The organism is Dyella monticola, assembly GCF_003363155.1.
Taxonomy (GTDB): Bacteria; Pseudomonadota; Gammaproteobacteria; order Xanthomonadales; family Rhodanobacteraceae; genus Dyella_B; species Dyella_B monticola.
Map to the genome: position 1 here is coordinate 1 of NZ_QRBE01000017.1, position 57,671 is coordinate 57,671.

A 57,671-nucleotide genomic window follows, 5' to 3' on the forward strand; every position below is an offset into this window, starting at 1 on the left:
TTACCTCGCCGTGTCGGATAGCCAACAACGTGGGCGCTTCCTGCGGGCGTTTTACAAGGGCGACACCGCGCCTGTTCTGGAAGGCGTGGTGGACGAGCAGGGCAACGCCATCTACGGGCGCCACCCTGGCTGGATCTGGTATGCCGACCGGGGTGTGTCCGTGCTTGGATTGCCAGGTGCCATCTGTGCGCGTAGTGGGCGCTGGTTCGCGCGGGTCAATATGATCGTTTCCTACGACGATGGCTTGAGTGAAGTGATTCGCAGGCGCGCAGGCGAGCCGCTGCCGCCGTCACAAGTGATCAGCGAGGGTGGGCGCGATATGGTGATCTGGGAATGGATTGGGGTATGAGCATGCGGCAACGCGCTTACATCATGCAGTTCGACCGAACGACAAGCGGGGGCCTGGTTCTTGACGGTGATCCGGACATCCGCGCGCTGGGCCGAAACTTCAGCTTTCTCTGTGCGAAAGTGTCATGTCCGGCGTGCAATGCGACAGGTATTATTTTACCAAGAGGTGCGCGTCCCCGGGATCGCATGATGAACCGCGAACCGGCCTTGGATGGGGACATATGCCACTGTGAATGTAACCCAAAGCCGCTCGTGCTGGCATCGCAGCACGATTTGCTGGCGTGGGCGTAGGGCAGCGAGAAGAGTGGGGGCGGGTATAAATACCGTGGCAGATGCCTTGTGCAAGTAAGCGCAAATGCTGGCTACAAAGCATTTCAGCATGAGTCAAGTCGGCGCTTTTTTCTCTATCCTCCAGAAAGTTGCCAATCCTGCATGGGGCAATGATGCATCCAATCATCAGGAGGGAGGCGGATATATAAAGAGGAGCTTTATATGAATATAGATTCGAGATGAATGATGCGGCGCGGCGCGCGGAAACGCTATGGCGACTATCTGACGAATTGCATGGACGAAGTGATACGGCAATATCAATAGGTGAATTGAATGGCCTGTTTAAATGAATGGATGGGCGATGATGTTGCACCGATTGATATCACCGCCGACATTTTATCAATGGCCGACCAGCGTCTTCTGATTTACGGGCCACTCGTACGATAGTCGTGGGGTATTGGCATCTGCGTGCGATTAAAGAGCGCGTAGAAGCAATTTTAATCTTGGCAAGCACGGCAGGAAGCAGAGTTTATATGCACAAATTTGGATACAAGGCCATTCAAAACCTTTCGGAAATCACCCACATACTGATGGGGGGCAATTTTCTGGCGGAGCCGGACGTATTGGTCCTATGCGCGCGTAAGAAAAAGGGCGTCTACCGCCCAATTCAGGAATGGCAAGGTGGCGTGCTATGTCATCTATCGTTGATCGACGCGATCATCGAGCAGGCTCACCTGCGACGGCTGGGCCGTCCGTACCACGTGATGTCAGCGGGCTTGGTGCAGCGCGATGCATTCCTCGACGCGGAAGGTGTGGGATATATCGCCCATGTCCATCTTGGTTGGCCAGCACGCGACGGTAAACTGCTCACTCGTCCAAATGGGGCACTTGCCAGCTATCAGCGAACGTTACACGTCAGGAGGGCCAGGGCACCTGCACCCCATACGTTCCAGATCGACGAAGACTCTGTTAGCGAGGTAAATCGCATCCGCGAACGTGCCGGCATCTTTGCGTGGGAAGAGACAATGGCGTTGATGGTGGAGTGGGGGCCGCAGCGGATAGCACGTATTGGCAATAGTGCACTGCGGTCCCTTGAGCTTGAGCGCGGCGATGCTTCGCAAATTCAGGCCAATCAGCTTGCGCTGTTCGATCCGGACTTCGAGCAGTGGCATTACATACCGTGGAGCTGGAACGGTTAACGCACACGGCAAGGAGAAAGCCACGCATGCTTACTGCGTGTTTTCTCTCTCAATACAGATCAATCGGATCCACATCCAGCGACCAGCGCACTTTGCGCGCACTGGGCAATTGCGCAAGGTGCATCGACCATGGGCGCACGGCGGCGTGCAGATCGCGGCGGCTGGTTGATTCGATCAACAGTTGCCCGCGCTGACGGCCGGCACGCAGCGGCATCGGCGCTGGCATGGGGCCGGCGATCTGCAAGGTATCGGTTACCGGCAGGGCAGCGCATGCGTCGGAAAGAAAGGCATCCACGGCAGCGCGCTGGTGTGCTTCGCAACGCAGCAGTACTTGATGGCCATGGGGCGGTAATCCCGTTTGCCGGCGTTCGGCGAGCAGAGCCTGCGCTGCGGCGGCATACCCTTGCGCAAGCAGTGTGTGCAGCAATGGATGATCGGGATGATGCGTTTGCAGCAGCACGCGTCCCGGCTTGCGCGCGCGCCCTGCGCGCCCGGCTACTTGCACGACCAGTTGTGCGAGGCGTTCACCGGCACGGAAATCCACGCTGAGCAAGCCTTCATCCACGCCAACGATGGCGACGAGGGTGAGATTGGGCAGGTCGTGGCCTTTGGCCAACATCTGCGTGCCGACCAAAATCGCTGGCGCGTCCGTGGATAAATGGCCGAGCAATTGCTCGAACGCATCGCGGCGGCGCGTGGTTTCGCGATCGATGCGCAGGACGGGTATCTGCGGAAAATGGGTGGTAAGCGCTTCTTCCAGTCGCTCGGTGCCTTGGCCTTGCGCTTTCAGCTCCTGGCTGCCGCAGGCCGGGCAGGTCGATGGCACCGCGGTTTGCATGTCGCAGTGATGGCACACGAGCTTGCGCCAGGCGGCGTGTAGGGTGAGCGGGTGTTCGCAGCGCGGGCATTCGGCATGCCAGCCGCAGCTATGGCACAGCAGCACCGGCGCGTAACCGCGGCGATTGCGAAACACCAGTACCTGTTCGCCGCGCGCAACCGCATCGCCGACGGCGTGAAGCAGCGCGGGCGACAAACCATGGTCCAGCCGCTGCGCGCGCATGTCGATGATCTGCACCTGCGGTGCATGCGTGGCCGCCGGTCGCGAGCGCAGGTGCAGGGCGTGATATCTGCCGGCTTCGGCGTTCGCCAGGCTTTCCAGCGAGGGTGTGGCCGAACCGAGCAGCACCGGCACCTGCAAGGCGCGTCCGCGCAGCAGCGCCAGATCGCGTGCGTGATAGCGGAAGCCTTCTTGTTGCTTGTACGCACCGTCGTGCTCTTCATCGACGATGATCAGCCCCGCCTGCGGCAGCGGCGTGAAAACGGCCGAGCGCGTACCCAGCACCACCTTCGTCTCGCCCGAACGCATGCGCAGCCACGCACGGGCGCGCTCGCCCTCGGCGAGGTTGGAATGCAGCACGTCCACCGGTACACCCAAGCGCTCGCGCAAGCGGCGCACGGTTTGCGGCGCCAGGCCGATCTCCGGCACCAGTAGCAGCGCCTGCCGACCTTGCGCCAACGTGCGCTCGATGAGCGCCAGGTACACCTCGGTCTTGCCGCTCCCGGTGATGCCATCCAGCAGGAACGGCTGGAAGCGGCCGAACGCATCGGCCACCGCGCTGACGGCGGCTGCTTGTTCGGGATGCAAGGCGGGCGGGGGCGCTGAAGGTGTGAAGTCGGGTGTCAGGGAAGGCATGCCGCGTTCGATCAGGCCGGCATCGGCCAATCGACGCGCCGCCGCGCGCCAGTCGGGCAAGGCGGCATCCAGTTCCATCACGGACATCGGGCCGCCGTGCAGCGCTTGCAGCAGCGCGCGACTTCCGCCGCGTCGGCTGCCGGCATCCAGCGCGCTCAAGCCGGCGATGGTCAACTGCCAGATCGGTTCCTGGGTTTCCGGTAATGCTTTGTCTTCGCGCAACAACAAGGGCAACGCATTGGCGTATGCCTCGCCGGGCGCGCCGAGCCAATAGTCGGCGGCCCATGCAAGGGTTTGCATCAACTCCGCATCGAGTAGCGGGGCATCGTCCAGCACGCGCAGCACACGCTTGAGCTTGGCGCTGCCGACATGCGCGGGCACATCCGCCTGCACCACCACGCCCACCGCCTTGCTGCGTCCAAAGGGCACCAGCACGCGGCTGCCGACTGCGGCCGCGCCGGTGGCGGGCGGCAGGTAGTCGAACAGGGTGGGAAGTGGAACCGGGAGGGCGATGCGAAGCACGGAGGGCATGGCGGGCGAGTGTATCGCGCGTTCGTTGTCGCGCTCGCACTCACCCCATCCCATGAGAGGCGTCAGGGCCGAGACTTGCTCGCGATTGCTCCCCTGTCATCTAGGAAAGAATGCTAAGTGGCTCACAAACACACGATTTTTCGTTTATCCACAAGAGCTGTGGATAAGTCTGTGGATGCGCCGTTGAGAGGGGCTCATTTCGCGCATTAGAACGGCTCTTGTGACACGCTGTTCAACTTTTGACCATCCTAAAATATTTATATGTATCAATAAGTTGAAACGAAGCATCGACATAGTCCGAACTTGCCTCACCGGCTTGACACGCGCGTATGTCAATACCTTGACGCTGTGCAAAACCGGGCTTTGGGTGCCTGAAACGATGACAATCAGTGGGCCAGTCCGAGCACGGCGGCCACGGTCAGGGCAAAAACCATCATCCAGAAGTAGAACCAGCCGATGAACCAGTACTTGACCACCGTCATGCCCCATCCCTGGCGGTAAATGCGTTTTTGCATGATCAGCAGGTACACCGGGATCCACAGCATCAGTGGCAGCTGCAGCCATCCAATGGGATACCCCAACCAGGCGGCATGCGGCTTGAGCCAGGTGGAGAGCATGCCGCTGATGACGATCAGCAGCAGGCTCACGAACAGGAAGGCGTGGCTGTGCAGGGATACGATCAGGTGCTCCATGTAGAGCCGTCGCCTGAACACGTAGAACAGCTTCAGCAGCAAGGCGAACACGGGCACCAGCACCAGCATGGTGCCGGGAAGCACCCCGAACGCGCCGGCGGCGAAACGATCCCAGGCCTGCTGCCGTTGCGCCACGGTGGCGTGATGCTTGCTCAGCGACCGAACGTTGGTAACCACTTGCTGCGAAAAATCGGTCAGGCGTTCGTTGGCGAAATCCGGCAGCCAGCTGATATGTACGGGAGGTACCGGCTTCTCTACCCCGTCGGTCGCGATGGGCGTGGGCGCGGAGGAGGCGATGGCCGGGGCGTGGAGGTCGGCCAGGCGCGCATTGGCTTGCTCACGCAGTCGTTGCTCGGCTTGATTGACCTGGGCGGTGATGGCGGTGTTACCAAGGGCACGGGTGGCTTCCAGCGTCTGAAGCTGCTGATTGAGCAGTTCCGTTACTTCGTGCGGGGTGGTGGCTTCGGCAAAATCGTGGCTCTTGTCCAGCAGCGCCGATGCTTGCGCGCGCTGTTCGACACGATGGGCAACCAGCTCCGTGGCCAGGTGCAGCGCGAAGAACGACAACAGGCACAGCACGAACATCAGACGGAACGGCGCGATATAGCGCACCCGCCGCCCGCTGAAATATTCCAGCGTCAGAAAACCCGGCTTCAAAAACAGCGCGGGCAGTGTATGCAGGATGCGCCCGTCGATATGCAGGAAGGTCTCGAAGAATTCCTCGAACAAGCCGTGCACCGGCCGCAGCACGCTGTGCACGGACTGGCCGCAGTGATGGCAATACTCGCCCTGCAGCGCGGCTTGGCAGTTGGCGCAGTGGGCGCCTTCGTAGGAGGTGAGATCCGTCATGCGAGCGTTCCCCTGGTGCAGCGCTGAATCTTGGCGGGTGAGCGGGAAATTGGGAATAGGGAGAAGGGATGACGACACCGAGTCCGTCAATCCACGGCGCCAAGCTACAATGTCCGGCCCGGAGCATGCCTGTTTATGAAGCCCATCCACCTCGACCGAACCCGGGTCTGGCGGGAGATCGGCGCCACCGTGCGCCTCGCCCTTCCGCTGATCCTCGCCCAACTCGCCGCCATCGGCAGCAACGTGATCGACGCGGTGCTCGCCGGTCATGTCAGCGCCCACGTGCTGGGCGCGGTGGCGGTGGGTGCCAGCATCTGGTCGCTGGCCCTGGTCAGCGGCATCGGCATGATGATGGCGGTGCCGCCGTCGATTTCCCAGCTCGATGGCGCCGGCCGCAAGCATGAAGCGGGGGAGGTGTTTCACCAGGCGATCTGGCTGGCGCTGGCCATGGGCGTGCTGCTGTGGTTCGCGGTGCGCCACGCCGAACCCTTGCTCAAACTGATTGGCATTTCGCCGAGCCTCTATGCCGGCGTGAACGAATTCCTGCACGCAATCAGCTGGGGCGCGCCGGCGATGACCTGCTACTTCGCGTTGCGCGGCCTGTCCGAAGGTTTGTCGATGACGCGGCCGTCGATGTATTTCAGTTTCGGTGGCCTGGCGCTGCTATTGCCGCTGGGCTACATCTTCATGTTCGGCAAGCTGGGACTGCCGCCGCAGGGTGCGCGCGGTTGCGGCATCGCCACGGCCACGGTGCTATGGCTGGAAATGCTGGCTTTCGGCGTCTACGTGTTCGTGCACCGCAATTACGAAGGGCTGGGCGTCTTCGAACATTTTGAATGGCCCGATCGCAAGCGCATCGGCCGGCTGGTGCACATCGGCCTGCCGATGGCGATCACGTTGCTGGCCGAAGGCGGCTTGTTCGTGGCGGCGGCGCTGATGATCGGCACCATGGGCGAGGACATGGTGGCCAGTCACCAGGTGGCGCTCAACGTGGCGGCGCTGTTCTTCATGGTGCCGCTGGGTTTGGCGATGGCGATCACGGTGCGCGTGGGCAATGCGGTGGGCAGGGGCGATGCACCCGGCATTCGCTATGCCGGCTTTTGCGGCATTGGCCTCACGTTGATCACACAGACGATCTCGGCCGGGATGATGCTCGGCTTTCCGCACCTGATCGCCTCCTTGTATACCCATGACAGGACCGTGATCGGCCTGGCGGCACAATTGCTGGTGCTGGCGGGCCTGTTCCAGTTTTCCGACGGTATCCAGGTGGCATCCAACGGCGCGCTGCGTGGTTTGAAGGACACGCGCGTACCGATGGCGATCACCCTGTTCGCCTATTGGATGGTGGGCATGCCGGTGGGTTGGTGGTTGGCCTTCCATCAGCACCTCGGTGCGCGGGGCATCTGGATGGGGCTGATCGCCGGCCTGAGCATGGCGGCCGTACTGTTGTTCGTGCGGTTCTGGCGCAGTTCCTTTCGCCATCGGGCCGGGACGTTTGGCCCTGTCGCGTCGGACGCCGCCGATGCGACGATCAGCCCGTAACCGGCTACGCTGGCGTACAACCCAAGCACCCTGAGGATCTATGAGCACACCTCCGCCTCTGCGCCGGCAACCGAATGGATTCTGGCTTTTCCTGTGCGCGTTCGGACGCGTCCTGGACATGGTGCGGCTGGTCGTCATCAACGTGGCGTTCTACGCGTTCCTGGCGCTGGTCATTCTGATGATGGTGGCCATCAGCGGAGCCCGGCATCTGAATGAAATCCAGGACTCCAGCGTGCTGGTGCTGCGGCCGCAAGGACGGTTGGTCGAACAGTTCAGCGTCAGCCCCATGCAGCGCGCCTTCTCCAAGCTCTCCGGCAACGAAGCCAAGGAAGTGCAACTGCGTGACTTGGTGGGCGCCATCGATGCGGCGGCGAAGGATGCGCGCATCACGCGCATCGTGCTTGATCCGAGCCAACTGCAGAGCGGCGGCTTTGCTGCGTTGACGGAAGTCGGCGCGGCGCTGGATCGTTTTCGCGCGGCCGGCAAACCGATCATTGCGTGGGCGCCGGATCTGGATCAATACCAGTATTACCTCGCCGCGCATGCTGATCGCGTCCTGCTTGATCCGCAAGGCGGCCTGCTCATCACCGGCCTTTCCAACTATCGCCTGTTCTACAAGGATCTGCTCGACAAGCTGGGCGTGAATGTCTACTTGTTCCGCGTGGGTCAATTCAAAAGCGCGGCCGAGCCGTTCGTGCTCGATCACGCATCGCCCGCATCCAAGGAAGCGGACAGTTACTGGATGGGTGGTTTGTGGGACGGCTACATCAACGAGATCGCAAAACTGCGCAAGCTTAATCCGGCCGACGTGCGATCGGACATCGACAACTTGCCCGATCGCCTCGCTGCCGCGCAGGGCGATCTTCCCAAGCTGGCGCTGGATGAACATCTGATCGATGGCATCGCCACGCGCGATGAAGTGATCGACATGCTGCGCGCGCAAGGCGTGCCTGCCGGCAAGGATGGTCATGGTTTCCGCGGCGTCACGCTGGATCGCTACGCGGCATCCATTCCCAGCCGCGACAAGCCGGGCGCAGATGCCGTTACCGTGGTCGTGGCCGAGGGCGACATTTCATCCGGCGAGCAGCCGCCGGGTTCGATCGGTGGGGAATCCACGGCGGCGTTGATTCGTAGCGCGCGCGAAAACAAGCGCACCAAGGCGCTCGTGCTGCGCGTCGATTCACCCGGTGGCGAAGTGTATGCCGCCGAAGAAATCCGCCGCGAAGTCGCGCTGACACGCAAGGCCGGCATCCCCGTGGTGGTGTCGATGGGCGATGTGGCCGCCAGCGGCGGCTATTGGATCTCGATGAATGCCGATCGTATTTTCGCCGAACCGAACACCATCACCGGTTCGATCGGCATCTTCGGCATGTATTTCACCGTGCCCGGCACGTTGAGCAAGCTTGGCATCAACTCCGATGGCGTGGGCACCTCGCCGCTTGCCGGTGCGTTCGATATCAGTCGTCCACTCGATCCGAAAGTGGGCGCCGTGATCCAGTCCATTATCAACAAGGGCTATCACGACTTCGTCGGTGGTGTAGCGCAAGCGCGTGGCAAGGATTACGCCGCCATCGATGCCATCGCACAGGGGCGCGTGTGGACTGGTGAGCAGGCACAGCAGCGCGGTTTGGTAGACCAGCTGGGTGGTTTGGACGCGGCGATCAGCAAAGCCGCCGGGTTGGCACAGTTGGGCAAGCATTACGCTGTGCGTTACCAGGAGGCACCCATGGGCGCCTTCGAGCGCTTCATCGTGAGCTTCAATCAATCGGCGATGCTGGCTGGCATGCAGAACTACGGCGTGAAGCTGCCGGCCTGGGTGGCGCAATTGCCGGCGCTGGCGCCGGAGCTCAACATGCTGCGTTCGGCCGAAGCAGGGCACCCGAATATTTATTCGTATTGCTTTTGCTCGCCGCATTGATTGTACGGTTGAGTTCGGGAAAGCGTACGGCTGCCTTAAAAAAATGGGCAGCCACGCCTGCGAAAAACCTCATCTTGCCCGGCGTCATTCCTGCGAAAGCCGGAATAACGTGAGGCAAGGTCAGCGTTCATGGCAAGAGCGAATCGAAACGGCGACACAAACCCACGGGAATCCCGTATTCCATCTCAGCCAACGCTGGCGTGGTAATACCCGTCTTGCTGCGCCACATGCATCGGCATGCCGAAGGCCTGCGTCAGTGCTTCGCTCGTCAGCACGCTGGCCTTGTTGCCGGCATGCAGCACGCGTCCCTCGCGCAACACCACCACGTGATCGATTTCCGGCAGGATTTCTTCCACGTGATGCGTAACCAGCACGAGCGTGACGCCGTGTTGGGCAAGCTTGCGCAGGGTTTCGAGAAAGCGTCGACGGTTGGCTGGATCGAGTCCGGTGCAGGGTTCGTCCAGCAGCAATGCGCGTGGACGATGGACCAATGCGCGCGCGATCAGTACTCGACGTGCCTCGCCGGTAGAGAGACTGCCCAGATGGCGACCGGTCAGGTGTGATGCATCCACCTGCGACAGCGCTTCCAGCGCATCTTGGCGCATGACATTGGTCACCGCGTGTTCCGTCCACAGGCCGCGCGCGGCGAAAAAGCCGGAAACGACCGCATCGAACACTTCCAGCGGCGCATCCTCATTGGTGTAGTCGGTCTGCACGGCGGGCGAAACAATACCGATAAGACTGCGCAGCTCGCTCACATTCCAGCGATCGCGTCCAAACACCTGGATGGTGGCTGCGCCATCCGCGCGCGCGAGCGGATAGATCTGGCGCGCGATGAGCTTGATCAAGGTGGATTTGCCCGATCCATTCGCGCCCAGGATGGCGGTGTGCTGGCCCACGGACAAGCGCAGGCTCAGGCGATCGAGAATTAGGCGGTCGCCGCGCAGGACGCTGGCTTCATGCATGGCCAGCAGGGGCGGGGATTGAAGACGGGAGGCATCGGGGTTCATTCCCGAACCTTGCCTGCAATGGATAGCGATGGCAAGCGATGGACGTACAGACGTCCAGACGTCCGTGCTTGGGTAACGTTATTGTGTCTGCGCCTGAATCTGCTTGTCCTCATCGGCGGCCTGCTTTGCGGCGGCCTTGCTTACGTCCTTGGCGCGTTGTTCATCCTGTTTCAGGGCATCCCACGGGGCGCTCACTTGGGCCTGCGTGGATGCCGCGCTTGGATCGGATTGCGGCGCGGGCGGTTTGTGGCTGCAGGCACCCAGGGTCAACAGACAGAGCACGGCAATGGCGGTTTTCATGAGGCGGCCTCGGACGGTATCGGCAGAGTGTCCCGCGACATGCCGCTGCAAACAAGCGCCATTCATGTAAGCTGCGCGCATGAATAACCGCACCGACGCCTGGCAGCTGCAGGACCATACCGCGCTCATCACCGGTGCCAGCAAAGGCATCGGCTATGCGACGGCGCGCGAGCTCGCCAGCCTGGGTGCGGACCTGTTGTTGGTGGCGCGCGATGACGACTACCTGGAACAGGTGCGCGTGGAATTGACGGACGATTTTCCCGGCATCGAAGTCCTGGCGTTTGCCGCCGATGTCAGCGAGGCGGAAGAGCGGCTGGCGGTGTTCGACTGGGTGGCCGATCTGGACATGCCCGTGTCGATCCTGGTCAACAATGCGGGCGGCAATACGCCCAAGGCGACGCTGGATTACGAAGAAGCCGAGTACCGCACCATCTTCGAGCAGAACCTTTTCTCTGCGTATGAAATGTGCCGCCTCGCGCACCCCCATCTTATCCAGCATGCGCATGCCGCGATCGTGAATGTCGGCTCGGTCTCGGGCATCATGCACGTGCGCACCGGTTCGCCGTATGGCATGACCAAGGCCGCACTCCACCAGCTAACGCGCAATCTCGCCGCCGAGTGGGCTGTCGACGGTATTCGCGTGAATGCGGTGGCGCCCTGGTACATCCGCACGCAGCGTTCGGAACCCGCGCTGGCCGATACCGATTACCTGGATGAAGTGCTCGACCGCACGCCACTACGTCGTATCGGCGAGCCGGAAGAAGTGGCCGCGGCCATCGCTTTCCTGTGCCTGCCTGCGGCGAGCTACATCACCGGTCACGTGCTCGCGGTCGATGGCGGATTCCTCAACTACGGCTTTTGAAGGAATGCAGTTGTCCACAGCCGTTGGGGAAACCCTGGTGACAAGCCTGTGGACAAGTTTTCACATTGCTTGCGCGACAAGCACTTGCATGACATTGCGCAGATTTTGCTCAGCCACCTCCGACGCGGGTGATGGGTTCAGCCATCGAAGCCTCGCCCTACCGCTACCGCCCAGGGCTCGCGTTGCGCGCACAGTCGCTGGGTAATGATCTTGTCCAGGCGTTTGGCAACGGGTTTCAGATGCTGCCAGCGTGCGGCTTCGTCTTCCATCTCGCTTACAGAAAGCGGCTGCGTGACAACGAGCCCTGCGCCCGCAAGCTGGCGTGAGGCATGCCAAAAATGGTACGCACCAGACAACTCTTTGATTGCGGTAATCGGCTGATGGCATGTTTGGGCGAGGTGCCATAACAGCGCGGTTGCGTACCCTTTGCGCCGAAAGTGTTCCGCAATCTTGATGTCGAACACGTAAACGCGGTCGTCAAGCGGCGATGCCGCGTAGATCGCTGTGCCGACCTTGTCGCCAGACCGGTTATAGATAACGACATGGATGTCCGGGTTCGGCGCGGTAAAGGTCTTGTAGTAGTTCGCCGTGGTCTTGGTCGTGATGAAGGGAAGGCGTGCAAGCCTGCGTCGTCCGCGCCATCTGCGTAACTGGGTTTTCAGCACATTCATCGAATTGTCCTTCTGATCGCATCGTACGAGTTCGATCTACGAAACTAGCCTACTGGGTGCTGAGCGTCGGTACGGCAAACCTGTCCGACATGTCGGACAAAGACGCACATAAAAGTCGTCTTTTGTGGCGCTACCGATTAGGTCATCCTGCTCGCGGGGAGTTTCTTCCACTACGCAGAGGACGCATTATGTTCCGCACATCGCACCATCTTGTTCGTAAGGTTTTTCTCGCGACGCTTATCGCGGGGCACGTCGCCGCCGTTGCCGCGCACGACCATCGGCCATCCACCGGGCTGGGTGAGTCATGGCCGAATGTCGCTGATCAGAGCGCCAGCCCGTATTGGCATGTGTATACGTTCGAACGCGATGGCGTCAGGTACGTGCAGGTCAATGATCAAAGCGGCCGCGTGCATGCCGCGTTCGGTCGTGCGGGCACGGTGGTGTTTCCTTTGCCGGTGGGTGTGGATGCTGAGCACACGACCGTGGCAGCGCCGGGTGCTAAGGAAAGTAGTTCCGCGCAGACGCTCTATCGTGACGATGAGATCACTGTGACGGCTGAGCCGCAGAACGATGGGACAGTGGAGTTTCGTGTTGAAATGGTAGCTGGCGACCCGACTGCTGATAATCAGAATCTGATGTATTGACTGTTACCCAACGTCAAGCCGAACTGCTGCATCGTCGCTATTTAACCCACAGGCGAAGTGGCGTCGCTTCTCCGGTTTGCACCGAGGACGGCAGTGATCCGTCGCACAGTAAGACGGACAGGCCAACACCTTCGGGTATCTGGCGAAACCGTAGCGTGCCATCGAACACGCGCACGAATTGTCTGAGTTCATCGAGAGAGTTCATGCGTGCGCCTAGCTTGGGCGCTAGGCGTTCGCGTTCCTGCGAAAGCAGCAATGCCGTGGCCACATGTGCTGCATTGCGCGTGGCTTTGCCACGTAAGGCGACCCACCGTACACCACGATACCGACCGGAGCGGATTGTTAGGCTTACGCCATCGCATGCCGGCGACGCACTGATGAAGGCGACCACCTCGCAGGCTGTGCGATACAGGCCGGCCTGCGCGGCTTGTGAGAGAAAGCGCAGGCCGCGCCCCGGCGTCTGGCAGCTGTAGCCGATGCCGGCTTCGGCGAGCGCCTGGGCGACAGTTTCGCCCAGCGCGGCATCCAGCCCGCGCTGGCGCCAGGCGCTGGGGTGGATGCTTTCGGCCAGACGGTAGACCTGCGCATGCAGTTGCATGGCTTCCTTACTGTAGTGGTTTTTTTCCGCCTCGGGCACGAAGCGGGCCAGCACGTTGGCGTGATCGATGCGCAGCACGTCCACCACCGATTCCAATGCTTGGGATGTCTGCTGCAGGCGAAACTCGCCAAACAGTAGCCCCTCACGGATGGCCTCTTGGTTTGCTTGTGCAGTGCGCTGCGCGTGTTCCCGAAGGCGCCATTGCGCAGAGATATGTGCCCCAAAGACATACAGGCTAGTCATGGCCAAGGCCATGAACACCTGGGGTTCGAAAGTGCCGCCCGCACTCGGTTTCCATGCAAACGGCACCAAGGCGCTCATGCTGATCAGCGAGAGCGTGCCGCCCAGCACAGCAGCCCGCCAACCGCGCCGGAGGGTCAGCCACGCAGCCGGTAGAAACAAAGACATCAGCATGGCTGACTTGGAAGGGTCAGTGGCGACGTGATGCAGCGCCATCAGGCAAACCAGTGCCAGCACGGTGATTGCCGTATCGCGTGCGAGCGGGCTAAGTGCGAGTTCACGAATCGTGGGTAGTCGCCAAGAGCCGTCATTGTCTCCCATGCGGACCATGACCACCCAGGGCACAAAGAGAACCAGCACCATGTAGTGATTGATCCAGTAAAAGAACAGTGCTCCGGCGGGAATTGGGTACGAACCGGTAGGCAGGTGCAGCGTGAACAGGCGCAAGTATGCCGTGATGGCCCACAGTGTCGACAGGATCAACGTGCAATAAAGAAGCTTGCTGATATCCACTAGTCGGCGTTCTGGAAACAAGGCAGCACGCTTGCGAAACCATCCCACTACAGGCATGCCGAGAACGATGGGGGGAATGGATGCAACGACACACCAGGCCCAGCCGTAATCACTGAAGTGCTGGGCATTGTGATAACCCAATGGCAACAGCTCACCCAACGCCAATGCTGGCCAGTAGCGATACGGCACCAAAAACAAGCAAGCAACACGAAGCCCATACGCAAACGGCCACGGGGCCTGAGCCAGCATTCGGACGATGAGCAGGTAAATCACCGCGTAACCCAGCGCAACCAAGGCATGTATGTCCCAATGATGGGCTGCGAGGTGTCGACGGATGAATGGTGTGATCATGCGTTCCAGATCCCTGTGATAGCGCCACATTGCAACCCCTTTGTTATGGGGCGGCAGGACAGCAGGCAACTATTGAAGGGCTGCCATTGCCGATGGAAGTCGGTAGTGCGGTAGATCGTTATCGGCGAAGTGCGATGCCGGGTGACAGAAAACCGGAAGTGATGGTGATCGTCAGGTCACGCGTCCGCTCTCAAGCTGCGCTGGCGATCAACGCTTCAGCGGAATATCGGACAAGTCATAAACCGCAGCGCTTGCTCAGCAATGACTGAGCTGGCCGAGCAGTTCCTTTTCGCGCTCAAGCAGCGGCGGTTGATCGCTCTTGAAGGCGCGCGACAGGTTGCGCTCGTTCTCGTCATATTGGTCGCGCAATGAGGCACAGGTGTCGTGCACCGTCATGGGTGCGCAGTGATCCTGCACGAGTACGTAATGGCTGGCGACCATCGCTGCGTTGGCCTTGAGACCGGGTGTGATGTGACCCAGCGGCGTGGGAACGATGCCGGTCATCGCCAACGGTGCGTAATAAGGTTGCGGATTGCCGTCGTGGCTTTCGTAGGTGGTTTGATCGGTGGCGCGTACGCAACGGTATAGCGTGGTGGGTGGCGTAGGCGGTGGCGGCGGTGCCATCGCCATGGCTTGAGGTGTCTGTGGTGTGGGCGTGGATGGCGCCGGCGGTGGTGAGGCCTCCGATGCGTCGGCATCCACTTCCATGGTTTGCTGTTGTTGACCGCGTGCGCACGGGGTGCCTTGGAAAATCACCTGCCCTTGGGGGGTGCGGCATTTGTAGACGGTGAGCGTATCGGCGCGCGCTGGCGGCGCATGTATCTGCAGCGCCAGTGCGAACAGCACGGCGCCCGGAAGCAGCAGGTGGAGGCTGGCGCGGGTCATGTCGGTGATCTTATGCCGCGGAGGAGGTAGAGCGTCAGAATTCCACGGCATGTTCTTCGGCGGCGAACCCGATGCAGACGGCGCCTTCGCCCACGTTGACCATGCCGGTGATGCTCATCGGCGCCTGCATCAGCGTGACGTTGTACTCCGCGCAGGCCTGGGCCAGCTTGTCGTAGCCGGGCAGCGTTGCCAGTTCGGCCAGATCGCCGCCGTAAGCCGTACACATCACCGGCACCAAGAGGCCGGCGCGCACACGATCGGCCGCATAGGAGAACAGGGTTTCGCAACCGTGTTCCCAGCCGCGAACCTTGCCCACCGGCGTGGTATCGCCACGGTAGCCGCGTAGCAGCGGTTTGATGTCCAGCGTGGAACCAAGCACCGCGCTAAGCAGCCCGACGCTGCGGTCGCCTTTTTTCTTGGCGCGGGCACGCAGGTAATACAGGTCGCGCGGAAGCATGTAGCCGTACGAGTTCTCAGCGATATAGGCCAGCCGTTCGCGGATGGCGGCGGGCGTTTCATTGGCCTGGATCAGCCGTACGGCTTCTACCACGCAGGGCGCGGAACCTGCGAACAGGCTGCGCGTATCCAGTATGCGCATTAGAAAGGGGCCGGTGATGCCTGCCGGCTCGCGCACGCCGCGGTAATTTTTCAGTACCGCAAAGCTCGCTTTGACGACATTGTCGTAGATGGGGCTGCGCGTGGCGGTGATGGTGAGGCAGAACACGCAGTCGTTTTCCAGCACCAGCTGTTCCAGGAACAACTTCTGCACGTCTTCGACCGAGCATGGTTCGGTTTCCGCAGAATGGCTGCGGCTGCCCAGCTTGAGGTTGAGAAAGCGCGCGATCTCGGCCGGATCGCGATTGTCCTTGAAGCTGGCTTTATCGACGCGCACGGCGATAGGCATCACGGCGATGCCATGTTGTTGCAGGAAATCCTGCGGCAAATCGCAGGAAGCATCGATGGCCAAGCCCATGCGCATGGTCTGACTCCCTCTCATCACGGTGCGAGATCAACATAGCACGCGGCCGCCTAAGCGCACTGTCGTGATGCGCCGGTGGCGGCCCCCGAGCGGCATGCCGGTCCGTGAGCCTTCGGTCAATGGCGGTGACGTGCACGGCGATTGGGGCCGCTTCGGTTGGCGTTGACGAACCCGTGGTGACCGTAGCCAGCCCCTCTCAGGTGCAAGAAAGCTAGGCGAGGCCGCTCACCGATGCCTCAGGAAGGGGTAACGAAGGGCCACAGGCCCTAAGATGAGCACACTTGAGACTTGGCATCCTGCCGGCGTGGCGTCGCCGGTCATGCACGGCGAGGGCTAGTCGTGCCGTATACGAGTGCTTCAATGAAAACAAAACACGAAATCGTCACCAATTGGTTGCCCCGCTACACCGGTGTGTCGCTCGATCAATTTGGCAGCCATATCCTGCTCACCAACTTCGGTCATTACGTCGATCTGTTCGCACAGTGGCATGGCGTGGAAGTGCAAGGGCGCGACCGTCCCATGCCTAGCGCCACGGCCGACGACATCACGCTGATCAACTTCGGCATGGGTAGCCCTAATGCGGCCACCGTGATGGATTTACTCAGTGCGGTACAGCCCAGCGCAGTGCTCTTTCTGGGTAAATGCGGTGGCGTGAAAAAGAAGAATCAGCTAGGCGATTTGATCTTGCCGATCGCCGCCATTCGCGGTGAAGGCACCAGCAACGATTATCTGCCGCCGGAGGTGCCTGCATTACCGGCGTTCCAACTGCAGCGTGGTGTGTCCACCATGATCCGCGACCTGGGCCACGACTACTGGACGGGCACCGTCTACACCACCAACCGTCGCGTGTGGGAACACGACGAAACGTTCAAGGATTATCTGCGCCGCACACGCTGCATGGCGGTGGATATGGAAACGGCGACGATCTTCGCGGCCGGTTTCGCCAATCACATCCCTTGCGGTGCGTTGTTGCTGGTGTCCGATCAGCCCATGATTCCGGAAGGGGTGAAAACCGAACTCAGTGATCGCAGCGTCACCACGCAATACGTGGAAGCGCATATCCGCATTGGCATCGAGGCACTGAAATTGGTGCGGCGGAATGGACGCAGCGTGAAGCATCTTCGGTTTGAGGATGAGCCGGGGGAGTGATTGGACACCCTCACAGAAGTGATCATTTTGTGAGGTGCAGGCTTGCATGGGGCTGACGGGGGAAGGGGCGAAAACCACGAGCCTTGTAATTTCTTACGATTATTCGTAAGTTTTTGTCGTTGACTTCCAGCTGCAAGAGCCCTTAATTTCATTGGTAACAATTTGCTAATGAGCCGTTAAGCACTTGCGGTCCGAGCAATTTGAGGGAATGGGGTTAGAAACAATCGTCAGTTTACTTGACTAACCAGGTTGACCTGGCTGGGTAGGGGACTGTTTTGACGATTCAAAAACTACGGATTTTTCGCTGCTGGGGAGCATCAAATGAGCAATAAAAAGGTTGTGTCCGTATCGAACAGGATGCCCGTGCGTCACACCGCGCTGGCTGTTGCCGTTGCCATCGGCTTCGGGTTTTCAGGGCACGTGTTGGCGCAGGCCACCACGGGTACGATTTTCGGCCAGGCGCCCGTCGCCAGTGGCGAAACCGTGCAAGTTGTTGGTGGTTCGGGTTTCAACCGCACCATTCCGGTCGATAAAAGCGGTCGTTACAGCGTTACGCTGCCGGTGGGTTCGTATACCGTCACGCTGATTCAAAACGGCCAGAGCATTCAAACCAAACAAAACGTCACCGCACTGGCCGCTAAAGCGGTAGCGGTCGACTTCGTTGCTGCCGGTGGCGCGAACGCCTCCAATACGCAGAACTTGTCTTCGGTGATGGTGACGGCCAATGCCATTCCGCCGATCGACGTGACGTCGACGCAGGAAAGCACCGTTATCACCTCCGAGCAGCTGAAGAATCTGCCGCTGGCGCGCACCGGCGCCGCCATTGCGCTGCTGGCTCCAGGCACAGTTCAAGGTTCCACCAACCTCGGTAATGGCCCGACGGGCGAGCCATTGGTTTCGTTCGGTGGTTCATCGGTTGCGGAGAACGCCTACTACATCAACGGCTTCAATACGTCCGATCCGATCGCCAATGAAGGCGGTATCACGCTGCCATACGGCGCGATTGCACAGCAGGAAACGCTCACCAATGGTTACGGCCCTGAATATGGTCGCTCGACCGGCGGCGTGATCAGCCAGGTCGGTGCCAGCGGCACCAACACGTGGCATTTCGGTGGCGCCGTCTTCTGGCAGCCGCAAGACGTGCAGGGTACGCAGCAGAACCTGTATTTCGACAACCCGTCGATTCCGTCCCAGATCGGTAGCCAGTACCAGTACCGCAACAAGAATACTTCCTGGCAGCAGATTTACGACGCTTATGTTGGCGGCCCGCTGATCAAGGACAAGCTGTTCTTCTTCCTGGCGGCGGAAGCCGACCGTACTTCGACGGACACCGTTGGCCCGACCACACAGCCGAACGCGTACACCAATCATTACTCCAATCCGAAGTACTACGCGAAGGTCGATTGGAACATCACAGACTCCAACATCCTGTCGTTCACTGATATCAAGAACACGTACCAGTACAACGGCAACATTTACGACTACGACTACGACAACCACTCGGTGACCGGTTACCAGGGACCGAATACGTCGCAAAAGAACTCCTTCAACATCTGGATCGGCAAGTTCACGTCGTACATCACCGACGATCTGACGCTGAATGCCATGATCGGCAAGATGGATGGTCATTACTTCACTGCCATCCCGGGCGTGGGTTCGTCCGACGATCCGGCGATCACTAATCAGCAGTTCGAGAATCCAGCATTCTGCGCGGCCCTGAACTGCGTAACCAACCAGACCTATGCGACGGTCAACAATCCTGCTCATCGGTCGGAAGAAACCAATCTTCGTTTCGACCTGACCTACAAGCTGGGCGACCACACGTTGCAAGTCGGTATCGATAACCAGACGTCGCGCGATATCGAAGATGGTTCAAGCACCACCGGTCCCGGCTACTACTGGGAATATGGCACCGTGCAGAACCCGTCTGCGCCGCTTGAGGGCTCTCCGTACGTGGGCCCGCCAGGCTCGAACTATTACGTCAGCAAGGTGGTGTACAACACCAGCGCGACCGTGCAGGTGACGCAGCGCGCCCAGTACATCAAGGATACGTGGCAGGCAACGCCGAACCTGCTGCTGAACCTCGGTCTGCGTAACGATACGTTCGTCAACGACAACGCCCAGGGCGTTGCCTATATCAACGAAACCAAGCCGCAATGGGCGCCGCGCCTGGGCTTCAGCTGGGACATCCTCGGCGATTCCACCATGAAGTTGTTCGGCAACGCCGGCCGTTACTATCTCGCCATCCCAAGTGGTGTGGCTGTGCGTGAAGCCGCTGCGTCGCTTTACACCAACCAGTGGTATACGTACTCGGGCATGACGTCGACTGGTATTCCGACGGGTCTGACCCCGATCTACTCGTGCGGGCAGGGTGGTGTTTGCGGTCCTGGTGTTCCCACTTCGGCCAACAATGAGTTCGGTCAGACGCTGGATCCGTCCACCATCGCAGCGCAAAACCTCAAGCCGGAATACCAGGATTCGTACGTGCTGGGCTTCCAGCATCAGTTTGCTCCGAATTGGGATTACGGCGTGACGGTGACCCGCACCAAGCTCGGCCGCATCATCGACGATACGGCAGAAGGTCCGAGCACGATTTGCCAAATCGTGACGGAAGAGAATCCGCAGCTCGGTCCCTACACCGGTACCTGCAATCTGGACGTCAACGGCAGTCTCCTGATCAACCCGGGTAATACGAACGACTTCAAGATCATCAACCCTGCCGGTGGTTACGTGTACGGCTCGGTGTCGCCGTCGCAACTGGGCTTCCCGCGTGCGTACCGCAACTACTATTCGCTGGAAACCTTCCTGGAGCACACGTGGGATGGTAAATGGACGGCCAAGCTGGATTACGTCTATTCCAAGAGCTACGGCACGACGGAAGGTCCGACGGATTCGGGTATTGGCCAGGGCGGCACCTCGCAGTCCATTACCGAGCAGTGGGACTTCAGCCAGCTGATGCAGTACTCCAACGGCCTGCAGTCCAACAGCCGCAAGCACGTGCTGAAGGGCTACGGTACCTACCAGTTCCTGCCCGAGTGGTCGATCAGTGCCGTGGTTACCCTGGCTTCCGGCACACCCATCGAATGCTTGGGCTACTACGGTCCGGCCCAGACCGACCCGATCGGTTACGCGATTTACAGTAGCGGTGCCTACCATTGGTGCGGTGGCAACCCGGCCCCGTCAGGCAGCACGGGCTTCACGCCTTGGATCCACACGCTCGATCTCGCGCTGCAGTACCGCCCGCTGTGGGCCGAGAAGAAGCTGGCCTTCCAGCTGCAGGTTCGCAATATCACCAATGAGCAAAAGGTTACCCAGTATGACGGCGAATACGGCTTAAGCGCCGCACCGAACCCGTTGTACAGGACCCCGACCATCCAGGCCGACGGCATTGCCGCCATGGAAGCACCGCGTACGGTCCAGCTTGGTGTGACCTACGATTGGTAAGGAGTAGTGCGAAGTGGCCGACCGGCCGCTTCGCTCAATAGGAGTCGCTGATTATCCAGCGACTCCCAGGTTGTTAAGCCCCGCGTTCCAGGAACGCGGGGTTTTTTGTTTTCCAATACCAAGAATCGCAAAATATCTCGACGAATTATGGGTTATTACTGTTGACTTTCTGTTACCCCTTCGCGTAGCTTCCATGAGCGAATTGCTAAAGGGGAGTTAAACCTCCAGCCAAGCTATTTGTAGGGGTCAGGGAGAAAAAGCGATTGGCGCAGGGAGCTTGCTTCGGAATCGGGTCCCGAGGCGGGTGGTTGCGCATGATTTTGAAATCTTTCGTTTTCATGCTACCGGGGAGCATCCAATGAGCATTAGGAAGTTTGTTTCTGCACCGAATGGGATACCGGTGCGTCACACTGCGCTGGCAGTGGCCGTCGCCGTGGGCTTCGGCTTTTCCAGCCAGGTTTTTGCGCAGGCGACCACAGGCACCATTTTCGGCCAGGCGCCGGTCGCCAGCGGCGAAACCGTGCAGGTTGTCGGTGGTTCGGGTTTCAACCGCACCGTTCCGGTCGACAAGAGCGGCCGTTACAGCCTCACGCTGCCGGTCGGTGTGTACACCGTTACGCTGATCCAGAACGGTCAGAACGTTCAAACCAAGCAAAACGTCACCGCGCTTGCCGCTAAATCCGTGGCGGTCGACTTCGTCGCCGCAGCCGGAGCTACCAGTACTAATGCGCAGAACCTGTCTTCGGTGATGGTGACGGCCAATGCCATTCCGCCGATCGACGTGACGTCGACGCAGGAAAGCACCGTTATTACCGCCGAACAGTTGAAGAATCTGCCGCTGGCACGTACCGGTGCGGCCATCGCGTTGCTGGCACCCGGCACCGTGCAGGGTGCCACGGCGCTCGGTAACGGTCCGACCGGTGAACCGCTGCTTTCGTTCGGTGGTTCGTCGGTGGTTGAAAACGCGTACTACATCAACGGTTTCAACACCACCGATCCGCTGTCTGACTCCGGTGGTATCACGCTGCCGTATGGCGCGATTGCTCAGCAAGAAACGCTCACCAACGGTTATGGTCCTGAATACGGCCGCTCGACCGGTGGCGTAATCAGCCAGGTCGGTGCCAGCGGCACGAACACCTGGCACTTCGGTGGCGCCATGTTCTTTACGCCGTCGGGGCTGCAAGGTAACCAGGGCAATCTCTACTACGCCAACCCTGCCATCACCCCGAGTGTTGCCGCAGCCAACAACCTGGGCAATGTGACCCCCGGTACGTTGCTTGATTATCGCAACGGCAACTCTCAGTGGGAGCAGGTCTACGACGCCTACGTCGGTGGCCCGCTGATCAAAGACAGACTGTTCTTCTTCCTGGCAGCCGAAGCTGACCATAAAGAGCAAGATAACGTCGATGTGGTCAGCTCGCCGTACGAGTATCAGAACAGCTACTCCGACCCGAAGTACTACGCCAAGTTGGACTGGAATATCACCGACTCGAACACCTTGTCGTTGACCAGCATCAAGAACACCGAGTCGTACAGTGGCCCGTATTACAACTACGACTACGACACCAAGACTGAAGGTGACTTGGCGGGATATCAGCAGTCGTTCAAGAATAGCTTCAGCATCAACGTCCTCAAGTTCACGTCGTATATCACCGACGACCTGACCTTGAATGCAATGATCGGCAAGCTGGATGGCACGTACTACACCAACACGCCTGGCGCCGCGGGAAATGCGGACCTTCCCAATATCGCCAATCCCAGCTTCCAGTCTGTCAATGGCGCAACGCCCAATGGCGGTGCGGGGTACTCCAACGCGCAGGTAAATGCCCTGGCATCCAATCCGGCCCACAAGTCATCGGAAGTCAACTTCCGCTTCGACCTGACCTACAAGCTGGGTGACCATACGTTGCAGGCGGGTCTGGACAACCAGACCACGACTGACAAAGAAGACGGCTCGCTCCCGACTGGGCCGGGCTATCAGTGGGTGTATGAGAACACCGCCAAGGCGGGAACGCCGATCGCCGGTAGCACCCCCGGTGTAGCGCCGTACGTTGCCCCGATTGCGGGTGCGGACTATGTAACGAAGACGGTCTTCATCACCAGCACCTCGGTAGCGGTGAAGCAGTATGCGCAGTACATCAAGGATACGTGGCAGGTTACGCCTAACCTGCTGTTGAACCTCGGCCTGCGTAACGACCAGTTCACCAACTACAACCCGGACGGCGAACCGTATGTAAACCTGCATAAGCCGCAGTGGGCGCCTCGCCTGGGCTTCAGCTGGGACATCATGGGCGACTCCACCATGAAGTTGTTCGGCAATGCCGGCCGCTATTACATGGCGCTGCCGACCGGCGTGGCTTTGCGTGAAGCTTCGGCTTCTACCTTCACCAGCCAGTACTACACCTACACGGGCGTTACCCCGACGGGTATTCCTACCGGCCTGACCCCGATTTATTCCTGCGGCCAGACCTGCGGCGCCGGTGTTCCGGTGTCGGTGAACAACGAATACGGCGAGCCGCTCGATCCCTCTACGGTGGCTGCAGCGAACCTGAAGGCGTCGTATCAGGACTCGTTCGTGCTGGGCTTCCAGCACCAGTTCGCGCCGAACTGGGACTACGGTGTGACGGCTACGTGGACCAAGTTGGAAAGCCTGATCGACGATACGGGTGAGGGTCCGCTCGCCATCTGTACCGCGTTGCTGGCTCAGAACCCCGGCCTGCTCAATGCAGCGCCGAACGCCGGTGCCGATTGCGGCCCCAGCATGTACGTCAACGCCAGCATCCTGATCAATCCGGGCGCCACCGAGCAGTACAAGATCAAGAACCTCAACGGCGGCTACAGTTATGCGACGGTCTCGCCGAGCATGCTTGGCTTCCCGGCTGCGTTCCGTCACTACTACTCGTTGGAAAGCTTCATCGAGCATACCTGGGACGGCAAATGGACGGCCAAGCTGGACTACGTGTATTCGAAGAGCTACGGCACCTCCGAAGGTCCGGTGCAGTCGAACATCGGCCAGGGCGGTTCCTCGCAGTCGGCGACGGAACAGTGGGACTACACGGCGATCATGTCCTACGCCAATGGTCTGGAAGCCAACAACCGCAAGCATGTGCTGAAGGGCTACGGTACCTACGCCTTTACGCCGGAGTGGTCACTCAGCGCGGTGCTGACGCTGGCTTCCGGTACGCCGGTGTCCTGTTTGGGTCTGTACGGTCCGGACCAGAGCAACCCGGGTCTGGCTTACGGTCCGGGTAACTATCACTGGTGCGGAGGCGTGCCCACGCCGACGGGTTCGACGGGCTTCACGCCGTGGATCCATACGTTGGATCTGGCTCTGCAATATCGTCCGGAATGGGCGGCCAAGAAGCTGGCGTTCCAGGTGCAGGTCCGCAACATCACCAACGAGCAGAAAATCACGCAGTACGTATCCGACTATGGCAGCACGACCGGTCCGAGCCCGCTATACAAATCGGGTGTGGTGGAACCGGCCGCTTTTGCCGCCGTGGAGCAGCCGCGTACCGTCCAGTTCGGTATCACCTACGACTGGTAAGCCGTTACGCAAACCGAGGCAGTTGGTTCGCCAGCTGCCTCGATCGTTACTTCACAACACCAAAAAGCCGCCGGATCATCGGCGGCTTTTTGTTTGGGCGCACGTCGGTGGACGCAATCAGTCTTGCTGGTCCTGCGTGAGGCGCGCGCGCAGCGGCGCCAACTGCGTTTCGTAGCGCATCGCGCGCGCGGTGTCCTTGCGCAGTGGCTGGCGTACCTGCGCGGCGCTGGCGGTGCTCAACACGACGCGTGATGTCTTATGGAAGTCGAGGCACGCCGGATCGAAGCTCAGGCCACAGAAGTCCAGCAAGCGCCGCGTTTGGGTCTCAGGATCGGCGAGCAACGCTTCATAGGAGAAATCGAGCACCTGTCCCGGATAGCGTTGCAGCCAGTAACGGCTGAGCCTGGCGAAATCCAGGTAGTAGCTCGCCATGTCGTCGAGGTCGTAGCTAAAGTGCGAACCCGTGCTGAAAAGCTGGCGATAACAGGCCAGGCAGGTTTCCAGCGGGTCGCGATGTACGTTCACGATACGTGCACCCGGCAGCATCGCTCGCGCGGCGCCGACCAATTCCCACGTAACGGTGTTCTTGTCGGTGAAGAGCGGACGCTGTTGCCGCCAGCGTGCCGTGCGGTCGAGGTATTCACGCCCCAATCGCGCCCAATCTTCCGCGGTAGCCGATGCGACCCATTGCGGAAAGGGTTGCTTGCGACGGCGCGATTCGCCTTCGATGACTTGTGGCAGATCGAGAATTTCATTGGCACCTTCCACCTGCGGATGCGAAGCCAGGATCTGCTCGATCAAGGTGGAGCCCGAGCGCGGCAAGCTGATAATGAGGATGGCCTCGCGACCCAGTGCTGGATCGACCGGTGCAGGCGGGGAGGTGGCGAACGCGGACATGATGGCATCCACCTTCGCGTTCTCTTCCCTTGCATTCCACAGCACTTGGCGACGTTTCAGCGTATTGGCTTCACGCAGTGCTTCAAACGCTTCGCTGTAAAGGCGCTGGTCTTCAAGCGCTTTGGCGAGCGCAAAGCCAAGGGACACGCGCGCGTCGGCAGATAGGCCCGGCTTACGAAACGCGCGACGCAACGAGGCGGTGTCCGCTTCGCTAAAGGGCTCGGTTTTCAGATTGGCGAGGGCGTACCAGGCGCCGGCATGTTCGGGCTGGCGCTTGAGTACTTCACGATAGTGCGCAGCGCCGGCAGCGATATCACCCAGATGCACAAACGTATCGGCCAAGCTGATGCGCGCGGTGACATGGCTGGGATCCAGTGATAGTGCGCGCTCAAACACACGGCACGCTTCCTCCGCATGCAATTGCAGTTTCAGTGCCTTGCCCAGGTTGTACCAGGCGGAGGCCATGTCGGGCGCTAGTTCGCATGCGCGACGAAATGCACCGATGGCGTCCTGCACCTTGCCGCATTCGAACAGCGAAATGCCGTAGCTCATCAGGATGACGGGGTCATCCGGGCGAAGCGTGTCGGCTTGCCGAAATGCATCCGCCGCTTTGACAGGGTCGCCGCGCATCTGCGACGAAATTCCTAGCAAACGATGCGCTTCGGCACTTTTCGGTGCCATCGCCATGACACCGATCAGCGTGCGCTCGGCAGCGTCCGGCTGACCACGGCTCAATGCCTTGACCGCTTCATCCAACAAACGACGCGCCGACGGCGACAAGCCAGCGGCGCGGTCTTCCGGTGCGTGAGTTCCATGGGTCATGGTGGACGACTGCCCTGATAAAAATGTCTGCAACAAGGGAAAAAGAGTACATGAGCGGCTCCCTTCGTGACAGGACCGACTTGATCGCGACGCACAAAAAAGGCCCCATTTTCAGGGGCCTTTGCATGCGAAAGACGATGAATCAGTAGCGCGGAACGCTGCTGTCAATTTCACCGGCCCACGCATCGATGCCGCCGTCCACGCTGTAGATCTGCGTGAACCCATGCGCCGCGAAACGCTCGGCGACGCCACGGCTCGAAACGCCGTGATGGCACATAAAGGCGATGGGCATGTCTTTGGGCAGGTTGGCGAGCGCCTGATAGCCTTCTTCTTCCAGCACGCGTGCCTGCGGCAGCGGCGGGGCGATGGCGCGGCCCTGGGCGGGGCGGGTGTCGATCAGCGTGATGCTGCCGGCGGCAAGGCGATGCTTGAGTTCCTGCACGCTCATCGACTGCACGCCGCCGCCTGCGCCGGGAAACTTCAGGCTGAGGCCCTCGCCCTGCATGGTGGAGACCCAGTCGATCACGATGCCCTTGGCGCGCTGCGCGCTGGCCGGGTCGAAATGCACCTCGATGCCGTTGGCGGTGACGACGATGTCGTGCTCACTGGCGGGCGCGAGCTGGAAGCCGGCGCTGTGATCCGGGCCGATCTCCAAATGCAGTGCCAGGCCTTCGGCATTGGCCGTGCCGGCGCGAATGGCGTCGGCCGCTTTATCCGTGATGCTGATTTCCGGCGGCGTGCGATCCGGTGCCGCGGCGCCAAACAACTGATGCAGCTCGCCGCTGCCGTACATCTGGCGGATGATGTCGGCACCGCCCACCAACTCGCCGTCGACATACAACTGTGGAATGGTCGGCCAGTTGCCGAACACCTTGATGCCTTCACGGATTTCCGAATCTTCCAGCACGTTGACGGTGTGGTATTCGGGCAGCAGCTCGTTCAACGTATTGGTGGCGGTGGCGGAGAAGCCGCACATGGGTTGCTGGCGGGTACCCTTCATGAACAGCACCACGCGGTGGTCTTTCAACAGGGTTTCGATACGGTCGCGGGTGGCGGTGTCCAGGGACATGAGGGGCTCCGGCAAAGAGGGACAATGATACGCCGGATATATATCGAGGCGTGCGCCGCCGCTTCAAGCCTTCCCGTGTCGCAGCGTTAGGCCGCGGGTTTGAGCTCCTCCAGCTCAGGCTTCTTGCGCCGGGCCAGCGGTGCCAGCGCCAAGGCCGCCATGGGTGATGGTTCCACCAGCTCGCGGCTGGCGTGGCCCAGCGCGGTCGGCTGTTCGCTCCAGTGGATCAGCTCCATGGCGCCGTATTCGTCTTCCACCAGCGCGGTGCAGTGTTCGACCCAGTCGCCGTCGTTCAGGTACACCACGCCGTCGATCGTGCGCACTTGGCCAAAGTGGATGTGGCCGCAGATGTGGCCGTCCACGTTGTGCTCGCGCGCGCCGGCGGCGACGCGTTCCTCGTAGGCGCGGATATAGGCCAGCGCCTTGCCGATGTGCGATTTCACGATGATCGACAACGGCAGATACGGCATCGCCATGCGGCGGCGCCAGGCGTTGACGCGGCGGTTGCCCCAGCACACGAAGCGGTGCATCGCTTCGCCCAGATGCAGCATCCAGCTGCGGCCAATCTGCTCGGGGTCGTATTCATCGCCGTGGCTCACCCGATAGCGGCGGCCGTCGGCACCGGTGTGAATGGCGTCCAGCTCGATGCGCACGCCGCAGATGGATTGACCCACGAGCCCCCGCAGCGCGCAGTCGTGGTTGCCGGGGATGTAGGTCACTTCCACGCCGCGCCGGGCCATGTCCAGCACTTCGGCGATCACGGTACCGTGGTCCGGATGCCACCAGCGGCGGCGGCTCAGTGATTCCAGATCAATGATGTCGCCCACCAGATAAAGCTTCTGGCACTGCAGGTTGCGCAGGAAGTCCAGCAGGTAGGCGGCTTTGCAATCCGGCGTGCCCAGATGCACGTCGGAGATGAAGGCGCTGCGGCAGCGAAGCATGGCCATGGCGTCGTTCCCCGGTTGGTTGCCGGGACCACAGTCTGGCGCCGGAACGTCACCGAGCGATGGCGAAATGGTTGCAAGGAGGTTGCCGTGACGGCTTTTTCCCTCGAAAAAGTGGGAAAACGCGGGTAGCTATGCGATAACAGCCGGGGGAAGGGAGAAAATATGCATGACGACGCCAGCCGCGACGCCGCTCGCACAATGGCGTGAGGCCGCGCACGTGTGCCTCGCGCGCGGCGACCTGCAACAGGCCGGGGCGTTGTTCCGGCAGGTGCTGGAGGAAGCGCCCGATGACGTGGAGGCGTTGCAGGTGCTCGGTGCGGCGCAACTGGCGGCCGGGGATTTTTCCATTGCCGCGCAGACACTGCGGCATGTCCTGAGCCAAGCGCCGGATTTGTTCGTAGAGCGGCTACGGCTGGGGTTGGCGCTGGAGCAACTTGGACAATCCCATGCGGCATTGACTGCCTATTTCGGCGCATTGCGTACAGCGCAAAATCAAGGACGCTGGCTCAATGACGACACCACCGCGCCCGCACTTCGCGAGGCGGTGAAACATGCGATCGGCTATGTCGATACGGGACGGATCGAGGGGTTCCATCGCATCCTTGAAGCGTTGCAGCACCGGCATGGCGCTTCTGAGCTGCAGCGCGTGCAGCACTGCCTGGAGGCTTATCTGGGTCAGCGCGCCGCCGAGATCACCGATCCGCGCCAACGGCCCAAATTCCTCTACTTTCCTGGCATTCCCAACCGACCTTATTACCCGCGAGAACGCTTTCCTTGGCAGGACGCGCTGGAAGCGGCCACCGCATGGATACGCGAAGAGCTGCATGGCGTGCTGGCGCAGGCGCAGAGCTTGGAAGCGTTTCTTGGGCCACCGCCGCCGGGGCAGGCATCGATGCTGGATTCAACCGGGCCGCAGCCGGCCGCATGGGATGCGTACTTCTTCCAGCGTCACGGCCAGCGCTATGCGGCACATGCTCAAGCCTGTCCACGCACCGCCGCATTGCTCGATAGCCTGCCGCTGACGCGCATCCGCGATCATGCGCCCGAAACGCTGTTTTCCGTGCTCAGCCCCGGCACTCATATCCTGCCGCACACGGGCGTGACCAACGTGCGCCTGGTGACGCACCTGCCATTGATCGTGCCACCCGACTGCGCATTGCGCGTAGGCGGCCAAACACATGTCTGGCAGGAAGGCCGCTGTGTGACCTTCGACGACACTTTCGAGCACGAAGCATGGAATCGCAGCGCAGAAACGCGCGTGGTGTTGATCCTGGATAGCTGGAATCCGGCCCTGACTGAGATCGAGCGTGTTGCCTTGACCGAGCTGGTCGAGGCGATCGGCGATTTCAACGCGGCAGGCGAGCCGTAGCGCGTGCTTATCTTTTCAAGCACGAAAAAGCATCACGCGTAGCCAAGCCGCTCGATCAGCGGACGCACGATCGGCAACACCGGCTCGAACATCTCTCGATAGGCAAGCCAGCGATGCACTGCGCGCGCGTGAATGCCTTGCGTCACTTGCGCATAGCTTGGCGTGCTGATGTACGCCTTGCCACGCGCATGCTCGGCAAATCGTGTCATGGGTGATACATCGTCCACGCCAAGAAAATGACCCAGCCGCAGCACATTTTCTTCAAAGCGCGTGACCACCGATTCGTAGCGCCACTCCAATACGCGTGGCGCGAGTACGTCCACCTGATCGAACCAGTATTCAAATGCACGCACGTAACCGCGTGCCAGCCGCTCCAGTGAACTGCACATCACCATGAACGCCGGCGAGCGAAACGATTGCATGTGGCAGCTCAGTAATACGTCGCAAGGGTGGCGCACGCACAGGATGATGCGCGCTTGCGGAAAAAGCCTTGCGATCATCGGCAGGCACAGCATGTTGAGCGGATTTTTATCGACCAATCGCCGTGTGCCGCGTTCCGGCACGACCTTGTGCACCATCGAGGCGTAGGCTGCGCGCAATTGTTCGGCGTCCGTTTGCGTGAGGTCGGCCAGGGCGGCGGGATAGGGCTGCCCGGCAAGGTCCATGCGCTCGGTTAATGCGTGCACGAATGCGCGTTCATCCATGGCGCAGAAGTGCGGATGCGCATCCAGCATTTGTTCCAGCAGTGTGGTGCCGGAGCGTGGAAAGCCCACCACGAAGACCGGATTGTGCGCATCGAGCGGCGGATTCAATGGTTTCCAGCGGCCGTGTTCGGCGCGGGTGACGGATCGATCGGCCATGGCGAGTGGCTGACTGTCTTGGGCCATCAATTCGGGCACGATGGCGCTGGCAAGCGTGAGTTGAGTCGCGTGCGCGTGTTGCAAAGCCTGCCAGGCAGCATGAGGCTGCCCTTGCTTATCGAGCGCGGCAGCAAGGCCGAAGGCGGCCTGGGCGCGCACCTCGCTATCGTCGGTAGTGGCAATGATGTGTTCGTAGAGTTCTGCCGCACGTTGCCAGTCATGACCTCGTGCGGCGAGCGCGGCGTGCGCCAACCATGCCGCACAGCAGAGCGATGTGTGTTGTGAAGGCAGCTGGTCCAAACGCAAGTGCGAAAGCTCGGCCTCGGCCAGATCGACTTGGTTGGCGCGCTCGTATAGCGCAGCGCGTAGCGCCGTCATGCGCAGACGCATGAGGTCGGCGGTGCCTTCGTCCGGCAGTATGGCCTGTTCCAGTGTGTGGATGGCGCTATCGCGCTGGCCCAGCGTGGCTAGCATGCTGGCCAGCGTCAGTGCTTGTTCGGCAGGTTGCGGTGGCCACGTCGCGGCGTTTTCCAGCATGGCCTCTTCGCCAGCGTTGTCGCCGCAGATATGACAGGCATGCGCGGCCTGCAGGCGCGCTTCGACGAAATCGGGTGACCGTTGCACGGCATTGAGCAAGGATTCGCGTGCAGCCAAGCCGTTGTTCTGTTGCAGGTGGAGCAGGCCGAGGTTGTAGTGCACATCCGCGTTGTGCGGGGCGAGCGCTACCGCGTGTTGCAAAGCGGCGAGGGCGGTTGCCGTATCGCCCGCTTCACGCGCCACCAGGCCAAGGTTGTTCCAGTATTCAAAGGTATGCGGCCGCAGTTGTGTCAAGCGGATCAAAAGCGGCAGCGCTTCGTGCAGGCGACTCTCCGCACGCAACGCCAGCGCGCGCAGCAAGAGGGTTGTTTCACTGTCCATTGGAAGCGCTTCGCTAAGCGCAAGCACACTGGCCATGTCGCCTTGATGAAAGGCGGCGAGCATGGCGGCTTCTGCAGTGGGAGGGGACGTATTCAATCGCGCGGCAAAGCTCTGCAACCCTGCGTTGTCCCTCCCCTGCATGCAGGGGAGGGAACCTGATGCATCGAGGCACGAGGCAATACTAGAACTTCACCGTGGCGCGTGCCCAGTAATAGCGGCCAAGCACGTCATAGGTTGCCGTATCAACGTTGTAGTTCAGGCCGTTCTGGTAGATCAGCGGGGGGGCCTTGTCGGTGATGTTGTCCACGCCAAACTCGAAGCGTGTCTTGATCGAAGGCACCGTATACGCGATTTGCGCCGACTGATAGATGATCGAGGCCATCGGTGCGCTCGCACCGGTGAGGTAGTCGGCATTGAGGTTGGTCAGATGGTTGATGTAGCGCGTCTGCCACTGTGCGCTCCAATTGCCGAATGACCAGTTGAGTGTCAGCGTGCCGCGCCAACGGGCGATGTTGCCGAATTGCTGGGTGTACGTGCCCGCGTAGTCGACCGTCTTCGCACCCGGCTGGCCCGGCGTGGCATCGTTGTAGAACGAGCCGGTGTAGGTGGTGTTCAAGCCCACCTTGAAGTTGCCGGGGTTGAAGCTGCCGAGGTCGAAGTGTGGAATGGTGTAGTTGGCGCTGAAATCCACACCACTGGTGCTCAGGTTGCCGAGGTTCACTTCCGGCGTGTTCATGTAGTAAATCGCACCGGCCAGGGCGTTGTTGCTGGGATAGCGGTGAATGAAACTGCAGTACGGGCTGTTGTTGTTGGCAAAGCACGCATCGAGCACCGTTTGCGCAGCCAGCGGCGTAAGCATGTCGTGCAGATTGATGCGCCACACATCCACGGTGGAGGAGAAACCTTCCAGCCAGCTCGGCGAATACACCAGACCGAGGTCATAAGACATGCCGTGTTCGGGTCTGAGGTTGACGCCCGCCGGTTTGCCGCCCGAGTAATAGCCGGTGATCTGCGGTGTCGGGTTGCCCGCCCACTGCGGCGGCACGTACTGGCAGGCGCCAGGATGCGCGGCAAGGGTTGCGGCACTCAGGCCCGTGCACGGGTCGTTGATGGTGGGATTGGCAATGGTGATGCCGTCGAACAGTTCATCCAGATCGGGCGCGCGGAACACTTGCGTAGCCGTTGCACGTACCAGCAAATCGGCCACGGGACGATATTCCAGCGCAATTTTCTTGTTCGTGGTCGTTCCGGACGTGCTGTAGTCGGATGCGCGGATGCCCAGATCGATGTTCAGCGCATAGGCAAAGGGTTGTTCCGACAGCAATGGAACCAGCGCCTCGCCGTACAGCTCCTTCACGTTGATGCTGCCGCGGCCGGGCGAGCCGCAGGCTTCAGCCAATACGTCGCACGTGGCGGTACCGGGATTGAGAATGGCATCCGGCGTGACGGTGTAGTTCATCGAGTTCCATCGATACAGCGCACCGGTGGACGCCAAGATCGCGCCGGCGGGCAGATCCCAAAGTTCACCCGATGCGTTGGCCTGGAGCTGCTTCATGGTGTTGGTGAGCACGTAGGTGGGGGAATCCACGCCATCGCGCAACAACCCCGATACCGCCGGATCGGCCTGATCAAAAATATTGCCACCGGAGTTGATCACGCCTTGCAGATCGGCAATGTTCACTTCGTTGTAGTCGACCTGTTTGCGATTGGTGTAGCCGTAATCCAGGCTCGTATCCCAGATCCAGCTGCTGTCCCCGAAGTGACCGCGCAGGCCGGTATTGAACTGCAGGTTGTCCGTGTCGAACGTATGCAGGCGCGTGCCAAGACCGGTCAGGCGCGTGTTGATCACGTAGCTGGTGCCGGTATAGCCGGGCGGGTTGCCGAACGTTACGCCAAACGGATTGATGGGATTGTTGGCCGTGACGTACCAGCCATCGCCCGTGCCGGTCGGTGCGGGCGCGTCTTGTCCGGCGGAGTTGGTGCGGTTGTAGAAGACGTTGGCGAACGCGGTGAGGTTGGAGGTGAGGTTGTAATTGCCGAGTACAAAGAAATTCGCGCGCTTCTGCTCGGTCTGGATGTAGTTGTAGGCGTTGTAGTTGAACGTATCGCTAGGACCGCCGTAGCAGCGGTAGTCGCCAAGGCTGCTGCCATTGCCGTGCGCGAGCGTCACGTAGGTATTGCCCTGGCCATTCACGTTGCATCCGCCGGGCGAGAGTCCGGCCGGGATCAGAATGCGGCCGCTCGGAATCGTGCCTGAGCCTGCCGGGGTGATGACACCGCTGGAGAGATAAAGCGCCTGCTGCGAAAAGCCGCGTCGGGTGGCTGGCACGGCGGTGTACTTGTTCCAATCCAGGCCCGCCACGATGTTGCCTTTCTCGCCGCTGGCTCCGGTGGTGAAACTGAAGCCGCGACGTTGACCGTCGCCATGACTGGAAATGCCGTCGTTGACGCTGACCTCCGCGCCTTTGAAATCCTTGCGCAGATGGAAGTTCACAACACCGCCGATCGCGTCCGAGCCGTATGCCGTAGATGCACCCTCCGCCAGCACGTCCACACTCTGGATCATGTTTTGCGGAATCATGTTCAGATCCGCATTCGACAAACGCTGGCCATCCACCAGCACCAGCGTGCGGTTGGTGCCCAGGCCGCGCAACGATATGCGCGAGGCACCGTCGCCGCCTTCCAGGGTGGGGCTGGCGACGCCACCACCGTTGCTATTGTTGGCCGGATTGGTGGCGTAGCCGGAAACGCTCGGTAGCTGCTGCAGCACATCGCCCAAGGTGGGGCTGCCGTTGTTGGTGATCGCCGCGCGATCCAGCGTTACCACGGGGTTGGCGGTTTCCGTATCGACACGGCGAAGCAGCGAGCCGGTTACCGTCATGCCTTGCAGCGTTTTGGCCTTCGAGACCTGGGGCTGCTCATTGCTGTTGTTTTGGCTGTTGTTTTGGGTGGACGTGCTTTGCTGAGGCGGGTTGTTTTGTTGTGGTGTGGCGTCTTGCGCGTAGACCACGGCGGCCGATGAAGCGATGCCGACGGACAACGCCAGACGCACCGCGGCGGACAAGCGATTGTGGTGGGCTTGCATGGTGTCTCCCCGAATAGAGATGGCAATAGAGGAACACCAGTGCAACAACGGAGTGCTGCCGTTTTTCTCCCCGTACATCGATGGGTGTGCAGGAACGTCCAGACACCCTTCGATGTGCCGTGCTGCCCAGCGTTCCCCTGGCCCAACTGTTTCAGGAATTTACGGGCGAGTAAAGCGAAATCTTACGAACTTCGGACACTCGGCACGCCCAGCGCCTGGCTCACCACCGGTGCAATGGCGTCCGTCCATAGCGCGTACTGGGCGCCGGAAGGATGCAGCCCATCGGAGGCGACCAAACCGGCATGCTCGCGAGAAATGCCAGTGATGTTCACGAAATGCGCGCCGGCATGGTCGGCTTCCTCATGCGCAATGGCATTGAAAGCGTCCAATTCGTGGCCGATACGTTGGACATTGCGTCCGCTGGCGTAGCCGAACGGCGTTACGCCCCAATCGGGAATGGACACCACCGCCACGCTTCCGGCGCGGCGGCCGGTCAGCCCGACGGCGCGAATCAGCAGGGCACGGAATTGCTCGCGGTAATTCTCGGACGATCGTCCGCGATACTGGTTGTTGACCCCGATCAGCAGGGTCACCAGATCGTAGTCGGGCGCGAGCGTGGCCCGGTCCATGCCATCGGAAAGCTCGTCGGTGGTCCAGCCGGTAACGGCAATGATGGTCGGATCGTCGATCGAGACCTTACGCCGGCGCAAGGTTTCCACCAGCTGCGCCGGCCAGCGCGCCTGGGCGGGCACGTCCTCGCCGATGGTGTAGGAGTCGCCCAGGGCCAAGTAACGCAATGGCATGATCAGCCCGCGGCCACGGCGGCGCGCGGCGATTCCTCGGCAACCATGCGTTCGAACACGCGCTCCATGCGTACGAACACCTCGCGCAATTGAGCCGGTTGCGGCAGCAATGTCAGTCGCATGTGCCGGCTGTTGGGTACGTTGAAGCTGGTGCCGGGCACAATGAGTACAGATTCTTCTTCCAGCAGGCGCAGCGCAAAATCGTTGTCGTCGAAATCGGCGATACGATCGCTGCGCACGCGTGGGAAGGCGTATAGCGCGCCTCCCGGCGTCACCACATCCAGATAGTGGCTGGCGGCGACGCCGTCGAGCACGGCCTGCCGCGCATCGTGCAGGCGCCCGCCTGGCAATGTGAGCGCGGTGATCGTCGGTGCATCCTGCAGCGCCGGAATCACCGCCCACTGCGCGGTGACGTTGGCGCACAGGCGCAAGGCGGCCAGAAGCTGCAGCGCATCGCGGTATTCGTGCGTGCGCGCCGGATCGCCCGAAAGGCTCAGCCAACCCACGCGGTAACCGCAGGCGCGATGCACCTTGCTCAAACCACCGAAGCTGATGCACGGCGTGCTGCCAGCCACCGCGGCCAGCGGCTGAAACGGTGTGCCGTCGTAGAGGATCTCATCGTAGATTTCATCGCACAGCAGCAGTAGGCGATGCTGTGCGGCGATCTCCACAATGCGTTCAAGCAACGCGCGCGGATAGACGGCGCCGGTGGGATTGTTCGGATTGACCAGCACCAGCGCGCGCGTGCGCGGGGTGATCAGCGCTTCCATTTCCTCCGGATCGGGCATATGCCGATTCTCGGCCAGGCAACGGTAATAGCGCGGCACGCCGCCGTTGAGGATGGTGGCAGCGCTCCACAGCGGGTAATCCGGGCTCGGCAGCAGCACTTCGTCGCCCGGCTGCAGCAGTGCGCGCAGACTCAGATCGATCAACTCACTCACACCGTTGCCGATGAAGATGCGTTCCACCTGCACGTGGCGCGCACCGCGTGCGCGCTGCTGCGCGGCGATCGCTTCGCGCGCTTCCTCCAGCCCCTGTTCGTGGCCGTAGGCTTCGCTCTCATGCAGGTGTGTAGCAATGGCCTGGCGCAGATGATCGGGCACCGAAAAACCATAACGGGCGGGATTGCCGATATTGAGCTTGATAATCGGCGTGCCTGCCGCTTCCAGTTCACGCGCGCGACGCGTCAGTGCACCGCGGATTTCATAGCGCACCTCGGCCAGGTGCGAGCTGGGTTTGATCGGGGTCAAAGTCGACGTCCTTCGGTGTTTTTTCCGTCAATCGCATGCTAACAGCCGAATCGGGCGATGTGGGGGGCGGAAAAGGGCACGGAGCGGAAACGGTGACACGTCGCAGGCAACCGGCCACGATCGAAGGTATTGGCGCGGCATTGTCATCCCGTTTGCTGCCTTTCCCAAGGCATAATCCGGTAATGAGCGACGCGAAGACCATCGAACGGCTCCGCCGCATCGGCTGGCGGGGTCACGACTTGCCGGGCGAAGGGCGGCAGGTGGCCCGCGTAGCGGCCCAGCACCGGGCCGGTTACGAATTGCACGACGGCGAGCAGGTTTTCAGCGCGCAGCCGGCCGGCTACTTCCTCAAGCGCGGCCTGGACCCGGCCGAACGCCCGGCGGTGGGTGATTTCGTGGAGGTGGAAGCGGGTAAGCCACCGCACATCGTGGCGGTGCAGCCACGGCGCACGGTGCTGTCGCGCGCGGCGGCGGGCGAGCGATATGAGCGGCAGGTGATCGCTGCCAACGTCGATTACGTGCTGGTGCTTACCGGCCTGGATGGCGATTTCAATCCCGCACGCATCGAGCGCTATCTGTCATTGGTGGAAGGTTCGGGCGCGCAGCCGGTCGTGGTGCTCAGCAAGCTCGATGTGAGCGACGAGTTCACGCGCCGTGTGGCCGAGCTGAAAGCCCGTTTGCCGGAAGGCACACCCATTCATGCCCTCAACGGCAAGGACCCGGCCAGCGCAGCCGTGCTCCATGCGTATTTGAAACCGGGCGATAGCGCCGTACTGGTGGGTTCCTCCGGTGCTGGCAAGTCCACGCTCACCAACACACTGCTGGGCAGCCAGCACATGGCCACGGGCGATGTGCGCAGCCACGACAGCCGTGGGCGTCACACCACCACCCATCGCGCGCTGCTGACCTTGCCAAGCGGCGGTTGCCTGATCGACACGCCAGGCATGCGTGAGCTCAAACTCACCGGGGAAGAAAACCTCGATCTGTTCGCCGACATCGAAGCGCTGGCTGAAAACTGCCGCTTCGCCGATTGCGGCCATGGCAGCGAACCGGGCTGCGCCGTCCAGGAAGCCTTACGCGATGGCGAGCTGACGCCCGAGCGCTGGCGAAATTTCCTGAAGCTGCGCGACGAACGCGAAGAGCAGGCCGCGATGCTGGAGTCACGTCTGCGTCGCCAGCGTGGCGCACGACCCAGCGTAAAACCGCATGGCCTGCGCGGACCACGCGAAAAGGAGTGATGGGATTTGAACACCTCTGCCGATGCCGTTCCTGCCGGTTTTGAACACTACGCGGAGCTGGACAAGCGCCTGCTCGCCGCGGTGCGGGGCATCAACATTCTCGCTACCGTAAGCTGGCCCGCTTCGCTGGAAGACCGGATGATCGAGGCCTACGGCAAGGGCGAATACACCTTGCCGGAGGTCAGCTATAAAAAGCCTGATCTGTCGGAAGTGCGCAAGGAACTGGTGGCGATCGAAAGCGAGGCGGGCGACAGCGACGCGCTGGGCTCTTACCTGCGCCGCACCGCTGAATCCTGGCGCGTCGCCGCTGAAATGCTCGAAGCGGTCGGCACGGATGGCGTCACTGCGCCATCCATCCAGCTTTACGGGCGGCCAGGCGATGCCATTTCCGGCAGTCACTACAGCAACCTCGATGCGGCGCGTTATTTCGTCGAGCTGTCCGACGAGCTGGGCGCGGACATGGCCGATGACGACATCACTACCAACATATCGTCCGAGGTGTTGCGCAAGGACCTGTCCACGGCGCTGGATGCGTTCTTTGGCCCGGGCGTGATCGCGGTCGAGGTGGACAACGATCTCACCGCCAAGGCGGCGGCGGGCGCCACGCGCATCCGCTTGCGCGGCGGCACGCGTTTTAGCCGGTACGATCGTCATCAATTGCTCAATCACGAAGCCTTCGTGCATTCGCTCACGGCGTTGAACGGTCGCGCGCAACCGGTGCTCGCATCGCTGGCGCGCACGTCACCGCGTGTCACCGCCACGCAAGAAGGCCTGGCGGTGTTCGCCGAGCTGATGTCCGGGGCGATCGATATCGCGCGGCTCAAGCGCATCAGCCTGCGCATCCTGGCGATCGACATGGCGCTCAATGGCGCCGATTTCGTCGAGGTGTACCGCTTTTTCAATCGCTGCGGCCAAAGCGTGGCCGACAGTTTCCATTCCGCGCAGCGCGTGTTCCGTGGCGTGCCGTTGACCGGCGGCTCCGCCTTTGCCAAGGACAACGTCTATCTCTCCGGCCTGATGGACGTACACACGTTCTTCCGCTGGGCGCTGAAGGAGCGGCGCATGGATCTGCTGCGTTATCTCTTCGCCGGCAAGCTCACCCTGGGCGATGTGATGAACATGGAGCCGTATTTCCAGTCCGGCGCACTCGCCGCGCCACGCTGGTTGCCGCCGTGGATGCAGCATGTGCATGGCCTGGCGGGCAAATTGGCGTTCTCCCTGTTCATCAATCGGGTGCGCATGTCCAAGGTGGAAGCCGAAACGCTGTCGTCGGGCAGCTGATCAGTGAAGGTCTGCGTCAGGCTGGCTGACGAAGATCAGAACCCCAAGGATCGCCATGTAGAACCTGAAGGCGCTGTCTTGTCCGTTCCATGCCTTCGATTGCCACATGGCGAACCATTCCCCGGCCACCACCATGAAGCCGAAAAACCACAGCGCAAAACCCACCACGCACCCGGCGATGATCAGGGTCTTGGCGGCGTTGAAGCTTGCACCGTCTTTATGGCGTGCCCGCCATAGCGCGTAGGTGCCTGCGAGCAGCAGCAGGCAGGTGGCGCCCTCGCTGGCGATGATCAGCCAGTAGCTCGCGTTCCAGAGCAGGCGACTGCTGATGGCACGATCCATCAGCGCGTTGCCAGGGAAGGTGGTGTCCATCGACAACACGTGCTGCACGAATTGAAAGTTGGAGCCGTAATCGATGATGTTGTCGAGGGTCACGATGAAAGCGAAGGCTGCCAGCATGAGTGACAGCAGGGTTTTGGCGAGGCGGATCGTCATCGATTGTCCAGGGCGGTGTAGCGGAACGCGCACAAAGTGATGGCATGCACAGAACATGGGGCGCTATATACCATCCTCTCATGACGCTGCCTTCTACCTGGGGCATAAGGATATGGGACATGATCGCCTCCAGCCGACCACTACGCTTTGGATTGGCTCAACGCCTACTCAAGCCCGTACTTTTTGACGCGTTGCAGCGCCCGGTCCCTCATCCCGCGAGTGCTACCATGCGCGGCATGCCGTCCAACGGCGCCTTTTCCCTTCCTCATTTCGTTTCACGCATCCGATGGCTCATTCTGACGACTTCCGTAAAGCCGCACTCGAGTACCACCGCCTGCCGCGCCCCGGCAAAATCAAAGTCACGCCGACCACTCCGCTGGTTACCCAGCGTGACCTGTCACTGGCCTATTCGCCGGGCGTGGCGTACGCCTGTGAAGCCATTGTCGAGAATCCGCACAGCGCCAGCGAATACACGGCGCGCGCGAACCTGGTGGCGGTGATCACCAACGGCACGGCGGTGCTGGGCCTGGGTGACATCGGCCCGCTGGCGGGCAAGCCGGTGATGGAAGGCAAGGGCGTGCTGTTCCAGAAGTTCGCCGGCATCGATGTCTTCGACATCGAGCTTGCCGAACGGGATCCGGACAAACTGGTGGACATCATCGCCGCGATGGAACCCACCTTCGGCGGCATCAACCTGGAAGACATCAAGGCACCGGAGTGCTTCATCGTCGAGCGCAAGCTGCGCGAAAAGATGAAGATTCCGGTGTTCCACGACGACCAGCATGGCACCGCCATCATCGTCGGTGCCGCGGTAATCAACGCGCTGAAGATCGTCGGCAAGAAGATCGAAGACGTGAAGATCGCCACCACCGGCGCCGGCGCGGCCGGCATCGCATGTCTGGACATGCTCGTGGCGCTGGGCGCGAAACTGGAAAACATCACCGCGTTCGATCGCGAAGGCGTGCTCTACGCCGGGCGCGATCAGATGGATCCGGACAAACAGCGCTATGCACGCAACACCAAGGCGCGCACGTTGGCCCAGATCGTGGAAGGTGCGGATGTCTTCCTCGGGCTTTCGGCCGGCGGCATCTTGAAGCCCGAAATGGTCGCAAGCATGGCCAAGCAGCCGATCATCCTGGCGCTGGCCAATCCGAATCCGGAAATCCTGCCGGAAGATGCGACGAAGGTGCGCCCGGATTGCATCATCGCCACGGGCCGTTCGGACTATCCGAACCAGGTCAACAACGCATTGTGTTTCCCCTACATCTTCCGCGGCGCGTTGGACGTGGGTGCCACCGGCATCAACGAAGCGATGAAGCTCGCGTGCGTGCGCGCGATTGCCGCACTGGCGCAAATGGAGGCAGGTGATCTGGCTGGCGCTTATGGTGGCGATGCGCCCACGTTTGGCCCGGAATATTTGATCCCTCGTCCGTTCGATCCGCGCCTGCTGGTGATGCTGGCGCCCGCCGTCGCGCAAGCGGCGATGGAGTCGGGCGTGGCTACGCGTCCGATCACGGACATGGAAGCCTATATCGAGAAACTCAGCCAGTTCATCTACCGCACCGGCCTCATCATGAAGCCGGTGTACGAACGCGCGCGCTCCGATCGCAAGCGCGTGGTATACGCCGAGGGCGAAGAAGAGACCGTGCTGCGTGCGGTGCAGACGGTGATGGATGAGAAACTCGCGCATCCGATCCTGATCGGCCGTCCGGATGTGATCGAGACGCGCATCCAGCGTTTGGGGTTGCGCATGCGTGTCGGTGTCGATTTCGAACTCACCAATATCAACGATGACCCGCGCTTCAACGAATACTGGCAGCAATATCACGCGCTGACCGAGCGTCGCGGTGTCACCCCGGCCGCCGCGAAAAACCTGATGCGTTCACGCCCCACGCTGATCGCCTCGATGATGGTCAAGCGCGGTGAAGCCGATGCGTTGATTTGTGGTCTGGTCGGGCGCTATCACAAGAAGCTTGGCTACATTCGCAGCGTGTTCGGGCTCGATCCGGGTGTGCAGTGCACCTCGGCGATGAGCGGTGTGATCAACGACAAGGGCACATGGTTCTTCCTCGACACGCACGTGCAGTGCGATCCATCAGCTGAACAGATCGCCGATGCCACGCTGCAGGCCAGCTATCGTCTCAAGCTGTTTGGTGTCGAGCCCAAGGTGGCGCTGTTGTCGCACTCCAACTACGGAAGCCACGAAAACGCCAGCGCGGCGAAGATGCGCGAAGTGTGGAAGATACTGCGCACGCGCGCGCCCTATCTGGACATGGATGGCGAGATGCAGGGCGACACCGCGTGGGATGAGGAAGTCCGCCGTCGCATGTTTCCCAATACGACGCTCAGCGGGCGCGCCAACTTGTTCGTGATGCCCAATCTCGACGCGGCGAACATCGCCTACAACATGGTGCGCGTGATGACAGATGGTGTGGCGGTCGGCCCCATCCTGATGGGTGTGGACAAGCCCGCGCACATCCTCACCCCGACGTCCACCGTGCGTCGCGTGGTGAACATGACCGCGATCGCCGTGGTGGATGCACAGATTCGCGCGGCCCAGACCGAGCGGAGCTGATCGATCTTTTCCCCTTCCTTCGGGGAGGGGATGGGGGCGCAACTTTGCGAGCAGCCCCATACATTCCTCACGTCATCCCGGCGCAGGCCGGAATCCATACTTCGCACTCGCCATGGATTCCGGTCTTCTTCGCCGGAATGACGATTGGGTGAGCTGCTCCTGCGCGGCCGATGCTGCGCCGCCGCAAAACCCTTCGCATACGTATGTATGGTCCGACAATTGGCGAGACTGCCGCGCGGCGGCTAGAATCGAACGGTTAGCTCGTCCTGCGGCGAACACGCCACGCGGTCCCCTCCTGTTCCGTGCCGGCCTCCCTGCCGTCGGACCGTGCATGCCCTCGGCTCCGTCGCTTCCCCGGCGACGCACACCCACCGCAAGGCGGCGCCCCGCGCCGCGGAGACGCTTCATGGATCAGCTCGACGATATGCTCCATCAGGACCCGGACCCCACCGAAACCCAGGAATGGGTCGAATCGCTCAGTGCCGTCATCGATCGCGAAGGCACCGAACGCGCGCATTTCCTGCTGGAGAAGCTGGTCGATTCCACGCGGCGCTCAGGTGGCTACCTGCCGTTCGATCCGACCACCGAATACGTCAACACCATCCCGCCGCATCTGGAAGCCAAGATGCCGGGCGACGCCGCGATGGAATGGCGCATCCGCACACTGATCCGCTGGAACGCCATGGCCACGGTGGTGCGCGCCAACCGCAAGCCGGGCGAGCTGGGTGGTCATATCGCCAGCTTTGCGTCCTCGGCCACCTTGTATGACGTGGGCTTCAACCACTTCTGGCGCGCACCGAGCGCCGATCATCCGGGCGACCTGGTGTTCCATCAGGGGCACTCCAGCCCGGGTATCTACGCGCGTTCGTTCCTGGAAGGCCGCATCGCCGAGGAGCAACTGGACCTGTTCCGCATGGAAGTCGCCGGCCATGGCCGCGGCCTTTCCTCCTATCCGCACCCGTGGCTGATGCCCGATTACTGGCAGGTGCCGACGGTGTCGATGGGCCTGGGTCCGATCCAGGCGATCTACCAGGCGCAGTTCTGGAAGTACCTGGAACACCGCGGCCTGATGCCCAAGACCGACCGCAAGATCTGGTGCTTCATGGGCGACGGCGAAACCGACGAGCCCGAATCGCTCGGCGCGATCTCGCTGGCCGGCCGCGAAGGCCTGGACAACCTCATCTTCGTGATCAACTGCAACTTGCAGCGCCTGGACGGTCCGGTGCGGGGCAACGGCAAGATCATCCAGGAACTGGAAGGTGTGTTTCGCGGCGCCGGCTGGAACGCCATCAAGGTGGTGTGGGGCAGCTATTGGGATCCACTTCTGGCGCGCGACAAGAACGGCGTGCTGCGCAAGCTGATGATGGAAACCATCGACGGCGAATACCAGGCCTGCAAGGCCTTCGGTGGCGCGTACACGCGCGAGCATTTCTTCGGCAAGTATCCGGAGACGCGCGAGATGGTCGCCAACCTCAGCGACGACGATATCTGGCGCTTGAACCGCGGCGGTCACGATCCGCACAAGGTGTATGCCGCCTACCACGCGGCTGTGAACACCCAGGGCATGCCGACGGTGATCCTCGCCAAGACGGTGAAGGGTTATGGCATGGGCGCGGCCGGTGAGTCGCAAAACCCCACGCACCAGCAGAAGAAGCTGGACGACGAGGCCGTGCGCCACTTCCGCGATCGCTTCAACATCCCGGTATCGGATGAAAAGCTCAAGGACGTGCCGTACTACAACCCCGGCAAGGACTCGCCGGAAGTGCAATACATGCTCGAACGCCGCAAGGCGCTCGGCGGTGCGTTGCCACAACGCCGTCGCCATACCGACGTGAAGCTCAAGGCACCGGAGCTGCCCGCGTTCGAGCAAATCACCAAGGGCACGGGCGATCGCGAAATCTCCACCACCATGGCGCTGGTGCGCGGCATGAATCTTCTGCTGCGCGACAAGGCCATCGGCCCGCGCGTGGTGCCGATCGTCGCCGACGAAGCGCGCACCTTCGGCATGGAGGGTATGTTCCGCCAGATCGGCATCTACGCACCGTTCGGCCAGAAATATCGCCCGCAGGACGCCGACCAGCTGCTGTACTACCGCGAAGACCAGAAGGGTCAGGTGCTGCAGGAAGGCATTTCCGAAGCCGGCGGCATGGCCGCATGGATGGCTGCGGCCACCAGCTACAGCATCAGCAACCAACCGATGCTGCCGTTCTTCATCTACTACTCGATGTTCGGCTTCCAGCGTATCGGTGACCTCGCCTGGGCCGCCGGCGACATGCGTTCACGCGGCTTCCTGATCGGTGGCACGGCCGGACGCACCACCTTGAACGGCGAAGGTCTGCAGCATGAAGACGGCCATTCGCATCTGCTCGCCGGTGCGATTCCGAACGTACGCGCCTACGATCCGACCTTCTCGTACGAAGTGGCGGTGATTCTGCAAGACGGCACGCGCCGCATGCTGGAAGACCAGGAGGATGTGTACTACTACCTCACGGTTATGAACGAGAACTACAGCCACCCTGATCTGCCGCTAGGGGTCGAGGAAGGCATCGTCAAGGGCATGTACCTGTTCAAGGATGCCGGCAAAGCGAAGAAGGGCGAGCCGCGCGTGCAACTGCTCGGCTCCGGCACCATCCTGCGCGAAGTGATCGCGGCGGCGCAATTGCTGGAGAAGGATTTCGGCGTCAGCGCCGATATCTGGTCGGTGCCCAGCTTCAGCGAACTGCGTCGCGACGGTTTCGATGCCGAACGCTGGAACCGTCTGCATCCGGAAGCCGAACAGCGCGTGCCGTTCGTCACCGGCTTGTTGCAGGGGCATCAGGGCCCGGCGATTGCCGCCACCGACTATGTGCGCGAATACGCCGATCAAGTCCGCGCTTTCATCCCCGATGGCATGCGCTATACCGTGCTCGGCACCGACGGCTTCGGTCGCTCGGACACGCGCGAACACCTGCGTGGCTTCTTCGAAGTGGATCGCTACTGGATCGCGCATGCCGCGCTCGCCGCGCTGGCGAAGGATGGCAAGGTCAACGCCAAGGACGTGGCGCGTGCGATTCGCGAGTACAAACTCGATCCAGACAAACCCAATCCGCTCAACGTGTAACGAAAAAGCCCGCCGAAAGGCGGGCTTTTTTTATCTCGGTGGTGAATCGTTTGGGCGCGATCGATTCAATCCTCGTCGCGTCGCAATGCGCGATACAACAGGAACAATGCACCTACCGTTCCGGCGACGATCGCAGCGGTGGCCACCGGATGGCGACCTGCGTGGCGACGCAAACGGCGGTACTGGTAGTTGGCTTCGTCGGCGATATCCTCCGCCCGGCGCGCAATACGCTTGCGTGCATCGATACCGCGGAATCGCCCGACGGCGCGGCGGCCGCGAGACAGCCAGTCGTCGGCAGTATCGGCGGCACCGTCTGCATACTCGCGCACACGGTTGCCAAGGTGGTCGAGTCGGCGTTCGATGTCGGCTTGCCTGCTCATGGCGATAGTCCTTGAAATGTCGGGAAAAATGACCTTGCCAGTGGCCACGTGAGTGGGACGTTAACCGCCGGTGGATAGGCTGAGGTTGATATTAATCACTCACGGTGCGCGTTGAAATCAGGGCTTCAACCTCATGAATCCGGAGAGCCCGGATACGCCATGTTCATCGGACGCCTCGACCGCCACCGCACGGGCCAATCCCTTGCTCAGCGCACGGGGTCAACAGCGTGGGCCGATCAGCCGGGGATCGCGGCATGCAGGCGACAGCCCCAGTTTCCAGCGCACGCCTCAAGCGTTATGCCGACGAAGACTCCATATGCAGACGCTGGCGCCGTCGCAAGGTGGGAAACATCGCCATCCACAATCCCACCACCACCAGCGTGCCGATGCCGCCGACCACGGTCGCGCCGACCGCGCCCATCCATGCGGCCAACATGCCCGATTCAAATTCGCCGAGCTGATTGGAGGTATTGATAAAGATCGCGTTCACGGCGCTGACGCGTCCGCGCATCGTGTCGGGTGTATCCAACTGCACCAGGGAGCCGCGGATCACCATACTGACCATGTCGAACGCACCCAGCGCGAACAACGCCAGCAGCGAAAGCCACAGCACGTTCGATAGCGCAAATACCAGCGTGGCCACACCAAAGCCCGCCACGGCAGCGAACATGATCTTGCCGACACTGCGCTCCATGCTGTGGTGCGCCAGCCAGAAGGACATCAGCAACGCACCCACCGCCGGCGCCGCGCGTAACAAACCCAATCCCCACGGGCCGGTGTGCAGAATGTCTTTGGCGAAAATCGGCAACAGTGCCGTGGCACCGCCCAGCAACACGGCGAACAAGTCCAGTGAAATGACACCGAGCACATCCTTGCGCTCGCGAATGAAATGCACACCGGCGAACAAGGTTTTGAGGGTGGCCGGTTCGCGCTTGGGCGGTGCGTGCTCATAGCGCAGCCGTGAAACCAGCGTTGCAGCCACCAGATAGAGAACGGCCGCCGTCGCATAGACCACGCCGGGCCCGGCCACGTACAGCAGGCCGCCTAACGCCGGTCCTACGATCATGGCTGCCTGCATCGCAGAGCCGTTCACCGCCATGGCCCTGGGTAACAGGGCTGCCGGCACCAACGCGGGCACCATCGATTGCATCGAGGGCGATTCGAACGCCTTGGCCGTGCTGATGACGAAGATCAACAGCAGAATGCCTGCCTCATCGATCGCGTGCAGAAAGGTCAATATCGCCAGCACGACGATCGCCACCCATTCCACGATCTGCCCGATCAGCACGATGCGCCGCCGATCGAATTGGTCAGCTAGGTGGCCGGCCGGCAGCGCCAGCAATACAGAGGGAAAGAACTGCACCAGGCCAATCAAGCCCAGATCGAAGGCGCGACCGGTGAGGGCGTAAATCTGCCAACCCACGGCCACGGACAACATTTGAAAACCGAAGCTCGAAGCAGTGCGAGCGCACCAGAAGGCGATATAGGCGTGATGGTTGAACAGCGAATCGGCCGAACGCGACGCGGGGGAGGGCGACATGCGGGGTCCTTGTCTGAGGGCTGCATTATCCGGCGCGATGCCTTTCCGGCAAAGCGGCATGCGCCTTCCTTCAGGGCAATGAACGTGTCTTGGATTCGATCGGAGGCGCCATGAAAGCGCGCGTGCCCCTCAAAGCCGTCATGCCAACGGAGTTTCCAAAGGAGAGAGGGGCGCTTGATAGGTAGAATCCGGCGATGAGAACGAGCCAAGGTTTCACCTTCGAAAGCTTCCAACGCTGGCGTCGATCGTTCGAGATCGGCTTCTGGCTCGCGTTTTTCGCCGTCAACACCGTGTTCAACGGGATGGTGGCGGTGATGGACCATCGAGGTGTCCCGCGCTGGGAGCCATGGACGTGGGAGGCCAGCAGCGGCGTGGTGATGCTGGCGCTGATACCGGCCATGGTTTGGGCTTCGCGTCGTTGGCCCATTCGTTTGGACAACTGGCAGCGAAATCTGCCACGGCATCTGGTCTACAGCGTTCTATTCAGCATGCTGCATGTCGGCGGCATGGTCGCGCTGCGCAAGCTTGTCTATGTGATGGCGGGCCAGCGTTACGTCGTCGGCCCCTGGCTGCCGGACTTCGGCTATGAGTATCTGAAGGACATACGTTCGTACTTTTGGATACTCGTCGCCATCGCCTTGTACCGGTTCTGGGTGATGCGTTTTCAAGGCGAAGCCAGCTTGCTCGCTGAGCCGGATGTCGGGCCACCGGTGGAATCGCTCGAACAGCCCGAGCGCTTCCTGGTACGCAAACTCGGCAAGGAGTTTCTATTGGCCGCCCGCGAGATCGAATGGCTGCAGGCGTCGGGCAATTACGTCAATCTACATGTGCGCGGTCGCGACTATCCTTTGCGCGCCACTATGACGAGCATCGAGGCGCGGCTGGATACGCACCGCTTCGTGCGTGTGCATCGCAGCTATGTCATCAACTTGGATTTTCTGGTCGAGATCGAGCCGCTGGAAACCGGTGATGCGCGCCTGTCCATGCGCGACGACATGAAAATTCCATGCAGCCGGCGTTATCGCGCCAGCCTGCGCGAGCGCTTCGGCCAGCCTGCGGCGGTATAGCCGCATGTTTTATCGCTGTCGACCGCGCCTTTTCCAATCGAGGGTTGCCTATATCGTCAATTGGATGGTCATGCACAGAGCGTCTGCGGCAGAAGCGTTGTTATGACCCAACGGAAAAGCGTCGTCGCTGCATGGCGGGCCTGGTTGATTTCATTAGACGGCGACGTTTATTGCTGACTAGCGACCAATTCGATAATGCCGCCAAAGCCTTATAACGGCCCTATATGCAAGGATGGTAACGACAAGGTCGATAGTTGCGAATCCAAAAATGTAAAGATCGTCGGGATCTCGTATCCCCAGTTTTTCTGAAAGCAAAAACAATATGTTTTGCTGATCGGGAGGCATGGGCACCGGATAGGTATGCACAAATCGGAGCGCAAGATCGTAAAGGCCAATGAATAAGATTGCCCTGACAATGATTGCCAGAAACTTACGGGCAAGTGCCACCATATGCAATGACCTCAATCAAGCCGTATGCGCTCAGCGTGGAATTGCCAGCGGGTATCATGCTTGTATTTAGAAACGCTCTGCGGATGGTTTGAAAATCGGAATAGCTTGACAGGGTGATGCATCCCAACGATATGCCGCGTCCTCCCATGGGGTGTAGTCGAAAATTGCCGCGCTCAACCCCATCGACCCAGGTGTAGTCATCAATTTTGCTGTCATCTCGATACAGTGCGAACCATTCGTCTCGGTGTGGCGAAGGTCCCAAACGTGAACCGGCAGCATCTTTTACCCATGCTATGGCGCGCGAACGTATGCCACCCATAGGACGATCAACAACCCAATACCGACTAGTTGGAATAGGGCCATTATCCGGAACGGCCGTACACCCACCTCTGTTGCGGTATATGTTATTCCCCGAAAAAGCTTGGAACGCTCCCACTCCAAAGATAGTCAAAGTCAACACTGGCTTGTTGTCGATGATAAATTTCCCTTGCAACGCCATTGGACGTCCCTCCAATAATTAACGGTCACTCCATGCATCAGTGAATTTGATGTTGCCGTCTGTGTAGCGCCATGTGATTCGCTCATACATCAGCGAAATAGATTCCATATGGTTGATTTCGGAAGTGCCTGCCATTTTTGTGTTTGGGATGCCGGGACTGACCCCGGTAACTTTTACGTTTTCGAGCAGCATGATGAAATACACTTCCTCCCGGCCTGAATGGTCGATGCGGTACCAGCGTAGTTCTGCTGACTTCAGGGTTTGCCCTCTGGCGACAGCCTTATAGAGGTAGAGCGATGACGCATCGAATTCCTTTTCCACATTCATCGGTGCATGCATCCGGGTGCCGGTGATCTTTCCGTCATTACCGCCGACCGGAAGGTTAAGTCCGTGACTGAAGCCAATCACTTCGATGCTTCCTTCTCGCCCACTTACCGTCGAAGAACCTCTGATGTCCGCACCACCGTCATCTTTCAACCAAAGATATGCCGGAATTGCCATGCTCTTTTCCTTCTATGGTTTCGAGATCTATTAGAGAAGGGCAAAATTGGCAGGCTTGCCGTCTTCTGCATAGCAACATTTTCTGATTGCTGTGTGGGTGAAACGGCATTCGCGCCATGCATTTGTCATCAGCGGATGGTGTTCAGAGATTGCCAGGTGGAATTTCGCACGCATCGGAAGGTCCTCTAATCAATCCATTTGACTCGGCAAAAACGGCGGCTTGCCTGCGATGAGCTCCTGATTGAGCTCTTAGACCGTTTCTTGACATGGCTTCATCGGTGTGGCGGCGAAGTTCGATCTCGATGTCGCCGGATTCATCGACGCGTGGTTGCGCCGGGCTGGCGGCTCGTTTCAAGCTACAGGCCTATCTTCCCTGGGATGTGAGCCATGATCCGTATGCCTTTGCGCCATGTTCTTGTTGCCAGTGCCGCGTGCGGCTGGTTGCTGCTGGCCGCCTGCTCGCAGGATCAGAACAACCCCTCGCCGCAGGATGCCGCCAAGGCGCAGGCGCAGCAGATGGCAGCGGAGGCCAACCAGGAATTGCAGAGCTATCGCCAGATGCTTGGGATGAAGAACGATGAGATGGCCGTGCAACTCGGCCAGCAGATCGTCCAGCAATTCCCCAACAGCCCGGCCGCCAAGGAAGTGCAGCAGACCTTGCCGCAAGTCGAGCAGCGTTGGAAGGAAGAGAGCGAAAAGCACCGCCTGGCAGCACTGTGGACATACCAGGTCGGCCCGATGGAGGGTGGTACCCAGTCCACCGCCAGTCTCTACAGCACGCGTCCTTCAGGCGATCGCGCGGTGCGATTGGTGCTGCGCCGCCATACCCAATGGGGGCAAAGCGTGTTCCTGTTCGGCAGCGGTCATGGCTTTGTCTGCAAGGGTAACTGTGTCATCCAGGCCAAGTTCGATGACAAGCCGCATCCGCTGCGCGCCTTCCTGCCGACCACGGGAGAGCCGGCGATGTTCATCCGCGATGACAAGCCCTTCATCGCCGCCATGGAAAAGGCCAAGCGCATCACCATGGACGTGGAAATGCAGGATGGCGACAAGCTGGAGCTGGTATTCGAAACGGGAGGCTACGATCCGTCCAAATGGCAACCGGTCGGCAAGAAATAGTGCACTGATGACGCGCTCGCGCGTTAGGTCGCTTACGGCCCATCACGGAGGCAGGTGTCATGTCGAAGTTGCAGGTTCTGGCCGGGTCACTGCTGAGCGTGGTGCTGGCAGCGTGTTCGAGTGTGCCTTACGCGCAGCGTTTGCAGCAGCGCCAGCAGGCCTACAACGCGGCCGCTGGCACGCCGGTACGCAGCTTCCGTCTGGTATTGGGCATGCAGATCTACTCATGGGAACCGCTGAGTGAAACCCAGCTGGTGGTCTATACGCTGCCCCAAAAGGCTTATCTCCTGGACGTGTGGCCCTGCAACAACCTTACCTTCACCAACGTCATTGGACTGACCAGTTTCGCCAATACCGTGCAAACCGGTTACGACAAGGTGCTGGCGGGACGGCCGTATATCCCGTGCATGATCAAGCAGATTCGCCCGGTGGACCTGGCCCAATTCAAGCTCGATAAGGAAGGGCAGCGGCACATGGACAGCGTGCCGCGTAGCAACGCCGGCAATGCCCCGGCGAGCAGCGGCGGAACATAAGGAGCTCTACGCAAGCCGGGAGCGTGAGGCTGTTGCTTCGCGCGTGAGCGATAGCCTCACCATACTGAACGCCCACCTCAGTGCAGGAACAGTTTCTGGCTGATCCGGGCCAGTGGTTTTTCCATCGCCTGCTGCAAGCGCGGTGGCAAGTTCAGTGGCTTGAGCAGCATTTTCACCGACATCTCGGCCGGGATGTGCCTTCGCAGCAATGTCAACGCGGGGTCGGCCACTTTCCGGAACTGCTCCTGGTCGTCCTTGTAATGCGGATAGCACTGGTTGAAGACGTGGCGCATCGCGATGTCGCTGTCTTCGTTCTTGACTTCGTTGGCGCGGCGAAGGATGGCGCGCAACACTTTGTAGCGGCCCAGCTGTTCCTGCTCGCGGTAGCGCAGGAAGGCTTGGTAGAAGTGCTTGTAGTGGCGCACTTCATCACTCTTGATGTGACTGGTGAGCTGCTTGAGCACCGGCTCGTCGGCGATGTCGTTCAAGGCGCGGTAGAGGCTGGCGGTACCCGTCTCCACCACACAGCGCGCGGCCAGTTCAAGACAGCGCGAGGGCTCGAGCTGTTCGGTCGTGCACAGTGCGCCGTAATCTTTCCAGAAGGCCTGAAAGCCGGCGTCCCAATCGAACTCCGGCCACACGTGGCGCACGTATGCAGCCAGCGCGCGACCGTGTTGCATTTCTTCGTGTTCCCAGTGGTCGCGCAACCAGGCCTGCAGCTCCAGGTCGCCCTGGAAGTGGTCGATCAGGTTATGGGTGTAGAGGTCCGAACCGCTTTCGACGAATGAGGCGCTGCAAAGCAGCATGAATAGCTTTTCGTCATGCCGCACACGGGCAACGTCGATGTCGGCGAAATTCAGGCTTTCCAGAGTCCATGGAAGGACGGTGCTGTAGTCCACGTGGCGGTTCCCGTGCAAAAAAGGCTATCTGACCTGTGACAGATCAGGGACAACAGCATAAACGGTGAACGCTGATCCGGATTAATGCAAGCCGACCTGCCGCGGCTAGCGGATCACCGTAACCGGGACGTGGGCGCCGGCCAGGACATCCTCCGATACCGACCCCAACAGCCAGCGGGCGAGGGCACCTCGGCCAGTATGCCCAATCACGATATGGTCGATGTCCGGATGCTGCCGGACCTGGTTGAGCAGGACGTCGCCCGGTGAACCATGGGTGATTTCCAGATCCACGCGCTCATCGGCGGCTTCCGGCGCGATGGCGCGTAGTTCGCTCCACAGTTCCTGGGTGCGATGGCGCGATTCGTCCGTGATCATCAGCGAGCAGGCATCGGCGCCGCCCTGGGTGACCTGGAGCACGTAGACGACTCGTACACGGCCACCGCTGTCGCGAGCCAGTTCCGCGGCAAAGCGAAAGGCGCGTCGCGCCGAATCAGAACTGTCATAGCCAACCAGCGAATACTTGGGCATGGTTTCCTCCGCACTGCGCCGGAGTGGAATCAAGTGTGCGCGGCGCATTGTTAGTTAATCATCAAGCCCATGAAAAGCACAGGCGGGTCTGTGCACGCTAGCCTCACAACCACCTGCCGAAACTGAATGCCCGCGCGATTTTTGGCGGTTTATTCAGATCTCTACGCTAAAACTTGAACCACGGCATGGATGACCATGCCATTGCAAGGAGAGACCCTTATGAGCAAGCGAACCCTCCGATTGACGGCCGGCCTTCTGTGCGCAGGGATGATCTGTGGTTTTTCCGCCGCCCCGGCGCACGCGGGCAAGGCGCCGGTGAAATGCCATCTGACTTACAGCCTGTCGGGCTGGTCGGCGATCTACCAGCATGCCGAAGGTCGCGGCCATGTCCGCTGCGATGACGGACAGAGTGCGTCGGTCAGCATCAGCGTGCACGGTGGTGGCCTGACGGCAGGCAAGTTCCACGTGACGGGTCACGGCGATATCAGCAATGTCTATGGCATCAAGGATGTCTACGGCGACTACGTGCAAGCGGGTGCATCGGCCGGTGCGGTACGCAGCGGTACCGCGCAAGTATTGACCAAGGGCACGACGTCCATTGCCCTCAGTGGTACGGGTGAAGGCTGGAACATCGGCGTAGCCATCGACGGGTTCACCATCAAGCCCGTGCAATAACCCGGCACCCTACGTTTGCTGTTCGATGAAAGGCGCCTGCGGGCGCCTTTCATTTGTGCGCCTGCATGGGATGCTCGGGGCATCCTATACTCCTGGCATTGTCTACCTTCGGAGCCACCTCCATGCATCGTCGATGGGCCTTGCTCATGGTCATCGGCCTGATCGGCCTGTTGTCGTTTCCCGCGCTTGGCGGCGTTCATGGCGGCAATCCGCAGGTGGGCCAGGACGCTCCTGCTTTTCGCCTGCAAGACCAGCTTGGGCATTGGCGCGGGCCGGCCGATTACCACGGGCACTGGCTGGTGCTGTATTTCTATCCGAAAGATTTCACGCCCGGGTGCACCACTGAGGTATGCACCTTCCGCGATGACATCGCCAAGCTGCGTCAGGCCGGTGCGAACGTGATCGGCGTGAGCCTGGACGATGTGAAATCGCACGCCGGATTCGCCGCGAAATACCATGTACCGTTTCCCTTGTTGGCCGACGCCAACCGTCAAGTTGCCATCCGCTACGGCGTACTTACCTCCGTGGTGGGCTTCCATTTCGCCAAGCGCACGACCTTCCTGATCGCCCCGAACGGCAAGATCGCCAAGATCTACCGGGACGTGGACCCGAAAGAAAACGCAGCGCAAGTGCTCAGCGATCTCAACAACCTGAAAAAGGCTGCCACCTGATGGTGATCTCCCGCTTCGAAACGAGTCCGCGCAAAAGCTCCGGCTTCGCATGGTGGCGCATGCTGACATGGCTGTTGCTACTGCTGGCGGGCTTTGGTGGCGTGCAGTACATCCACCATGCGCAGCAGATATGGGGGGTATTGCAAAACGTGCCCGCCGACGACACCGCCAGCGCCAGCGCGCTCCACGGTATGCTCCGCTGGGATCTGGTTTATCTGGGCGCAGCGTTGGTGGTGATCATCGCCTGCGCCGGATGCATCCTGCGGCAAGCATGGGCGCGTTCGGTATTGCGTGTGATTGCGCTTCTTCTGTGCGTATGGGTTGCCTATCGCGGTGCCCTGTTGTGGCACCAGTGGGATGCGCTCGGTCAGTTGAACGGCACCGCTATTACCTCGTTGACTGATCTCAAGCGTGTGCTGCGGATCAGCCTTGCGCTACACACAGTGGCAGTACCCGTGCTCCTGTGGCTGGCCTGGCAGCTCGGGCAGCCGGCCGTACGGCTGCAATTTCGCCCGCGTGCAGGCTGATTCAGCGGCGGTTATCGCGTTGCGCTCTATCGGTGGCTTCCTTGAACCTGGGAGAAACCGCTTATGCGCATCCACTGTCTGCTTGCCGTTGCAGCGCTGGCGCTTGCCTGCGGTGACGTGCATGCGCAGGATCTGTCGAAGGTTTGTCACGCCACCAGCAGTTACGATCTCACGCTGCAACCGGGCCGATTGATCTTCGATCGCGCGGCGCCCGCGCCCACACGCGTGGTGATCGGTGCGGGCAGCTTGCAGACCGACGGTCAAACCGTGCCGCTCAATGAGGAAGATCAAGATCGCCTCGTGCTATTCCAGCGCGAGTTGCGTGCGTTGGTTCCACGCGTAAAGGCGGTGGCGCAGCGCGGGGTGGATCTTTCGCTGCAGGCCATCGCGCAGGAATCGGACACGCTCAATCTCGACGCCGACACACGTGCCCAACTGCAGCAACGCCTGCAAGCCGAAGCCGTGGAGCTTCATCAGCGCGTGGCCGCCAGTCAGAGTACGCATGATTGGCACGGTGACACCGCAAACCAGTACGCCAACAAGGTGATCGGCGATATCGCGCCGCTGGTTGCCTCGGCCCTGGGGCAGCAGGCCCTCAGCGCGGCGATGAGTGGGGACCTGCAACAGGCCGCCACGTTGCGCGACCGGGCGGCCAATCTCGCCGACGGCTTCCAGCCCCGTCTGCAGCAGCGACTGCAGGTGTTGCGGCCGCAAATCCAGGCCCTATGCCCGGATATTCAACGACTGGCCCAATTGCAGGACGGTCTTCGTGCCAGCAATGGACGGTTGCTTAACCTCGTCCAGGTCGGCCAGTGAAACGCCGGCTGAGTGAAAACCCTTTATGACAGTAGGATTTAGCCGCGGCTAAGTAGGTGTCCTGCAGCATAAGCGTCAGTTTACAGACAGCGCCCAAATAGGAGACCACGTAGGTGCCGCTGGCAATCCAGCAACTTTGCAATGGCCTGATCCGCCGCAGCATCGAGCTGCGCGCGCTGTACTGCCATGCCTCCACCCGGGTCGGCGAGCCGGGCCTGCGCACGGTGCTGGAGGAAGAGGCACAGTCGCTCGGCCAAGTCATCGCCGAACTACAGGCGCAGCTGCGCAGCCATGACAGCGCGCCTGCCACCCGTCGTCGCATGATCGGCGCGGTGCGCCACCGCTTCGATGCCATGCTCCCGCACAGCGATGACGCCTGGATCCGCCTGCTGGCCCGTCACGAACAACGACTGCTGCGCGCCTTCGAGCGCGTGCTCGCACGCATGGAGCCCGGCGATATGGCGGCCGCCCTACACCGTCAGCTTCCACGCTTGCACTCCATCGACCTGGACATGCACAGCCTGGCGAAGGCCATCGGCGTCGGACACTGATCCATGGCCAGGCCATCGCCCGACGCGCTGGCGGTGCTGTCTTTCTGGTTCGACCCGGCCAACGCGCCGCATTGGTTCGCCATCAACGCTGATTTCGATGCCACGCTCCGGGAGCGATTCGGCCAGACGCTTGGGCTGGCGACAGAAGGCAAGCTTCATCATTGGGCTGACACGCCGCAAGGATGGCTGGCGCTAGTGGTCGTGCTGGATCAGTTTTCCCGCAACCTGCATCGCAATGATCGGCGTGCATGGGCGCAGGACCTTCATGCACAACAACTCGTCGTGTGGGGCATTGAGGAAGGTTTCGACCGTCAGTTGCCGCCCATGCAGCGCGTCTTTGCCTACATGCCGTTTGAGCATGCTGAAAATATCAGCTTGCAGCAGCGATGTGTCGCTGCGTATGAGGCGCTGTGCGCAGATGTTCCCTCCGAAGAGCGCCATCGCTATACCGGCTTTCTCGATTATGCTCGACGCCATGAAGCAGTGATCGCGCGCTTTGGCCGTTTCCCGCATCGCAATGCGGTACTCGGCCGAATCTGTACACCGGAAGAGCAGGCTTACCTCGCCGAACCAGGCAGCAGATTTTAGCTATCGATCATTGCCACGGATCAGGCCCACCACGACATGGAGCAGTCATGCGTCGATACCTTCTCGTTACCTTATTGATAACCTCATTTAGCGCACACGCCCTGCAAAGTGTGCGCGTCGGTAGCCAGGTACTGGTGGTTGGCGACAGTGCCGCGCGTGTGAAAGAGTTGCTGGGTGACCCTTCGGTGCGTGGCAAAAGCAGTGGCTCCAACAAAAACAATGCGCGCAAAGGCGCACCGAAGTCTTCCGGCAAGCGCAAGGGCAAAGGTAAGCAGGGTAAATCCGAGGCGAAGGGCGAAACGTGGCAATACCGCCGCGACGGCCATACCACCCGCTTCACCATCGTCGACGGCAAGATCGCGCATATCGAAGACACCGCGCGCTAGTTTCCCCTGGTTTTCAGCTCCCAGGAACCGTCATCCCGCTTTCGCGGGAGTGACATCAAAGAAGAGAGCGTCGCCCCCACAATGACCTCAGGGTGTGCGCAACAGTTTCAACAACGCACGCGGCTCCCACCGCACGTAGGAAGCCTCGGCCTCGCGAATGAGCGCAACGGTTCGCGAGTTCGCCGGTGCACACATGCCCTTGGACTTGGCCAGCGCAACGATTTCACCATTGATGTAATCCACCTCGGTACGGCGATGCGCCTGAAGATCGTCCCACATGGACGAACGTGCCAATGGATCGATCGCCAGCATGCGGGAAGCGACGCGTTGAAACAACGCATCTGGCAGGGCCAGCACGGTCGGAAGCCAGCGCGCGGGAAGGGCAGTGAGCTGCGCAGGGCGAATGCCGGCGGCATGCAGCACGTGCAAGCCTTCGCGCTGTAAAAGGGCCAGACATTGACGCCATGCGCGTTGCGCCAGTTCGTCGCGTAGCGGCATGCCGCTCAGCGCATTGAGCGGATTGTTGAGATTGATCAGCAATTTTGCCCACAGCACCGCCTGCATGTCATCGCAGGGATGCAGAGGCAGGCGCGCAGCCTCGAAGGCATGTATCAGGGGCTGGACAGTGGACGCATGTTCGACCATCAGCGCACCCGACGACGCTTGGTGAAAATGTGCGCGATCCGGTTGCGTCACATTGAATGGCACCATGCCGGCAAGAACATGGCAGTGCGGAAGCGCTGCGCGCAATTCCGCCGCATTGCGTACACCGTTTTGAAAGCTGATCACGCATGTGCGGGGCGCGAGCACGTCGGCCAGTTCATGCGCCACGTCCATGGTCGCGGACGACTTCACCGTTACCAGCACTACGTCGACGCCATGCGCGGCATCAGGTTGGGTGGCAATGTCGAGCGATTCGGCATCGATATGGTGACGATATCCGTTGAGATCGCTGACCGTCAGCCCATGCTCCGTGAGGCTTTTAGCCATATGCGGA

The 57,671-nt window shown here is 60.9% G+C and carries 47 protein-coding genes (1 of these 47 running past the window's edge); 24 read left to right on the forward strand and 23 right to left on the reverse strand.

The annotated features are described in order from the left end of the window. Nucleotides 1-349 (forward strand): hypothetical protein (locus DWU98_RS22030; RefSeq protein WP_230474956.1); only part of this gene is annotated, 349 nt, incomplete at its 5' end. 718 nt (nucleotides 350-1,067) lie between these two features. Then, a complete protein-coding gene (locus tag DWU98_RS19485) occupies nucleotides 1,068-1,817 on the forward strand; it encodes a hypothetical protein (RefSeq protein WP_147293390.1) in 750 nt (249 codons plus the stop codon). A 49-nt stretch (nucleotides 1,818-1,866) separates the two neighbouring features. Here the strand turns inward: DWU98_RS19485 and DWU98_RS19490 are convergent, their stop codons facing one another. Then, nucleotides 1,867-4,041: a primosomal protein N' gene (locus DWU98_RS19490; protein WP_115497308.1), complete on the reverse strand. Its 2,175-nt coding sequence runs from the start codon at nucleotides 4,039-4,041 to the stop codon at nucleotides 1,867-1,869. A gap of 386 nt (nucleotides 4,042-4,427) precedes the next feature. Beyond that, complete coding sequence (locus DWU98_RS19495) at nucleotides 4,428-5,582, reverse strand: DUF3667 domain-containing protein (protein WP_115497256.1); 1,155 nt, start codon at nucleotides 5,580-5,582, stop codon at nucleotides 4,428-4,430. Between the two features lie 135 nt (nucleotides 5,583-5,717). Between DWU98_RS19495 and DWU98_RS19500 the strand changes: the two genes are divergently transcribed. Together DWU98_RS19500 and sppA are read left to right on the forward strand one after the other, a co-directional pair. Next, nucleotides 5,718-7,124 carry an MATE family efflux transporter gene (locus tag DWU98_RS19500; protein WP_115497257.1) on the forward strand — a complete coding sequence of 469 codons (1,407 nt, stop codon included), beginning with the start codon at nucleotides 5,718-5,720 and terminating at the stop codon, nucleotides 7,122-7,124. A gap of 40 nt (nucleotides 7,125-7,164) precedes the next feature. Then, nucleotides 7,165-9,042 carry a signal peptide peptidase SppA gene (gene sppA, locus DWU98_RS19505; RefSeq protein WP_115497258.1) on the forward strand — a complete coding sequence of 626 codons (1,878 nt, stop codon included), beginning with the start codon at nucleotides 7,165-7,167 and terminating at the stop codon, nucleotides 9,040-9,042. Nucleotides 9,043-9,227: 185 nt separating this feature from the next. Here sppA and DWU98_RS19510 read toward each other — a convergent pair whose 3' ends face one another. Further along, nucleotides 9,228-10,052: an ABC transporter ATP-binding protein gene (locus tag DWU98_RS19510; protein WP_115497259.1), complete on the reverse strand. Its 825-nt coding sequence runs from the start codon at nucleotides 10,050-10,052 to the stop codon at nucleotides 9,228-9,230. A 78-nt stretch (nucleotides 10,053-10,130) separates the two neighbouring features. Further along, nucleotides 10,131-10,352, reverse strand: a complete 222-nt coding sequence (locus DWU98_RS19515) for a hypothetical protein (protein ID WP_115497309.1) — start codon at nucleotides 10,350-10,352, stop codon at nucleotides 10,131-10,133. Nucleotides 10,353-10,431: 79 nt separating this feature from the next. On the opposite strand from DWU98_RS19515, the gene DWU98_RS19520 reads away from it, so the two are divergent. After that, nucleotides 10,432-11,214, forward strand: coding sequence for an SDR family oxidoreductase (locus DWU98_RS19520; RefSeq protein ID WP_115497260.1), 783 nt, complete (start codon nucleotides 10,432-10,434; stop codon nucleotides 11,212-11,214). Between the two features lie 137 nt (nucleotides 11,215-11,351). On the opposite strand, the gene DWU98_RS19525 is transcribed toward DWU98_RS19520, so the two are convergent. Then, nucleotides 11,352-11,885, reverse strand: a complete 534-nt coding sequence (locus DWU98_RS19525; RefSeq protein WP_115497261.1) for a GNAT family N-acetyltransferase — start codon at nucleotides 11,883-11,885, stop codon at nucleotides 11,352-11,354. Between the two features lie 188 nt (nucleotides 11,886-12,073). Between DWU98_RS19525 and DWU98_RS19530 the strand changes: the two genes are divergently transcribed. Beyond that, nucleotides 12,074-12,529: a hypothetical protein gene (locus DWU98_RS19530; RefSeq protein ID WP_115497262.1), complete on the forward strand. Its 456-nt coding sequence runs from the start codon at nucleotides 12,074-12,076 to the stop codon at nucleotides 12,527-12,529. A 37-nt stretch (nucleotides 12,530-12,566) separates the two neighbouring features. On the opposite strand, the gene DWU98_RS19535 is transcribed toward DWU98_RS19530, so the two are convergent. The 3 genes from DWU98_RS19535 to DWU98_RS19545 all read right to left on the reverse strand — a co-directional run bounded on the left by DWU98_RS19535 (nucleotide 12,567) and on the right by DWU98_RS19545 (nucleotide 16,095). Further along, entirely contained in the window at nucleotides 12,567-14,231 is a 1,665-nt protein-coding gene (locus DWU98_RS19535; RefSeq protein WP_158545126.1) for an MASE1 domain-containing protein, read from the reverse strand. Nucleotides 14,232-14,486: 255 nt separating this feature from the next. Continuing rightward, complete coding sequence (locus DWU98_RS19540; protein ID WP_158545127.1) at nucleotides 14,487-15,116, reverse strand: DUF4124 domain-containing protein; 630 nt, start codon at nucleotides 15,114-15,116, stop codon at nucleotides 14,487-14,489. Nucleotides 15,117-15,150: 34 nt separating this feature from the next. Beyond that, the gene (locus DWU98_RS19545) at nucleotides 15,151-16,095 is read right to left on the reverse strand and encodes a DegV family protein (protein WP_196239544.1); all 945 of its coding nucleotides are present in this window, start codon (nucleotides 16,093-16,095) and stop codon (nucleotides 15,151-15,153) included. A 360-nt stretch (nucleotides 16,096-16,455) separates the two neighbouring features. Here DWU98_RS19545 and DWU98_RS19550 point away from each other — a divergent pair, with 360 nt between their 5' ends. From DWU98_RS19550 to DWU98_RS19560, 3 genes are all read left to right on the forward strand, one after another. Beyond that, a complete protein-coding gene (locus DWU98_RS19550) occupies nucleotides 16,456-17,244 on the forward strand; it encodes an AMP nucleosidase (protein ID WP_115497266.1) in 789 nt (262 codons plus the stop codon). A 321-nt stretch (nucleotides 17,245-17,565) separates the two neighbouring features. Beyond that, entirely contained in the window at nucleotides 17,566-20,688 is a 3,123-nt protein-coding gene (locus DWU98_RS19555; protein ID WP_115497267.1) for a TonB-dependent receptor, read from the forward strand. 358 nt (nucleotides 20,689-21,046) lie between these two features. Beyond that, nucleotides 21,047-24,235, forward strand: coding sequence for a TonB-dependent receptor (locus tag DWU98_RS19560; protein ID WP_115497268.1), 3,189 nt, complete (start codon nucleotides 21,047-21,049; stop codon nucleotides 24,233-24,235). A 117-nt stretch (nucleotides 24,236-24,352) separates the two neighbouring features. Here the strand turns inward: DWU98_RS19560 and DWU98_RS19565 are convergent, their stop codons facing one another. The 3 genes from DWU98_RS19565 to DWU98_RS19575 form a co-directional block, all read right to left on the reverse strand. Further along, complete coding sequence (locus tag DWU98_RS19565) at nucleotides 24,353-25,954, reverse strand: tetratricopeptide repeat-containing sulfotransferase family protein (protein WP_115497269.1); 1,602 nt, start codon at nucleotides 25,952-25,954, stop codon at nucleotides 24,353-24,355. Between the two features lie 142 nt (nucleotides 25,955-26,096). Further along, nucleotides 26,097-27,023, reverse strand: a complete 927-nt coding sequence (gene grxD / locus DWU98_RS19570) for a Grx4 family monothiol glutaredoxin (protein ID WP_115497270.1) — start codon at nucleotides 27,021-27,023, stop codon at nucleotides 26,097-26,099. Nucleotides 27,024-27,109: 86 nt separating this feature from the next. Continuing rightward, a complete protein-coding gene (locus tag DWU98_RS19575; protein ID WP_115497271.1) occupies nucleotides 27,110-27,970 on the reverse strand; it encodes a UDP-2,3-diacylglucosamine diphosphatase in 861 nt (286 codons plus the stop codon). A 166-nt stretch (nucleotides 27,971-28,136) separates the two neighbouring features. Here DWU98_RS19575 and DWU98_RS19580 point away from each other — a divergent pair, with 166 nt between their 5' ends. Beyond that, a complete protein-coding gene (locus DWU98_RS19580; protein WP_115497272.1) occupies nucleotides 28,137-29,339 on the forward strand; it encodes an aspartyl/asparaginyl beta-hydroxylase domain-containing protein in 1,203 nt (400 codons plus the stop codon). 32 nt (nucleotides 29,340-29,371) lie between these two features. On the opposite strand, the gene DWU98_RS19585 is transcribed toward DWU98_RS19580, so the two are convergent. The 4 genes from DWU98_RS19585 to DWU98_RS19600 all read right to left on the reverse strand — a co-directional run bounded on the left by DWU98_RS19585 (nucleotide 29,372) and on the right by DWU98_RS19600 (nucleotide 36,255). Beyond that, entirely contained in the window at nucleotides 29,372-31,180 is a 1,809-nt protein-coding gene (locus DWU98_RS19585) for a tetratricopeptide repeat-containing sulfotransferase family protein (protein WP_115497273.1), read from the reverse strand. Between the two features lie 118 nt (nucleotides 31,181-31,298). After that, nucleotides 31,299-34,202: a TonB-dependent receptor domain-containing protein gene (locus DWU98_RS19590; RefSeq protein ID WP_115497274.1), complete on the reverse strand. Its 2,904-nt coding sequence runs from the start codon at nucleotides 34,200-34,202 to the stop codon at nucleotides 31,299-31,301. 182 nt (nucleotides 34,203-34,384) lie between these two features. Further along, nucleotides 34,385-35,005 (reverse strand): SGNH/GDSL hydrolase family protein, encoded by a 621-nt coding sequence (locus DWU98_RS19595; RefSeq protein ID WP_115497275.1) that lies wholly within the window; start codon nucleotides 35,003-35,005, stop codon nucleotides 34,385-34,387. 2 nt (nucleotides 35,006-35,007) lie between these two features. Next, nucleotides 35,008-36,255, reverse strand: coding sequence for an aminotransferase class I/II-fold pyridoxal phosphate-dependent enzyme (locus DWU98_RS19600; RefSeq protein WP_115497276.1), 1,248 nt, complete (start codon nucleotides 36,253-36,255; stop codon nucleotides 35,008-35,010). 182 nt (nucleotides 36,256-36,437) lie between these two features. Here DWU98_RS19600 and rsgA point away from each other — a divergent pair, with 182 nt between their 5' ends. Both rsgA and DWU98_RS19610 read left to right on the forward strand, forming a co-directional pair. Next, a complete protein-coding gene (gene rsgA, locus DWU98_RS19605) occupies nucleotides 36,438-37,493 on the forward strand; it encodes a ribosome small subunit-dependent GTPase A (RefSeq protein WP_115497277.1) in 1,056 nt (351 codons plus the stop codon). Between the two features lie 6 nt (nucleotides 37,494-37,499). Then, a complete protein-coding gene (locus DWU98_RS19610; RefSeq protein WP_196239545.1) occupies nucleotides 37,500-38,774 on the forward strand; it encodes a peptidase MATCAP family protein in 1,275 nt (424 codons plus the stop codon). Here DWU98_RS19610 and DWU98_RS19615 read toward each other — a convergent pair whose 3' ends face one another. Continuing rightward, a complete protein-coding gene (locus tag DWU98_RS19615; RefSeq protein WP_115497278.1) occupies nucleotides 38,775-39,269 on the reverse strand; it encodes a DUF2165 family protein in 495 nt (164 codons plus the stop codon). A gap of 286 nt (nucleotides 39,270-39,555) precedes the next feature. Here DWU98_RS19615 and DWU98_RS19620 point away from each other — a divergent pair, with 286 nt between their 5' ends. Both DWU98_RS19620 and aceE read left to right on the forward strand, forming a co-directional pair. Continuing rightward, nucleotides 39,556-41,844 (forward strand): NADP-dependent malic enzyme, encoded by a 2,289-nt coding sequence (locus tag DWU98_RS19620; protein WP_115497279.1) that lies wholly within the window; start codon nucleotides 39,556-39,558, stop codon nucleotides 41,842-41,844. Between the two features lie 406 nt (nucleotides 41,845-42,250). Then, nucleotides 42,251-44,944 (forward strand): pyruvate dehydrogenase (acetyl-transferring), homodimeric type, encoded by a 2,694-nt coding sequence (aceE, locus tag DWU98_RS19625; RefSeq protein ID WP_115497280.1) that lies wholly within the window; start codon nucleotides 42,251-42,253, stop codon nucleotides 44,942-44,944. 65 nt (nucleotides 44,945-45,009) lie between these two features. On the opposite strand, the gene DWU98_RS19630 is transcribed toward aceE, so the two are convergent. Then, on the reverse strand, nucleotides 45,010-45,324 hold the full coding sequence (locus tag DWU98_RS19630) for a hypothetical protein (RefSeq protein ID WP_115497281.1): 315 nt from the start codon (nucleotides 45,322-45,324) through the stop codon (nucleotides 45,010-45,012). Between the two features lie 295 nt (nucleotides 45,325-45,619). Beyond that, nucleotides 45,620-46,864 (reverse strand): MFS transporter, encoded by a 1,245-nt coding sequence (locus tag DWU98_RS19635; protein ID WP_115497282.1) that lies wholly within the window; start codon nucleotides 46,862-46,864, stop codon nucleotides 45,620-45,622. A gap of 194 nt (nucleotides 46,865-47,058) precedes the next feature. On the opposite strand from DWU98_RS19635, the gene DWU98_RS19640 reads away from it, so the two are divergent. After that, complete coding sequence (locus DWU98_RS19640) at nucleotides 47,059-47,931, forward strand: LytTR family DNA-binding domain-containing protein (RefSeq protein WP_115497283.1); 873 nt, start codon at nucleotides 47,059-47,061, stop codon at nucleotides 47,929-47,931. 430 nt (nucleotides 47,932-48,361) lie between these two features. Here the strand turns inward: DWU98_RS19640 and DWU98_RS22595 are convergent, their stop codons facing one another. After that, the gene (locus tag DWU98_RS22595) at nucleotides 48,362-48,880 is read right to left on the reverse strand and encodes a DUF2778 domain-containing protein (RefSeq protein ID WP_115497285.1); all 519 of its coding nucleotides are present in this window, start codon (nucleotides 48,878-48,880) and stop codon (nucleotides 48,362-48,364) included. Nucleotides 48,881-48,898: 18 nt separating this feature from the next. Then, the gene (locus tag DWU98_RS19655; RefSeq protein ID WP_115497286.1) at nucleotides 48,899-49,381 is read right to left on the reverse strand and encodes an Hcp family type VI secretion system effector; all 483 of its coding nucleotides are present in this window, start codon (nucleotides 49,379-49,381) and stop codon (nucleotides 48,899-48,901) included. A 387-nt stretch (nucleotides 49,382-49,768) separates the two neighbouring features. On the opposite strand from DWU98_RS19655, the gene DWU98_RS19660 reads away from it, so the two are divergent. Both DWU98_RS19660 and DWU98_RS19665 read left to right on the forward strand, forming a co-directional pair. After that, nucleotides 49,769-50,500, forward strand: coding sequence for a hypothetical protein (locus DWU98_RS19660; protein WP_115497287.1), 732 nt, complete (start codon nucleotides 49,769-49,771; stop codon nucleotides 50,498-50,500). A gap of 59 nt (nucleotides 50,501-50,559) precedes the next feature. Next, nucleotides 50,560-51,033: a DUF6491 family protein gene (locus DWU98_RS19665; protein ID WP_115497288.1), complete on the forward strand. Its 474-nt coding sequence runs from the start codon at nucleotides 50,560-50,562 to the stop codon at nucleotides 51,031-51,033. 77 nt (nucleotides 51,034-51,110) lie between these two features. Here the strand turns inward: DWU98_RS19665 and DWU98_RS19670 are convergent, their stop codons facing one another. Beyond that, nucleotides 51,111-51,932 carry a ferritin-like domain-containing protein gene (locus DWU98_RS19670; RefSeq protein ID WP_115497289.1) on the reverse strand — a complete coding sequence of 274 codons (822 nt, stop codon included), beginning with the start codon at nucleotides 51,930-51,932 and terminating at the stop codon, nucleotides 51,111-51,113. A gap of 105 nt (nucleotides 51,933-52,037) precedes the next feature. After that, nucleotides 52,038-52,460 carry a universal stress protein gene (locus tag DWU98_RS19675; RefSeq protein WP_115497311.1) on the reverse strand — a complete coding sequence of 141 codons (423 nt, stop codon included), beginning with the start codon at nucleotides 52,458-52,460 and terminating at the stop codon, nucleotides 52,038-52,040. 219 nt (nucleotides 52,461-52,679) lie between these two features. Between DWU98_RS19675 and DWU98_RS19680 the strand changes: the two genes are divergently transcribed. The 7 genes from DWU98_RS19680 to DWU98_RS19710 all read left to right on the forward strand — a co-directional run bounded on the left by DWU98_RS19680 (nucleotide 52,680) and on the right by DWU98_RS19710 (nucleotide 56,674). Further along, nucleotides 52,680-53,135: a hypothetical protein gene (locus tag DWU98_RS19680; protein ID WP_115497290.1), complete on the forward strand. Its 456-nt coding sequence runs from the start codon at nucleotides 52,680-52,682 to the stop codon at nucleotides 53,133-53,135. Between the two features lie 122 nt (nucleotides 53,136-53,257). Next, nucleotides 53,258-53,806, forward strand: coding sequence for a peroxiredoxin (locus tag DWU98_RS19685; RefSeq protein WP_230474957.1), 549 nt, complete (start codon nucleotides 53,258-53,260; stop codon nucleotides 53,804-53,806). Then, nucleotides 53,806-54,333 carry a hypothetical protein gene (locus DWU98_RS19690; RefSeq protein ID WP_115497291.1) on the forward strand — a complete coding sequence of 176 codons (528 nt, stop codon included), beginning with the start codon at nucleotides 53,806-53,808 and terminating at the stop codon, nucleotides 54,331-54,333. Before DWU98_RS19685 ends, DWU98_RS19690 begins: the two co-directional genes overlap by 1 nt. A 63-nt stretch (nucleotides 54,334-54,396) precedes the next feature. Next, nucleotides 54,397-55,149 carry a DUF2884 family protein gene (locus DWU98_RS19695; RefSeq protein WP_196239546.1) on the forward strand — a complete coding sequence of 251 codons (753 nt, stop codon included), beginning with the start codon at nucleotides 54,397-54,399 and terminating at the stop codon, nucleotides 55,147-55,149. A gap of 113 nt (nucleotides 55,150-55,262) precedes the next feature. Beyond that, complete coding sequence (locus tag DWU98_RS19700) at nucleotides 55,263-55,700, forward strand: DUF2383 domain-containing protein (RefSeq protein ID WP_115497292.1); 438 nt, start codon at nucleotides 55,263-55,265, stop codon at nucleotides 55,698-55,700. 3 nt (nucleotides 55,701-55,703) lie between these two features. Continuing rightward, nucleotides 55,704-56,288: a DUF924 family protein gene (locus tag DWU98_RS19705; RefSeq protein WP_115497293.1), complete on the forward strand. Its 585-nt coding sequence runs from the start codon at nucleotides 55,704-55,706 to the stop codon at nucleotides 56,286-56,288. Nucleotides 56,289-56,335: 47 nt separating this feature from the next. After that, nucleotides 56,336-56,674, forward strand: coding sequence for a DUF2845 domain-containing protein (locus DWU98_RS19710; protein ID WP_115497294.1), 339 nt, complete (start codon nucleotides 56,336-56,338; stop codon nucleotides 56,672-56,674). Nucleotides 56,675-56,761: 87 nt separating this feature from the next. On the opposite strand, the gene DWU98_RS19715 is transcribed toward DWU98_RS19710, so the two are convergent. Beyond that, a protein-coding gene (locus tag DWU98_RS19715; protein WP_115497295.1) for a 2-dehydropantoate 2-reductase crosses the window boundary here: on the reverse strand, nucleotides 56,762-57,671 show its 3' portion. 101 nt of this gene lie beyond the right edge of the window; 910 of the gene's 1,011 nt are visible here — the last part of the coding sequence; its start codon lies beyond the right edge, outside the window; its stop codon occupies nucleotides 56,762-56,764.

Bases quoted from the DNA above. Each gene is read 5' to 3' on its own strand.
- DWU98_RS19535 (WP_158545126.1), bottom strand. From the start codon at position 14,231: ATGATCACACCATTCATCCGTCGACACCTCGCAGCCCATCATTGGGAC.
- DWU98_RS19580 (WP_115497272.1), top strand. From the start codon at position 28,137: ATGACGACGCCAGCCGCGACGCCGCTCGCACAATGGCGTGAGGCCGCG.
- DWU98_RS19690 (WP_115497291.1), top strand. From the start codon at position 53,806: ATGGTGATCTCCCGCTTCGAAACGAGTCCGCGCAAAAGCTCCGGCTTC.
- DWU98_RS19575 (WP_115497271.1), bottom strand. From the start codon at position 27,970: ATGGCCATGCTTCGCTGCCGCAGCGCCTTCATCTCCGACGTGCATCTG.
- DWU98_RS19590 (WP_115497274.1), bottom strand. From the start codon at position 34,202: ATGCAAGCCCACCACAATCGCTTGTCCGCCGCGGTGCGTCTGGCGTTG.
- sppA (WP_115497258.1), top strand. From the start codon at position 7,165: ATGAGCACACCTCCGCCTCTGCGCCGGCAACCGAATGGATTCTGGCTT.
- DWU98_RS19665 (WP_115497288.1), top strand. From the start codon at position 50,560: ATGTCGAAGTTGCAGGTTCTGGCCGGGTCACTGCTGAGCGTGGTGCTG.
- grxD (WP_115497270.1), bottom strand. From the start codon at position 27,023: ATGTCCCTGGACACCGCCACCCGCGACCGTATCGAAACCCTGTTGAAA.
- DWU98_RS19490 (WP_115497308.1), bottom strand. From the start codon at position 4,041: ATGCCCTCCGTGCTTCGCATCGCCCTCCCGGTTCCACTTCCCACCCTG.
- DWU98_RS19710 (WP_115497294.1), top strand. From the start codon at position 56,336: ATGCGTCGATACCTTCTCGTTACCTTATTGATAACCTCATTTAGCGCA.
- aceE (WP_115497280.1), top strand. From the start codon at position 42,251: ATGGATCAGCTCGACGATATGCTCCATCAGGACCCGGACCCCACCGAA.
- DWU98_RS19585 (WP_115497273.1), bottom strand. From the start codon at position 31,180: ATGCTCGCCGCCTTTCATCAAGGCGACATGGCCAGTGTGCTTGCGCTT.
- DWU98_RS19510 (WP_115497259.1), bottom strand. From the start codon at position 10,052: ATGAACCCCGATGCCTCCCGTCTTCAATCCCCGCCCCTGCTGGCCATG.
- DWU98_RS19595 (WP_115497275.1), bottom strand. From the start codon at position 35,005: ATGCCATTGCGTTACTTGGCCCTGGGCGACTCCTACACCATCGGCGAG.
- rsgA (WP_115497277.1), top strand. From the start codon at position 36,438: ATGAGCGACGCGAAGACCATCGAACGGCTCCGCCGCATCGGCTGGCGG.
- DWU98_RS19530 (WP_115497262.1), top strand. From the start codon at position 12,074: ATGTTCCGCACATCGCACCATCTTGTTCGTAAGGTTTTTCTCGCGACG.
- DWU98_RS19545 (WP_196239544.1), bottom strand. From the start codon at position 16,095: ATGCGCATGGGCTTGGCCATCGATGCTTCCTGCGATTTGCCGCAGGAT.
- DWU98_RS19540 (WP_158545127.1), bottom strand. From the start codon at position 15,116: ATGACCCGCGCCAGCCTCCACCTGCTGCTTCCGGGCGCCGTGCTGTTC.
- DWU98_RS19520 (WP_115497260.1), top strand. From the start codon at position 10,432: ATGAATAACCGCACCGACGCCTGGCAGCTGCAGGACCATACCGCGCTC.
- DWU98_RS22595 (WP_115497285.1), bottom strand. From the start codon at position 48,880: ATGGCGTTGCAAGGGAAATTTATCATCGACAACAAGCCAGTGTTGACT.
- DWU98_RS19705 (WP_115497293.1), top strand. From the start codon at position 55,704: ATGGCCAGGCCATCGCCCGACGCGCTGGCGGTGCTGTCTTTCTGGTTC.
- DWU98_RS19635 (WP_115497282.1), bottom strand. From the start codon at position 46,864: ATGTCGCCCTCCCCCGCGTCGCGTTCGGCCGATTCGCTGTTCAACCAT.
- DWU98_RS19695 (WP_196239546.1), top strand. From the start codon at position 54,397: ATGCGCATCCACTGTCTGCTTGCCGTTGCAGCGCTGGCGCTTGCCTGC.
- DWU98_RS19525 (WP_115497261.1), bottom strand. From the start codon at position 11,885: ATGAATGTGCTGAAAACCCAGTTACGCAGATGGCGCGGACGACGCAGG.
- DWU98_RS19680 (WP_115497290.1), top strand. From the start codon at position 52,680: ATGAGCAAGCGAACCCTCCGATTGACGGCCGGCCTTCTGTGCGCAGGG.
- DWU98_RS19500 (WP_115497257.1), top strand. From the start codon at position 5,718: ATGAAGCCCATCCACCTCGACCGAACCCGGGTCTGGCGGGAGATCGGC.
- DWU98_RS19620 (WP_115497279.1), top strand. From the start codon at position 39,556: ATGGCTCATTCTGACGACTTCCGTAAAGCCGCACTCGAGTACCACCGC.
- DWU98_RS19560 (WP_115497268.1), top strand. From the start codon at position 21,047: ATGAGCATTAGGAAGTTTGTTTCTGCACCGAATGGGATACCGGTGCGT.
- DWU98_RS19630 (WP_115497281.1), bottom strand. From the start codon at position 45,324: ATGAGCAGGCAAGCCGACATCGAACGCCGACTCGACCACCTTGGCAAC.
- DWU98_RS19685 (WP_230474957.1), top strand. From the start codon at position 53,258: ATGCATCGTCGATGGGCCTTGCTCATGGTCATCGGCCTGATCGGCCTG.
- DWU98_RS19550 (WP_115497266.1), top strand. From the start codon at position 16,456: ATGAAAACAAAACACGAAATCGTCACCAATTGGTTGCCCCGCTACACC.
- DWU98_RS19675 (WP_115497311.1), bottom strand. From the start codon at position 52,460: ATGCCCAAGTATTCGCTGGTTGGCTATGACAGTTCTGATTCGGCGCGA.
- DWU98_RS19615 (WP_115497278.1), bottom strand. From the start codon at position 39,269: ATGACGATCCGCCTCGCCAAAACCCTGCTGTCACTCATGCTGGCAGCC.
- DWU98_RS19495 (WP_115497256.1), bottom strand. From the start codon at position 5,582: ATGACGGATCTCACCTCCTACGAAGGCGCCCACTGCGCCAACTGCCAA.
- DWU98_RS19565 (WP_115497269.1), bottom strand. From the start codon at position 25,954: ATGACCCATGGAACTCACGCACCGGAAGACCGCGCCGCTGGCTTGTCG.
- DWU98_RS19555 (WP_115497267.1), top strand. From the start codon at position 17,566: ATGAGCAATAAAAAGGTTGTGTCCGTATCGAACAGGATGCCCGTGCGT.
- DWU98_RS19640 (WP_115497283.1), top strand. From the start codon at position 47,059: ATGAGAACGAGCCAAGGTTTCACCTTCGAAAGCTTCCAACGCTGGCGT.
- DWU98_RS19515 (WP_115497309.1), bottom strand. From the start codon at position 10,352: ATGAAAACCGCCATTGCCGTGCTCTGTCTGTTGACCCTGGGTGCCTGC.
- DWU98_RS19655 (WP_115497286.1), bottom strand. From the start codon at position 49,381: ATGGCAATTCCGGCATATCTTTGGTTGAAAGATGACGGTGGTGCGGAC.
- DWU98_RS19660 (WP_115497287.1), top strand. From the start codon at position 49,769: ATGATCCGTATGCCTTTGCGCCATGTTCTTGTTGCCAGTGCCGCGTGC.